This window comes from Chryseobacterium sp. BGARF1 (assembly GCF_001677955.1).
Classification (GTDB): Bacteria; Bacteroidota; Bacteroidia; order Flavobacteriales; family Weeksellaceae; genus Chryseobacterium.
Genome location: NZ_LELA01000062.1, coordinates 1 through 57,671 on the forward strand (window position 1 = coordinate 1; position 57,671 = coordinate 57,671).

Annotated in this window: 43 protein-coding genes and 1 pseudogene (1 of these 44 running past the window's edge); 29 read left to right on the forward strand and 15 right to left on the reverse strand. The window is 33.6% G+C overall.

What is annotated here, in order from left to right; all coding sequences use genetic code 11:
- The first annotated feature begins 203 nt into the window (after positions 1-203).
- Positions 204-995: a patatin-like phospholipase family protein gene (locus AB671_RS12315; RefSeq protein WP_066679773.1), complete on the forward strand. Its 792-nt coding sequence runs from the start codon at positions 204-206 to the stop codon at positions 993-995.
- A 116-nt stretch (positions 996-1,111) separates the two neighbouring features.
- Here AB671_RS12315 and ade read toward each other — a convergent pair whose 3' ends face one another.
- From ade to AB671_RS12355, 8 genes are all read right to left on the reverse strand, one after another.
- Positions 1,112-2,737 carry an adenine deaminase gene (gene ade / locus AB671_RS12320; protein WP_066679772.1) on the reverse strand — a complete coding sequence of 542 codons (1,626 nt, stop codon included), beginning with the start codon at positions 2,735-2,737 and terminating at the stop codon, positions 1,112-1,114.
- Between the two features lie 65 nt (positions 2,738-2,802).
- Positions 2,803-3,237, reverse strand: coding sequence for a hypothetical protein (locus AB671_RS12325; protein ID WP_066679771.1), 435 nt, complete (start codon positions 3,235-3,237; stop codon positions 2,803-2,805).
- 61 nt (positions 3,238-3,298) lie between these two features.
- A complete protein-coding gene (locus AB671_RS12330) occupies positions 3,299-3,820 on the reverse strand; it encodes a hypothetical protein (protein WP_066679770.1) in 522 nt (173 codons plus the stop codon).
- 9 nt (positions 3,821-3,829) lie between these two features.
- Entirely contained in the window at positions 3,830-4,564 is a 735-nt protein-coding gene (locus tag AB671_RS12335; protein ID WP_066679769.1) for an ABC transporter ATP-binding protein, read from the reverse strand.
- Positions 4,565-4,648: 84 nt separating this feature from the next.
- Positions 4,649-5,233: a hypothetical protein gene (locus AB671_RS12340; protein WP_066679768.1), complete on the reverse strand. Its 585-nt coding sequence runs from the start codon at positions 5,231-5,233 to the stop codon at positions 4,649-4,651.
- Positions 5,234-5,940: 707 nt separating this feature from the next.
- Positions 5,941-7,119, reverse strand: a complete 1,179-nt coding sequence (locus tag AB671_RS12345) for a sensor histidine kinase (RefSeq protein WP_228391040.1) — start codon at positions 7,117-7,119, stop codon at positions 5,941-5,943.
- 288 nt (positions 7,120-7,407) lie between these two features.
- Positions 7,408-8,751, reverse strand: coding sequence for a sigma-54-dependent transcriptional regulator (locus AB671_RS12350; protein WP_066678536.1), 1,344 nt, complete (start codon positions 8,749-8,751; stop codon positions 7,408-7,410).
- Positions 8,752-8,790: 39 nt separating this feature from the next.
- Positions 8,791-9,819, reverse strand: coding sequence for a YhcG family protein (locus AB671_RS12355; RefSeq protein WP_082987300.1), 1,029 nt, complete (start codon positions 9,817-9,819; stop codon positions 8,791-8,793).
- A gap of 227 nt (positions 9,820-10,046) precedes the next feature.
- Between AB671_RS12355 and AB671_RS12360 the strand changes: the two genes are divergently transcribed.
- The 6 genes from AB671_RS12360 (at position 10,047) to AB671_RS12385 (ending at position 18,252) form a co-directional block, all read left to right on the forward strand.
- Complete coding sequence (locus tag AB671_RS12360; RefSeq protein ID WP_066678535.1) at positions 10,047-11,288, forward strand: efflux RND transporter periplasmic adaptor subunit; 1,242 nt, start codon at positions 10,047-10,049, stop codon at positions 11,286-11,288.
- A gap of 7 nt (positions 11,289-11,295) precedes the next feature.
- Positions 11,296-12,711 carry a DUF4932 domain-containing protein gene (locus tag AB671_RS12365; protein ID WP_066678532.1) on the forward strand — a complete coding sequence of 472 codons (1,416 nt, stop codon included), beginning with the start codon at positions 11,296-11,298 and terminating at the stop codon, positions 12,709-12,711.
- A gap of 148 nt (positions 12,712-12,859) precedes the next feature.
- Positions 12,860-13,642, forward strand: a complete 783-nt coding sequence (locus tag AB671_RS12370; RefSeq protein ID WP_157444205.1) for a hypothetical protein — start codon at positions 12,860-12,862, stop codon at positions 13,640-13,642.
- Positions 13,639-14,361, forward strand: coding sequence for an ABC transporter ATP-binding protein (locus AB671_RS12375; protein WP_066678528.1), 723 nt, complete (start codon positions 13,639-13,641; stop codon positions 14,359-14,361). Before AB671_RS12370 ends, AB671_RS12375 begins: the two co-directional genes overlap by 4 nt.
- 92 nt (positions 14,362-14,453) lie before the next feature.
- Complete coding sequence (locus tag AB671_RS12380; RefSeq protein ID WP_066678537.1) at positions 14,454-16,868, forward strand: ABC transporter permease; 2,415 nt, start codon at positions 14,454-14,456, stop codon at positions 16,866-16,868.
- A gap of 85 nt (positions 16,869-16,953) precedes the next feature.
- Positions 16,954-18,252: a TolC family protein gene (locus tag AB671_RS12385; RefSeq protein WP_066678527.1), complete on the forward strand. Its 1,299-nt coding sequence runs from the start codon at positions 16,954-16,956 to the stop codon at positions 18,250-18,252.
- Between the two features lie 4 nt (positions 18,253-18,256).
- On the opposite strand, the gene AB671_RS12390 is transcribed toward AB671_RS12385, so the two are convergent.
- Positions 18,257-19,738 (reverse strand): PLP-dependent aminotransferase family protein, encoded by a 1,482-nt coding sequence (locus tag AB671_RS12390; RefSeq protein WP_066678526.1) that lies wholly within the window; start codon positions 19,736-19,738, stop codon positions 18,257-18,259.
- Positions 19,739-19,803: 65 nt separating this feature from the next.
- On the opposite strand from AB671_RS12390, the gene AB671_RS12395 reads away from it, so the two are divergent.
- From AB671_RS12395 to AB671_RS12465, 16 genes are all read left to right on the forward strand, one after another.
- Positions 19,804-20,427 (forward strand): hypothetical protein, encoded by a 624-nt coding sequence (locus AB671_RS12395; protein WP_066678525.1) that lies wholly within the window; start codon positions 19,804-19,806, stop codon positions 20,425-20,427.
- Positions 20,420-21,529 carry an aminotransferase class I/II-fold pyridoxal phosphate-dependent enzyme gene (locus AB671_RS12400; protein ID WP_066678524.1) on the forward strand — a complete coding sequence of 370 codons (1,110 nt, stop codon included), beginning with the start codon at positions 20,420-20,422 and terminating at the stop codon, positions 21,527-21,529. The genes AB671_RS12395 and AB671_RS12400 overlap by 8 nt, the downstream gene beginning before the upstream one ends.
- A 104-nt stretch (positions 21,530-21,633) precedes the next feature.
- Complete coding sequence (gene bioD / locus AB671_RS12405; protein ID WP_066678522.1) at positions 21,634-22,287, forward strand: dethiobiotin synthase; 654 nt, start codon at positions 21,634-21,636, stop codon at positions 22,285-22,287.
- The gene (gene bioB / locus AB671_RS12410; RefSeq protein WP_066678520.1) at positions 22,284-23,300 is read left to right on the forward strand and encodes a biotin synthase BioB; all 1,017 of its coding nucleotides are present in this window, start codon (positions 22,284-22,286) and stop codon (positions 23,298-23,300) included. The genes bioD and bioB overlap by 4 nt, the downstream gene beginning before the upstream one ends.
- A gap of 26 nt (positions 23,301-23,326) precedes the next feature.
- The gene (bioA, locus tag AB671_RS12415) at positions 23,327-24,592 is read left to right on the forward strand and encodes an adenosylmethionine--8-amino-7-oxononanoate transaminase (protein ID WP_066678519.1); all 1,266 of its coding nucleotides are present in this window, start codon (positions 23,327-23,329) and stop codon (positions 24,590-24,592) included.
- A gap of 637 nt (positions 24,593-25,229) precedes the next feature.
- Positions 25,230-25,388 (forward strand): hypothetical protein, encoded by a 159-nt coding sequence (locus tag AB671_RS22285; protein WP_157444206.1) that lies wholly within the window; start codon positions 25,230-25,232, stop codon positions 25,386-25,388.
- A gap of 410 nt (positions 25,389-25,798) precedes the next feature.
- Entirely contained in the window at positions 25,799-26,407 is a 609-nt protein-coding gene (locus AB671_RS12420; protein ID WP_157447965.1) for a hypothetical protein, read from the forward strand.
- A 117-nt stretch (positions 26,408-26,524) separates the two neighbouring features.
- Positions 26,525-27,202, forward strand: a complete 678-nt coding sequence (locus AB671_RS12425) for a hypothetical protein (RefSeq protein WP_066682023.1) — start codon at positions 26,525-26,527, stop codon at positions 27,200-27,202.
- A 6-nt stretch (positions 27,203-27,208) separates the two neighbouring features.
- Positions 27,209-29,212, forward strand: coding sequence for a hypothetical protein (locus tag AB671_RS12430; RefSeq protein ID WP_157444208.1), 2,004 nt, complete (start codon positions 27,209-27,211; stop codon positions 29,210-29,212).
- Positions 29,213-29,253: 41 nt separating this feature from the next.
- Positions 29,254-29,844 (forward strand): hypothetical protein, encoded by a 591-nt coding sequence (locus AB671_RS12435; protein WP_066682006.1) that lies wholly within the window; start codon positions 29,254-29,256, stop codon positions 29,842-29,844.
- Positions 29,845-30,326: 482 nt separating this feature from the next.
- Positions 30,327-31,652 carry a metal-dependent hydrolase family protein gene (locus tag AB671_RS12440; RefSeq protein WP_066682002.1) on the forward strand — a complete coding sequence of 442 codons (1,326 nt, stop codon included), beginning with the start codon at positions 30,327-30,329 and terminating at the stop codon, positions 31,650-31,652.
- Positions 31,653-31,724: 72 nt separating this feature from the next.
- Positions 31,725-32,135, forward strand: a complete 411-nt coding sequence (locus AB671_RS12445) for a 5-fold beta-flower protein (RefSeq protein ID WP_066682000.1) — start codon at positions 31,725-31,727, stop codon at positions 32,133-32,135.
- Between the two features lie 351 nt (positions 32,136-32,486).
- The gene (locus AB671_RS12450; RefSeq protein WP_185114156.1) at positions 32,487-32,849 is read left to right on the forward strand and encodes a hypothetical protein; all 363 of its coding nucleotides are present in this window, start codon (positions 32,487-32,489) and stop codon (positions 32,847-32,849) included.
- Positions 32,850-32,906: 57 nt separating this feature from the next.
- A complete protein-coding gene (locus AB671_RS12455) occupies positions 32,907-33,995 on the forward strand; it encodes an efflux RND transporter periplasmic adaptor subunit (RefSeq protein WP_066681989.1) in 1,089 nt (362 codons plus the stop codon).
- A gap of 17 nt (positions 33,996-34,012) precedes the next feature.
- Positions 34,013-37,129 carry an efflux RND transporter permease subunit gene (locus AB671_RS12460; protein WP_066681986.1) on the forward strand — a complete coding sequence of 1,039 codons (3,117 nt, stop codon included), beginning with the start codon at positions 34,013-34,015 and terminating at the stop codon, positions 37,127-37,129.
- The gene (locus AB671_RS12465) at positions 37,116-38,564 is read left to right on the forward strand and encodes a TolC family protein (protein ID WP_066682030.1); all 1,449 of its coding nucleotides are present in this window, start codon (positions 37,116-37,118) and stop codon (positions 38,562-38,564) included. The genes AB671_RS12460 and AB671_RS12465 overlap by 14 nt, the downstream gene beginning before the upstream one ends.
- 138 nt (positions 38,565-38,702) lie before the next feature.
- On the opposite strand, the gene AB671_RS12470 is transcribed toward AB671_RS12465, so the two are convergent.
- The 3 genes and pseudogenes from AB671_RS12470 to AB671_RS12480 all read right to left on the reverse strand — a co-directional run bounded on the left by AB671_RS12470 (position 38,703) and on the right by AB671_RS12480 (position 44,650).
- A complete protein-coding gene (locus AB671_RS12470) occupies positions 38,703-39,854 on the reverse strand; it encodes an efflux RND transporter periplasmic adaptor subunit (protein WP_066681984.1) in 1,152 nt (383 codons plus the stop codon).
- Positions 39,855-39,861: 7 nt separating this feature from the next.
- Positions 39,862-44,235 (reverse strand): annotated as a pseudogene (locus AB671_RS12475) (CusA/CzcA family heavy metal efflux RND transporter).
- Between the two features lie 82 nt (positions 44,236-44,317).
- Positions 44,318-44,650, reverse strand: a complete 333-nt coding sequence (locus tag AB671_RS12480) for a hypothetical protein (RefSeq protein ID WP_157444209.1) — start codon at positions 44,648-44,650, stop codon at positions 44,318-44,320.
- Positions 44,651-45,148: 498 nt separating this feature from the next.
- Here AB671_RS12480 and AB671_RS12485 point away from each other — a divergent pair, with 498 nt between their 5' ends.
- The 6 genes from AB671_RS12485 to AB671_RS12510 all read left to right on the forward strand — a co-directional run bounded on the left by AB671_RS12485 (position 45,149) and on the right by AB671_RS12510 (position 53,412).
- Entirely contained in the window at positions 45,149-45,823 is a 675-nt protein-coding gene (locus tag AB671_RS12485; protein WP_066681979.1) for a response regulator transcription factor, read from the forward strand.
- 3 nt (positions 45,824-45,826) lie between these two features.
- The gene (locus AB671_RS12490; RefSeq protein ID WP_066681975.1) at positions 45,827-47,110 is read left to right on the forward strand and encodes a sensor histidine kinase; all 1,284 of its coding nucleotides are present in this window, start codon (positions 45,827-45,829) and stop codon (positions 47,108-47,110) included.
- A 263-nt stretch (positions 47,111-47,373) separates the two neighbouring features.
- Positions 47,374-49,347, forward strand: a complete 1,974-nt coding sequence (locus tag AB671_RS12495; protein WP_066681972.1) for an LTA synthase family protein — start codon at positions 47,374-47,376, stop codon at positions 49,345-49,347.
- A gap of 238 nt (positions 49,348-49,585) precedes the next feature.
- Positions 49,586-52,009 (forward strand): TonB-dependent receptor domain-containing protein, encoded by a 2,424-nt coding sequence (locus tag AB671_RS12500; protein WP_082987301.1) that lies wholly within the window; start codon positions 49,586-49,588, stop codon positions 52,007-52,009.
- A gap of 10 nt (positions 52,010-52,019) precedes the next feature.
- The gene (locus tag AB671_RS12505) at positions 52,020-52,610 is read left to right on the forward strand and encodes an HD domain-containing protein (protein WP_066681969.1); all 591 of its coding nucleotides are present in this window, start codon (positions 52,020-52,022) and stop codon (positions 52,608-52,610) included.
- A gap of 13 nt (positions 52,611-52,623) precedes the next feature.
- Positions 52,624-53,412: a phosphatase PAP2 family protein gene (locus AB671_RS12510; protein WP_066681967.1), complete on the forward strand. Its 789-nt coding sequence runs from the start codon at positions 52,624-52,626 to the stop codon at positions 53,410-53,412.
- Between the two features lie 300 nt (positions 53,413-53,712).
- Here the strand turns inward: AB671_RS12510 and AB671_RS12515 are convergent, their stop codons facing one another.
- The 3 genes from AB671_RS12515 to AB671_RS12525 form a co-directional block, all read right to left on the reverse strand.
- Entirely contained in the window at positions 53,713-55,008 is a 1,296-nt protein-coding gene (locus tag AB671_RS12515) for an HlyD family secretion protein (protein ID WP_066681964.1), read from the reverse strand.
- A 45-nt stretch (positions 55,009-55,053) separates the two neighbouring features.
- Positions 55,054-55,407, reverse strand: a complete 354-nt coding sequence (locus tag AB671_RS12520) for a four helix bundle protein (RefSeq protein WP_066681961.1) — start codon at positions 55,405-55,407, stop codon at positions 55,054-55,056.
- 76 nt (positions 55,408-55,483) lie between these two features.
- Positions 55,484-57,671, reverse strand: the 3' portion of a protein-coding gene (locus AB671_RS12525) for a peptidase domain-containing ABC transporter (protein WP_066681958.1). It continues 8 nt past the right edge of the window; 2,188 of the gene's 2,196 nt are visible here — the last part of the coding sequence; its start codon lies off the right edge, out of view — the gene reads right to left on this strand; it ends in the stop codon at positions 55,484-55,486.

Sequence of the window (57,671 nt, forward strand, 5' to 3'; positions counted from 1 at the left end):
CTGAACTTCTGAAAATTTACTGTTTTTCATAGTCTTCCAAATTTAAAAACTATATTTTTAAATGTTCCTGTTTTTGGGGAAGATTACACTACTTATAAAATTAAACCACAGATCTTGTCTGTGGTTTTTTGTTTTAAATAATTAACAAAATATTTAGATTCCTTAAATGTAATGTTTAAAGATGTTTTTCTTACATTTATTTAATGAATTTTGAAAAAACAGGATTGGTTTTATCAGGCGGTGGTACCAAAGGAATCGCTCATGCAGGAGTATTAAAGTTCTTGAACGAACAGAATATTGATGTAGATATTCTGGCTTGTTGCAGCGCTGGTTCTATAGTGGGATGCCTTTATGCAATCGGGAAAAAGCCTGAGGAAATTTTAGATTTCTTTCAATCAATATATTTTTTTAATTGGAAACATTTTACATTTAATCAGCCTGGCTTGGTTTCTTCGGTGATCTTTAATACTTATCTGAAGCCGATTTTCAATGATATGAAGATTGGTGACCTTGACAAAGAAGTAAAAATCGTTGCCACTGAATTGGTTGGCGGAACTGAGAAAATTTTTGATAATGATTTTTTAATAACTGATGCTATTATTGCCTCATGCTCAATTCCGGGCATTACAACACCTTATATTTTAGGCGAAGAAATGTTCTGTGACGGAGGTGTTTTGAATAATTTTCCAGCAGATATTATCCGCGCTGACTGTGATAAACTGATTGGCGTATTTGTTTCGCCGCCTCACGATATTAAAATAGATGATTTAAAGACGATAAAGTCGATTGTCTCGCGGTCGTATGATTTGCTTTCATACCGCATCGAAAAGGTGAAATTTGAGCATTGCGACTGGTTGATCTCGTCTCAGGATCTATCAAGCTACGGAACTTTTGAACGGAGAAAAGATCGTCTAGAGCAAATATTCAATATTGGTTATCGGGCAGCCAAAGAAAGCTTTTCGGAAAGCAATTATTTTCCAAAAATTAAAAATTAAATTCTATATAAGTTTTAAAAATAATTCATTACCTACTAAAACATTTAATTTTACACTATCAACTATCAACTATCAACTATCAACTATCAACTATCAACTATCAACTATCAACTATTTTAAATAAAAACATCTGTAAATTCAAAACTTTTACCATTAAATAATCCTTTGTCACTGAGTTTTAATTCTGGGATTACTAAAAGAGCCATGAAAGACAAGCTCATGTAGGGAGCCCTCAGTTTGCTTCCTAATTCTTTCGCACGTCTGTCTAATTTAATATAAGATTCTGCGACCTGTTCAGCAGGAAGATTGGTCATAATTCCAGCAATGGGCAATTCCAAAACCATTTCTTCAGTTTTTGTTGCCAAAGAAATTCCTCCTTTAGCTTTAATTATAGCATTTACAGCTTTACAAATATCAGTATCATTGGTTCCTACGACCACAATATTATGACAATCGTGAGCAACACATGATGCGATAGCACCGTCTTTTAACCTGAAATTTTTAATAAATGCAACGGCAACCGGAGCATCATTATAACGGTTAACTACAGCAATTTTCAGGATATCTTCATCCGTATTTGATTCAGCATATCCATTGATATTTAATGTGTTTGAATGGATTTCATGAGTGATGAGTTGTCCGTCTAAGGTTTCTATGATGCGAATTTTTTCACCCTCACTTTTGATCTTAAAATCAGAAGGTTGTTTTAAATTACAATGGAAATTATTAATAATATCCGATTTAACGGGTTGGATAAAAGAAGTACCATTTTCGTAAACCAAATCTCCATCGATATATGTCTTCAAAATATTAAAATCTTCGATATTATTAATTTCAATAAAATCTGCGTTATCCCCAATTTGCAATAAACCAATCGGTAGATTGTAATGCTTAATCACATTGTAAGAAGCTGCACGAAGAACGTTGTATAGATCATGACCTTCTTTTAATGCACGTTTTACATGGTCGTTGATATGAGATTCAATCAAGTTATCAGGATGTTTGTCATCACAACAAAACATGATTTGCTCTGGAAAGTCTTTTAACAAGGGAATCAACGTATCAAAATTTTTCGCGGCACTTCCTTCTCTTATCATGATTTTCACCCCATGTTTTAGTTTTTCAAGCGCTTCATCATAACCAAAACACTCATGATCTGTAGATATTCCGGCGTTGAAATAATTTTTCATGGTTTCGCCCATCAATCCTGGAGCGTGTCCATCGATAGGTTTGTTGTGTTTTTTGGCGAATTCTATTTTCTTTAAAACTTCTTCATCTTTGTAAATGACGCCCGGAAAATTCATCATTTCAGCCAAATAAACAATTTCCTTTCTGCTCAATAATTCGTTAATATCATTAGAGTCTATTACCGCTCCCGCCGTTTCAAAATTTGTAGCAGGAACACACGAAGGAGCGCCAAAATAAAAATGAAAAGGAACTTGTCGAGCATTGTCGATCATATAATTTACACCAGCGATTCCCAAAACATTGGCAATCTCATGCGGATCCGAAATTGTTCCTACAGTACCATGTTTTACGGCAATTCGTGCAAATTCTGACGGTATGAGCATACTGCTTTCAATATGTACATGAGCATCGATAAATCCGGGTAAAATATAGGTGCTCAAAGATTCGTTGATTCTTTTTATCGAAGCTATTTTATTGTGTGAAATAATAACTTCTGCCGAATAAATATCTTTAGCGACTATATCGATTAAATTTGCTTTTAAAGTAAATTCCATGTGTTGATTTAAATAAACAATTCCTAATTGTGAAATTAGGAATTATTTTTAGATTGTATTTAAAATTAATTTTTAACTATTTGCGCATCCTGCCTTACCAAAGTTTCGCCGTTTCCATCGATGACAACTAATGTATAAGGAGCTTTTTTGGCTGAAGCGGTAAGGTAGTTTCTCCAAACCTGATACAGTGTTCCGTTATTGTTAAATTCAAAATAATAATTTCCACCCGATCCATCAGGAATTAATTCGCCATTACTGATGATCATACTCGGTTTTGCCGTAATTTTTGTGTTGGCGCCCCAAGATTGATACAGGTAATTGCCATTCGGCTGTTTATCAATTCTTACTTTGAACTTTTTGGTCTTAATAATAATCGTTTTCGGAACATTTTGAAAATAAGCGGTTCCATTATCTTTTTTGGGAGTGGGATTTAAATCATGTGCAGAAATCAGAGAAAACTGAGCAATACATAAAGTTCCTAATAATAATTTCTTAATCATTTTTATTTGTTTTAAATTATGAAATGGGAATCAAATTTAAAGCCAACTGAAATATTAAAAACTATTTCTTTTGATTTGCAATGATAATATTTTCTATTTCTTTTTTCTCTATACTATTTTCAAGTAAAAATCTGCCATCATTTATAATTTCCTTTTCATACACCCATTTTTCCCAATTATAGATATAAAATTTAGTATGAGAGATTAAAACTTCTTTTCTTTCTGTAGAATCGCTATAATTTAAAGTAGCTTTTTTCTCTTTAATAATATAAATGGGAATAGAATTTTTTAGATAGATTGTTGTTTTAGCGAAGTTATTATCATATAAATACCAATAATGTTTTAAAACGATCGGTATTGGTTTTTCTTTATCATTTTGAATTTCATCAGTTAAAATTACTTGTTCCTCATCAGGAGAATGACCTTGTTGAAATGTATGAAAATATTCCTCATCAGCAGAAGTCTTACTATTAATAAAATCGACTTCTTCAATTATTTCTTGCTTAGTTATTTGAGCATTAAAAATATTTTTTGAAGAAAAAAAATATAATAAAATTAAAAAAAAATAAGATTTTAGATCCATTTTATTATTTTAAAAAAAATAATCCTCAGTCTCAATTTCAACCTTAAGACCCTGCGTATAACTCGCAAAAGCTTCTTCCAAACTATTAAATTTCCCTTTAAACTCTTCAATATTACAATCCTGAAGAATGTTTCCTTTGTGAATAAGGATCACGCGTGTGCAAAGCGCTTCAACTTCCTGCATAATATGTGTAGAAAGTAAAACAGTTTTTTCTTTACCGATTTCTTTGATTACATTTCTGATTTCAAGAATCTGATTCGGATCTAAACCGTTCGTTGGCTCATCTAATATCAATAAATCTGGTTGATGAATAATTGCCTGCGCCAAACCAACTCTCTGCTTATATCCTTTAGAAAGCTGACTGATTTTTTTGGACTTTTCAGGGGTAATTCCGACTAATTCTATCACCTCATCAACCCTTGCTTCAGAAATCTTATGAATGTTCGCAACAAATTGCAAATATTCTTTCACATACATTTCCAAGTAAAGCGGATTGTTTTCGGGAAGAAATCCGATGTTTTTTTTGCTTTCAATCTCAAAATCTGAAATATTTATTCCGTTAAAGATAATCTCGCCCTCATCAATTTTCAATGCACCGACAATAGATTTCATTAACGTAGATTTTCCAGCTCCGTTAGGACCCAAAAGGCCAATGATTTCATTTTTATCAATGGTGATGTTGATGTTGTTTAGAGCAGTCTGCTCGCCAAATTTCTTTGTTAGATTAATTACCTGAAGCGACATAGTACAATGAGATATTTTCACAAAAATAGAAATAAAAAACTCATTCGGGAAGAATGAGTTGATATATATTGTGAAAAATGAAATTTATTTTCTTTTTTTCGTAGGTTTTACCGGCGTTTTTGTTGCGGGTGCAGTGTAATTTTGTGTGCTATTAACTGAGTTTTGTACGGTATTATTTACAGGATTTACCGGAGTCTGTTTTACAACTGTTTTATAAAGTGCTGCTTTTGGGGTTCCTATACCAAAAATCTTATCAATCTGTTTTTTGTTTAAAAATTGAGATTTTCCTACATATTTTTTATTCTTATTGATGTATTGAATAATCTGAACAGTAGGTTGCCCGTAGTTTTTCTCATACTGCAGCTCAATAATATCGTTGGGAAGTTCTAAAGAAATGTTCCCAGTTGGCTGATCGATAAAACCATCAGTAATCATTTTATAAAGCTCTTGTACATCACCATTCATATCATGAAATGAAAACGATCTGAAAGTGTTAAGATTACTGGTGTTAATATCCTGATAATTAAAAGTGAATTTATTATCCTTTTTATATAAACCAACAGAATTATCTTTTCCGATTTCTATTAGTGTTTCATTTTTAAGAACCTTTATTTGTGAAAATGCGGATATTCCAGAGAACAGGGTAAGGAGTAAAATTATTTTTTTCATGTTATTGTAAGTTTAATATTTTGGTTGGTAACGCTACTTTACAGATAGAATTATTAAACACTATTTCTTTTATAAGGCAAAAATAATGTTTTTTTTTAATTTGCTTTTAACGAATTATTATGCAAATCGTAATATATCACAAAAGAAAATGATTTTGAAATTTAGTTTTGTTTTTTGGCTATTATAATCTTTTTCATCTTCATTTAGATAATGTATTGTAACTTATAAATTAGTTTTTTTTAGTTTATGATGTAGGTGTTTTATTTTAGCTTTTTATATATTGATTATTTTTAATTTTAGTATTATGAATATATAAACCCTATCATTAAATAGAATTTGTTTATAATTTTAGTTGTAATTTATTTATTTAAAGCGTTTTATGGCTTTTGTTTTAGCTCTTGTATTTTGTTTGAAATTTAATTTTAAATAAAAAATAAACTGACTATTCATAAATATTTAAAAATAATTTCATCATAATTCAAAAAGATATTTTAATTGAAATTAAAAATTGAACAAATAGCAAGAGAATGAATACGTGTTATTAACGTGTTTTTTTTAATCCATTTTACTCTTAGAAATTTCTTGCAGATTATTACAATAAATAAAGAAAAGCAAATAAAATACCAATTTTTATAAATTTTCAATAAAATTAAAATCTGATTTATTCATAAAAATAATCACATTTTTTAACCGATTTAATAAGGCTCTTAGCTTACAAACCAAATTTCAAAACGGCTTCCTTGTTCTAATGATTTATAATTAAGATAACCTTTATGCGCCTCGATAATACTTTTGCTGAGTGTCAATCCAATTCCTGAACCTTCGTTTCTTGTTGTAAAAAACGGAAGAAAAATCTTATCCTGAATTTCCTTCTGAATTCCGATTCCGCTGTCTTCTACGCTCAGAATAATACGTTTGTTAAGGATTTTAATTTCTGTTTTGATGATTCTTTCTTGAGTATTAGAAACCGCAAAAATTGCATTCAGGTAGAGATTAATCAGACACCGTTCAATCATTTTTTGATCTGCAAAAACCATCTGATTCTCTAATGAATTGATGATGGTAATATTGTTTTTTTCAAATTCCGGTTTCAGAAAATTAAGCGCAGATTCTACAATATGAGTCAACGAAATCGTTTTGCAAATTGGTTTCGGAAGCTCTGCAACCTGTCTGTAATCATCCACAAAATTCAGTAATTGTTTAGATTTGTTGTTGATAATCATCAGGCTTTCCTTCATGTCTTGCTGGTCTTCTTTTTCGATAAATTCTTGATTGGCAATGTATTCAAGGTTTTGAATCAAACTGTTAACCGGCGTTAAAGTATTGAGTAATTCATGAGAAATGACTTTCATCAGATTATTCCACGCCAGTTTTTCTTTTTGCTCAATAATTTTCTGAACAGATTCTAAGCTGATGATACAGAAACGGTTTTTTACATTTTGCACTTTCTTGGTTCTGAGAGAAAACGACTGTTTCGTATTTTCATTAATTGAAATATCGAAAAATTCCTGAGAGTTTTCATAGTTTGATTGTTCAATAATTTTATAAAAATTGGGTGTTTTATTTTCATAAAGATTCCAGTGATTGTATTTTGGGATTTCCAGAATTTCCAGAAAAACAGGGTTCACATAAAAAACTTCCCATTCATTATTTTCTTCGGAAAGAATCATCAATCCAATTTCCAGCTGATTCAAAATTTCTTCATACAAAAGTTTGTAAGAAGAATGCGAAAGATGCTCTTCTTTGCTTTGATAATAGAGCTTTACAGCATTTTCTAACAAAGTGTTTTCATCGGTTTCAGGAAACAAAGAGAAATCTTTTTTCTGAATTGCCAAAAGCAACTTTTCTGTTTTTTGGATGTAAGATAAAGCCGAATTTTGAGCCAAAATTATACAACAAATGCCAATTAAAGAAAAAAGGATACAATTAATCCACCTGTTTTGAGAATAAAAATCGAACGCAAAAATTCCGCTGACAATCGCAAGCAGAATAAATAGTAACCAAAAAAACTGTTGTTTTTTCATTATTTTTTCAATGTTCATTGATAGGATTTTATCCTATCCTTTATTAAATCGTTCCTTCGGAACTCTCAGAATAACATTTAGAGTTGTCACACTAAGTGGAGTCGAAGTGTTTAAAATCTATCAACCAATTACTATCAGCTAAGAACCAAATCATAATTCAAATTTCTCCATTCGTCTATACAACGCAGCTCTCGATAATCCCAAATCTTCCGCTGCTGAAGAAATATTTCCACGGTGTTTTTTTAATGCTTTTTTGATGAGAATCTCTTCCATTTCTTCGATGTTCAGATTGATGATTGTATTTTCAGATTCTTCATCTTGAGGCATTAATAATTTGAGATTTTTTTCGTTGGAAAGAATTACACTTCTTTCGATACAATGGTCGAGTTCGCGTATGTTTCCAGGCCAAGAATAATGGGTTAATTCTAAAATTAAAGCATCATTCAAAATCAAATATGGTTTATGATATTTTTGCTTATATTTTTCCAGAAAGTAGTTGGCTAAATGAGGAATATCTTCCAAACGCTCTCTCAGACTTGGAATATTTAATTCAACCGTATTGATTCTGTAATACAAATCTTTCCTAAATCGATTTTCAGAAACTGCTTTTTTAAGATTTTCATTGGTGGCAAAAATAAACCTTACATCTAATAATCTCTCCTTACTTTCCCCAATTCTTGACAATTTTCTGTTTTGAATCAAGCTTAATAATTTGGTTTGAAGATGAAGCGGAAGATTCCCAATCTCGTCAAGAAAAACCGTTCCGTTTTGAGCATTTTCAATCTTTCCGGAATAATCCTGATTAGCATCTGTAAAAGCTCCTTTTTTATAACCAAATAATTCGGCTTCAAATAGATTTTCGGAAAGGCTTCCCAAATCGATATGTACAAAAGGTTGATTTTTTCTTTCAGATAGTTCGTGAATGTGTTCCGCTAAAACATATTTTCCGGTTCCGTTTTCTCCCAAAAGTAAAACATTAGCATCGGTTGCAGAAACTTTTTCAATCTGATTCATCACTTCTTTCATCGGCTGAGAATGAGTTTCCAGTTGATATTGATTGGTCTTGATGCTCACATTTTCCCATTGATTGAGTTTTTTATTTTTTCGGGAAATGTCAACAGCCAAATTTACAGAAGCGTACAGCTTTTCGTTATTCCAAGGTTTCAGAATAAAATCAGAGGCACCGTTTTTTAAGGCTTCAACAGCTAATTCTACTTCGCCATAAGCAGTCATGAGAATGATTGGAAGTTGCGGTTCTAAAGTTTTAATTTCCTGCATCCAATACAAACCGTCTTTTCCGCTTTCAAAACCTTTCCTGAAATTCATATCGAGAAGAACAGCATCCACCTGTTGCTCGGTTAAAAATTTCAAAATACTTTTCGGCTGACTGAGACAGCTCACTTCCGTGAAAAATTTCTTAAGCCAGACCCTTGCCGAAAATAAAATATCTTCGTCGTCATCTACAATTAAAATATGAGCTTCTTTTTTTCGCATTTTTTGAATTTAATAATAAATAAGAATTACAGCAATTTTTTACGTTCGAAACGTTCTTTTGCTTCGATTAAGGCTAAATGTAATTTTCTTTCCAGTTCTTTTTTTTGATGGTAATTCGGTCCAATATTCAGCAACCATAATTCCATCTTTGTGCATTTCCAATAATTCTACCTGTTCCTTACTGCTTTCTGCACAAAGTATTAATCCAATTGGAGTTTCTTCGCCTTCTTGACGCTCATTTTTGTTGAGCCATTTCAAATATAATTCCATTTGGCCTTTATATTTGGCTTGAAATTTTCCTAATTTTAATTCGATTGCCCCCAATCTTTTGAGTGAACGATGATAAAATAAAAGGTCAAGATAAAAATCTTCTCCGTCGATAATCATTCTTTTTTGGCGTTCTACAAAAGCAAATCCTTTCCCTAATTCTAAAATGAATTTTTCCAGCTCGTGAAGAATGGCTGTCTCGATGTCTTTTTCTAAATAATCATTTTGCAAGCCAAGGAAATCTAATAAATAGGGATCTTTGAATGTATTTATTGGAAAGTTTTCGTTCTGTGATGATTGTAGATTGGCAATTTCTGTTCTTTCAAAAGCTTTGCTGGCAATTTGTTTGCGAAGTTCTCTCACGCCAAGTGTATCATTGATTGCTAATTGCGCGTAAAATTGTTTGGCTTCGACTGATTTTAAAGGAATTAAAATCAAAAAATGAGACCACGTCAATTGTCGTGACAGTGTAACGACAATTGGAAAATCGGAAAAATGTTCTGCAAATTGCATCATTCTTCGTACATTTTTTTCAGCAAAATTCCGACCATATAAAGTTTCCAATTGCGCCGACACTGTTGACACAATTTGCTTTCCGTATTCTGCACGTTGATTTTGGAGGATGTCATCATTGATACGTTTTCCAACCTGCCAAAACAAAATGGTCAGCGTACTGTTGGCTTGCATCGCCACTTGATGGCGACTTTGTTCAATTAATTGGGATAAATCAACAAATAGTTTTTCGTTTGAAAATGCTATTTGATTATCGGGAGATTCTGTATTTTTTATTTTTTTAGCCATATTTTATATCCATCATTTGTAAATTTTGTCGAATGAAACTATCATTTATCATTAATAATTCATCATTAATAATTATCGTGTCCGTTTTCGCACAAAAAGTGTTCGATAATGAACAGTCTTAAAATTAATTAAAATATATTTAATCACATTTTCAAGGAGTTATAAAATTATAAATCTCTGGCATTTGAATTGACTAATTATCTGTAAGTAAAATAGTTATCTCAAATATGGATACGAAAATAGTAAAAAAGAATTCTAAACTAAAATTAATATTAATCATCATGGTTTCTGCTTTAGCGGTTTTGGTTTTTGGATGGTATTTTCTCAATCAGAAAAAAACATTTAATGTAAAGTTAGAAGATGTCACGACGGATGAGGTGACGAAAGGAAAATTCGAAGATATGTTGATGGTAACGGCACAAACGCAATCTCTTAATTCTTCTTTGGTGAATGTTTTGGAAGGTGGCGCTGTGAAAGAAATTTTTGCAGAAGATGGACAAATGTTAACAAAAGGACAATCTATTGCGAGAGTTTATAATCCGAATACAGAATTTAATTACTTGAATCAGGAAACCGGAATTATGCAGCAAATCAGCCAAATGAGAAGCTCGCTTTTAGAATTGAAAAACCAGGAATTCAATCAGGATAAAGAACTGTTGCAGTCTCAGAATGATTACAATACGGCTTTGCAGGCTTATAATCTTCAGAAAAGATTGTACGATGCAGAAATCGGAAAGAAAACCGATTATGATATGGCTTCACAAAATCTTAATTATCAAAAACAAAGAAAGCAAATCGTAGAAAAAGGAAGTGCCAATGAAAAAATATCCAGAAACTCTCAGTTTGGAGCCATTAACAATTCCATCAATCAAATGGAAAAAAGTTTGGATATTTTGCGTTCTAATAAAAATAATTTTTTAATTATGGCGCCGGTTTCTGGAAGATTGTCTTCATTTAATATTTCGCTTGGACAGAATTTGACAACGGGTGAAAGCATCGGAAAAATAGATTTGATGGGCGGTTATAAATTGATTGCAAAAGTGGATGAATACTATATCAACAAACTTCAAGTCGGAATTAAAGGAAGTCTGGAAAGCAATGCTAAACAGTATGAAGTAATTATCTCAAAAATTCTTCCAGAAGTAAAAGACGGACAGTTTTCTGTGGAACTTAATTTTATCGATGTAAAAATTGAAAATTTAAAAATTGGGATGACTTTCGGAGTGAAGCTGAAATTGTCTGCTGATACACAAAGTCTGATGATTCCGAAAGGAAATTTTTATAAAGACACTAATGGAAAATGGATTTTCGTTCTGAAAAATAATAAAGCAGAAAAACGAGATATCAGTTTGGGCAGAGAAAACCCAATGTATTACGAAGTTGTTTCAGGATTGAAAGTTGGGGAAACCGTTATTACTTCAGATTATTCTGAATTGAAGAAATACGAAATATTAGATATAAAAAAATAAAATAAGCATGATTTTGATTAAAAAACTTTGGATGGTAAGTATTCCTTTGGTTTCAATTTTAAACTTTTCGCAGGAAAAATTAACTCCTAAAGTAGATGAAAGAGTGGAAATTGTAAGTACTGTTTTTCGATTGGCAGGAGCGAAAGAATATAGCAGTGATTACAATAAAAAATATGCAGCAGATATCAATACTTATTTTAATGCCTATAAAAACTCAGGAATTATTGAATTTATTAAGGAAAATAGAAATAAAAACGGTTTGGTAAATGATGCTGTGATGTCGATGGCGCTTCATTTATCTTTTAAGAATGGAAAATTTAGCCAGATAAAAGAAAAAGTAAATTCTTTGGATAAAAGATGGGAAAAAGTAGATAAAAAACAATTTATTTCTTTGTTGAATCAGTTTTACAAAAACACAAATTTTCAGGACTTTTTTAACAATCATATTGGAGATTATAAAAAAGCAGAAGACGAATATCAGACAACTATTCTGTCTGATTTTAATCAAGATTGGTATTCTAAATTTTATGGCAAAAAAGCCAGTGAACATTACAAAATTATTTTAGGCTATGGAAATGGTGGTGGAAATTATGGAATTAAAGTTCATCCCGAAAAACAGCAAGAAATTGTAAATGCTGTTGTAGGAATGTCATCTTTTGATAAGGATGGAAACGCAGAGTTTGATAAAAACGAGTTTCAGCCTTTACTAATCCATGAGTTCAACCATTCGTTTATCAATTATATTTTGGAGATTGGCGATAACAAATCCAAATTAGAAAATTCGGCCAAGATTATTTTTGAATTAGTAAAAGAAGAAATGGAATCTCAAGCATACACCAATTGGGAAATCATGATTAATGAAAGTTTGGTAAGAGCTTGCGTTGTTCGTTATATGATGGATAATAAATATTCGCAAAAAGAGATTGATGAAGAAATTTCCATCCAGGAAAAAAACAAATTTTTATGGATAAAAGATTTAGTGGAATTGTTGGGGAGATATGAAAGTAACAGAAAAAAATATCCGACGTTAGAGAGTTTTTATCCGGAAATTATTTCTTGTTATAATCAATTAACTCCAAAATTGATAACCTTTATCAGCGATTATGAGAAGAATCAGCCTAAAGTCGTATCTATTTCTCCTGATATCTGGAATAAAAATGATGTAAATCCTTCGATTAAGGAAATTACAGTCAATTTTGACAAAGAAATGGCAGAAGGATCTTCTATCAAATTGGGAAGCTCAGGAAAAGAGCATTTTCCGTTGGTAAAAAATGAAGGTTTTGTAAATGATCATAAAGGAATAAAGCTCTTGACTGATATGAAACCAAATACAGAATATGAGTTTGTATTGACTGATAATAAATTTAAGTCTAAAGAAGGGTATCCTTTAAAGCAAACCGTAATAAAATTTAAGACAAAATAATTGTCAAATACTGTTTAATAAATATCTAAAAAGAATGTTGAAATTTCTATTACTCATATTCATCTTTATTCTCAGTTTTTTTACATTCACTGTTTTTAAAGGGCAAAGCATTGATTTTAAATGGGAAAAAGACTCAATCAATGGAAAAATGGTTGAAAAAATCGCGATGAGCGTACCTTTTACTATTGAGAACAAAACGTATCGGTTTCAATTTGATCTTGGAGCAAATATGACTTTAATCTATGATAAATGCTTTGAAAATACTGAATTGATCAAGAATAAGAAAACAGACCATCCAATGGAAGCTGCTGGTCATCAAGTTTTCACCATTGACAACCAGAATTTTAGTGTTGGAAAACTAAAAGTAGAAAATTATAAACTTCACGGACTTTTGAACTTCAATCAGGAAGAAGCTTGTGGCGTTGTAGGAGCTGATCTATTTCAAAATAAATATTTAATTATTGACTTTCCTAATAAAAAAGCAACGGTAAGTGAGAAGCTGAAATCCTCTAGAAGGATAGACTTTGTTTACATTAAAATCATTAATAATAAACCAATTATTCCTTTGAAGATTGATGGTAAAGTTTATCATTTTCAATATGATAATGGGGCAAGCATTTTTCCGATTGTTTCTTACAAAAAGAATTTCCAAAATTTAATTGATTCATCTAAGATTATCGAAAACTTTAATATCAGAAATTTTAATAATCCATTAATTGTTAAAGCTATAGAAGCCAATAAAGAAATTATCATAGGAAAATCATCATTCAATACCAAAGAATTCTGGTTTACAGACGAAGATTATTTCTCCTTCGAACAACATGGAATTGACGGAATTATTGGAAATGTCTTCTTTTTAGATAAAACGATTGTGATTGACTTTAAAAATAAAAAATTCGGAATAATTAAAAATAAAACTAATTTAAAATGATAAATATTCAAAACCTTTCTAAAACATATAAAACAGAAGATGTACAAACCAATGCGCTTAATAATGTAAGTTTAAACATTAAAGAAGGAGAATTTGTAGCGATAATGGGGCCTTCAGGTTGTGGAAAATCAACCTTTCTCAATATTCTTGGCCTTTTAGACAGCGCTTCTGCCGGTTCTTATCAGTTTGAATCGACTGAAACAATCGGAACCTCTGAAAAGAAAAAATCAGAGATCAGAAAGAAAAATATTGGTTTTATCTTCCAAAATTTTAATCTGATCGATGAATTAACGGTTTATGAAAATATCGAATTGCCTTTAATTTACAATGGTGTTTCTTCCTCAGAAAGAAAAAAAAGAGTGGAAGAAATAATGGAGAAAATCAATATTGCGCACAGAGCAAAACATTATCCACAGCAACTTTCCGGAGGTCAGCAACAAAGAGCAGCCGTTGCGAGAGCCTTAGTTACAAAACCAAAACTGATTCTTGCCGATGAGCCAACAGGAAATCTCGACAGTTCCAACGGAAATGAAGTGATGAATCTTTTAGCAGAACTTCACAGAGAAGGCTCTACAATTGCGATGGTAACACACTCTTCTTACGACGCTGGTTATGCATCAAGAATCGTGAATATGAAAGACGGTGAGATTTTTTCTGAAGAACATTCTTCTCAACGAAAAGATGTTTTCGAAAAAGCAGATGCTAAAAACTTTGAGTAAAAATCTAATTGATGGTTGTCGGTTGTTAGTTGATGGGAATTCTCAAAACTAACAACAATCAACTAACAACAATCAACCCAAAATCAACAATTATGCTACAAAACTGGCTCAAAATTGCCTTCATCAATTATAAAAAAAATTGGCTTTCCACAATTATCAATTTGTTTGGATTGACGATTGGGCTTACAGGATTTATGCTCATCCTCATGCATTGGAATGATGAAGAATCTTTCGAAAAATGGAATCCTAAGAAGGATGATATTTATTATTTTCAGACGTATTACAAAAAAGATAATATTTATGGGGCTGCTATTTCTATTCCCTTAGCTGAAAATGCTTTGAAGCAAATCTCTGAAGTTCAGGATTATGTTTTAATGAGTGGTTCTGATATCGCTTATAAGATGACCACAAAAAATAAGACAGCTTATCAGGAAGGTGGGCTTGCTGCGTCGGAGAATTTTTTCAACCTGTTTCCATTCAAATTAGTGGCTGGAAGCTATAATGATGTTTTTAAAAATGATAATAATATTGCTATTTCTAATGTGGTGGCAAAAAATCTTTTCGGAAAAACTGAAGTTGCCGGCGAAACGATTAAAATTAATACTACAGATTACATCGTTACGGCAGTTTACGAGTTGCCAAAGGAAAACAGCCAAATGAAACCGGATTTTATTTTCAAACCTGCAGAACAGTTGAAAAACGATAAAGAATCTTGGGGTAATTTCAATTATGGTTGCTTTTTTATGTTGAAAAAAGGAGCAGACCCGAGGAGTTTTGAGAAGAAATTTCTGGATATCATTATGTTGCGTGCCAAAATAAACTCTAAAGGTGCAGGAGTAACACCTCAGCAATTCATTGATACATATGGACCCACTGATTCGTTGCTTACGCCACTTGATAAAATAAAACTGCATTCAGAATCTACTTGGTTCGGGAAACCCGATTTCAAATCACTAATGATTTTGTTTACACTGTCAGTTTTAATTGTGATTTTATCAGCCATCAATTTTATCAATCTAAAAACAGCACAAGCTTCTCAAAGAGCAAAAGAAATCGGAGTAAGAAAAGCGATTGGAAGTACAAAATCTAGTCTTGTGCTTCAATTTTTAATGGAAACTTTTTTAATCTGTTTTGCTTCATATCTTTTGTCTTTGGCTTTAACGGAACTTCTTTTGCCAAGCCTCAATAAGTTTTATAACAAAGAAATTGTGATGAACGATTGGCGCGTTTACTTCTATTCATTCTTGATGGTAGCTTTGGTTACTGTGGTTTCCGGGCTTATTCCGGCTTTATATTTATCGAATTTCAAAGCGATAGAAACCTTAAAAGGAAACTTTGCAAGAAGTAAAAACGGCGTTTGGTTAAGAAACGGAATTTTGACTTTACAATTGATTATTTCATCCTTTTTCATTATCGGCGGATTGATTGTCAATCAGCAGGTAAAACATATGATGAACAAAGATTTAGGTTTCAATGGAAAGCAGATTTTTCAAATCAATTTTAATGAAGATAACAACGGAAAGCCGTGGCTGAAATATGAAAGACTGAGAACGGAAATGGCAAAAATTCCTGGTGTAGAAAGTATTTCTTTTGCAGAAGCGCCTCCCGGAACCAATAGTCAGAGTAGTTCTAATATGGATTATCTGAATACAAGTATTCAGGCTCGTCACGGTTCTATGGATTATAATTATCCTCAGTTTATGGGGGTTAAATTGCTTAAAGGACGTTGGCTTGATCCAAAATTGTCCTCAGATACTATTAATAATGCCTTGGTAAATGAAGCTTTTTTAAGAAAGTTCGGCTGGACAGATGAGCAGGCAATGAAAAGAGAAGTCAGACCGGGATTTGATAATAAACCTTATCATATTGTAGGAATTACAAAAGATTTCAACATTAGAAGCTTGAAGAGCGAAGTAGAGCCTATGATATTTTTCCATTACCGAGAAACTACTTGGAAACGATATAATGTAGGTAATATTCAATTAAAATTAAAAGCAGACGATATCGATGGAACTGTAAACAGATTGAAAACTTATTGGCAAAATAATATAGAACAGGGTTACCCATTCAACTCTTATTTTATTGATAAGCAATTTGCAAAAACCTTTGAAACGTATCAGAAACAGCAAACCCTTTTCACGATTCTTAATGCAATGGTTTTGATGGTAGCATTATTAGGATTATTCGCCTTGTCTTCATTAATGATCGAGCAAAAATTAAAAGATGTAGCGATCAAAAAAACGTTAGGTGCATCAGATGGAACTTTGATCGTAGGGTTAACGAAACAATTTCTCTGGATTACTTTTATAGCGGTTCTTGTAAGCATTCCGATCAGTTATTATCTGATGAATGAGTGGCTGAAAGATTTCGCGTACCGAATTGATATGCCGGTTTTACCATTCATTCTGAGTATGATTTTATTATTGATTTTAACTTTCGCAGTGGTGAGTATTAAGGCGTATCAAGCCACAAAAGTGAATCTTGTAAAATATCTGAAATACGAATAAAATTGGTTGATAGTTGTTGGTTATTAGTTGATAGAAATTTTATCAATAAGACCATCACCTATCAACTAATAACTAAGAACCAATTATGAAAAAACTATTCTTCATATTCATCATCAATCTTTTCCCGGCCCAACAGGGTTGGACGCTTAAAGAATGTCTAGATTACGCTTCGATAAATCATCCGCTGGTAAAACAGGCAACCGTCAATATTCAGAAAAATGACCGACAAATTGCTGCTTCAAAAGGGATGTTGCTTCCATCTGTGAATGCGGGTGTAAATCACAGCTATAGTTTGGGCTCGTCAATCAATCAGTCGAGTAATCAGCGGGAAACGCTTAATACACAATACGATCAGGTGATTGCTCAAGCAAATATTGAATTGTTTAACTGGAGGAATTATTTGAACATTTCATTATCGAAACTCAATAAAAATACAAGCACATATAGGTTTAAACAAGCTCAGAATGAAGTGAAGTTTAATGTAATTCAGAATTTTTTCACCTATCAAAACAGTAAAAGCTGGTTGGAGGTTTTAGAAACGCAGATCGCAGGAATTGAAGAACAGATCAAGCGTACCGAAAAAGAAGTGGAAATAGGAAGCCGTTCAAAAAGTGATGTTTATGATATCAAAGCCAACTTGGGAACTTTGCAGGAACAATGGGTTTCGGCAAAAAATCAGCGTGATCTGGCAAAAATAAATCTTCTGAATGCACTGAATATAACACAAGATTCTATAGATTTTGTGATGGATGACAATGGATCTTTAGTTCAGGAAGATTTTAATACCGCTGATTTTACCAATAAATTAATAGAAAATAATCCTGCTTATAAAACTGTGATTGCAGAAATCAGCGCACAGGAAAAAAATATAGATATTGAAAAATCTGCCTATTTGCCAACACTTAATGGAAACTACAGTTGGTCTACTTTTTACAATAAATCTTTAGGCAGCAATGCTCTTTCCAACACCAGTTTTTCTGATCAGTTTAGCCAGAATAAAAATCAGTCGATTTCTTTTGGACTGAATATTCCAATTTTTAATAAATTTCAGATTAAAAATAACGTAGAAATAGCAAAACTAAATGTTATTAATTCCAATTACAGCAAAGATTTAATCATTAATGATTTAACCAAATCTATCAATTCCATAAAAGCTCAGTTTCTGAATGCACAGGAAAAATACAGCCTTTTGGAACTGAATTTTGAAAACCAAAAATTGTCTTTTCAAAAATCTGAAGAAAAATATAAAGAAGGTTTAATGGATGCTTATACGTTTTTTGTGGTAAGAAATAACTGGCTTCAGGCGAATTATAATTTAATAAGCAGCAAAAATGATGTCAATCAACAAGTAGAATTATTGAAAATTCTGAAGTCTGAATTTTAAAAAATCAGGACAATAATTTGATGTTTTCAGATAAAATTTCAATGCTTTTATCCATTTCATTCAGATTCAAATTTCCAAAACCCAACCGCATTGCTGTAAGATTCTTATTCTGGTAAAGCAGGGTTTTGGGAATGAAAAGATTGTTTTGGGCACAGTTTCTACTGAGCTGCATTAGATTTACGGGGATTTTCCACTTCATCCACACCGCCAAACCTCCTGAAGGTTTTTGAAAATCGATGTATTTTCCTAAGTTTTGTTCTAAAAGAGAAACGAAATAATCTCTTCTTTCCTGATAAATTTTTAATGATTTTTTTAAATAACGGTTGATTTCTCCTTCAGCGATCATTTCTCCCAAAACGTGCTCCATCAGAACGTCGCCTTGCCGGTCTATAATCCCTAAATATTTTCGCATTTCAATCATCAGATTTTCCGGTGCAACAATGAATCCTGTTCGGAAACCGGGAACCAAAGATTTCCCAAAAGATCCGATATAAATAACCATTCCGTTGGTGTCTGCGCTTGCCAAAGGAAGAATAGGACTTTTATCATAATGAAAATCATAATCGTAATCATCCTCAAGAATGATAAAACCATATTCATTCGCAAGATTGAGTAACTCTAACCTTCTTTTTGCGCTCAAAGTGACGGTAGTAGGATAGTGGTGATGCGGCGTAAGGTAAAGCATTCTTATTTTCTGTTTTTTACATGCTTCTCTCACTTCTTCCACATTAATTCCTTCCTCATCAATCGAAATAGGTTGAATTTTTACTCCGGCTTTTTGAAAAATCATATTGACAGAGAAATAGCTTAATTCTCCGACTAAGACGATATCACCTTCAGCTAACAAAATTTCAGAGACAATATAAATACTCATTTCTGTACTGCGTGTGATCAAAAGGTTATTTTTTGAAATAGGTAAGCCTCGTGATAGATTTAAAAACTCTGATAGATTTTTTTTGAAAAATTCACTTCCATCCTGATTGTATTGTCCTATTTTATGAGCTTTTCTTTTCAAAATTGAACTGTAAATTCTGGAATGATGGTCAATTTGCGTTAAACGAATATCAGGAACGCCGTCATTGAAAATATATTCACAATTAGAATATTCAAACGGGTTGTCTAAAATATTTGAAGTTTTAAATGAAAAACCTGTTGATTTGGGATAATGTTCAAGGTTGTTCTTCTCAAAATCTTTAATTTGAAATGGTTTTTCCTGATTTTTTCCAATCACAAAAGTTCCTTTATTAGGAAGGCTTTCTACCCAGCCTTGTGCAAACAATTCGTCATAAGCAGCAACAATTGTATTTCTATGAACATTCAAAATAATGCTTAAAGCTCTCGTGCCAGGAAGTTTTATGCCAAAAGGAAGAACACCTCTTTGTATCGCATTGATTAATTGATTAGAGATTTGCATATAAATAGAAATTTCTGATTTTCTATTAATTAAAATAAAACTCTCATAAGGAAACTCAACCGGACTATTCATGATGTTTAAACTGGCACTATCTAACCATCCGGCAATATACTACTTTTGGCACAAAATAAATAGTAATGGAATTTTATAATCTTATTGATAAAATCGTTAGAGATAATAATTCTCATGCAAAATGGCTCAATACGCTGTCTTTTATGGAAAATGCGGGAGCAAGAAAAATTTCTGCTTGCGAACATCCCACAAAAGTAAGTTTAATACAGTTGAAACATGCTTGTGAAGAGCATCGACACGCGTATTACCTCAAAAAACAGATTGGAAAAATCAATGCAGAATGGTGTAAAACTTATGAAGGTAACGAGCTTTTAGCACCAATCGCAACGCGACAATATCTTCACGCTTTGGATGTGAAAGCTTGCAAATATCTTCATACTCATTTCGATTTGACAAAAGAAGAACTAAAATATGCGGCTTATCTTTTCGTGACGTATGCAATTGAAGTTCGCGCCGATGAACTATATCCTGTATATCAGGAAGTTCTTACCAAAACTAATTCAAAAGTAATGGTGAAATCTATTATATTGGAAGAAGAAGGGCATTTGGAGGAAATGGTCCATCAATTGGATGAGTTTTCTGAGAACTGGAAACCACACGCAGAGAAAATTATAGAAATTGAAAAAGATTTGCATATCGATTGGGTTAATGCGATAACTAAGGAAGTGGTGAAACCGGATTATGCTTAATCATCTTCATTATTTTCAGGAGGCTCTGGATAAAAGAAAAGCAGATCAAACTTTAAGAATATTAAAACCTCAATCTGAAGGTGTGGATTTTTACTCTAACGATTATTTGGGATTGGCAAGAAATAAAGAGTTACAGAATTTATTATTAAAACAAATTAATGATAATTCTCATTTGCTTTCAGGAAGTACCGGTTCGAGATTGATTAGTGGAAACAGTACAGAGGTTGTCGAAACAGAAAGCTTTATTTCTAAAGAACATCAAAACGAATCTGCGCTGCTTTTTTCTTCTGGATACAATGCTAATTTAGCTCTGTTTTCTACGCTTCCGAATCGTCATGATACGATTATTGTTGATGAAAAAATCCACCGTTCCGTACATGATGCCTGTAAAATGTCGCATGCCAGAAAATTAAAATTTAAGCATAATGATGTTGGTGATTTAGAAAGAATTTTAAAAAGACAAAACGGGAATTGTTACGTTGCGATAGAAAGTCTCTACTCGATGGACGGAGATTTTGCCCCGATTGAGGAGATTGCAGAAATTGTTAAAAAATACAATGCTTTTTTGATTATAGATGAGGCTCATTCTTTTGGGGTTTTCGGATATGGTTTGGTTGAAAAATACCAATTGCAAACGAAGGTTTTGGCAACTGTTATTACTTACGGGAAAGCGCTCGGTTCACATGGCGCAGCAATTTTATGTGATGAGGTTATCAAATCTTATCTTGTGAATTTTGCATCACCATTTATTTACACAACTGCAGCTCAGGATGTTCAGTGGAGAAGTATAAGAACAGGATATGAATTTTTAAAAACAAATGAAAATGAATCTTCCAGTTTACAGCAAAACATCAAAGTTTTTCATCAACAAAATATAAAAACACCGTCTTCGGAAAATAGTCCGATTCAGGCAGTTTTAGTTTCGGATAATCATCGGTTAAAAGATTTGCAGGAAACTTTATCACAGGAAGGATTTTTAACCTATGCTGTTTTTAGTCCGACTGTAAAACAAGGAACAGAAAGACTGAGAATCTGCCTTCACAGCTTCAATACAGAAGAAGAAATTATGGGTTTGACTACAATTATTAAGGGGTTTATTTAATGTGAAAAACAACATCACTTTTGTCATTCTGAAGGAATCTAAGCGAAGAATTTATTTCTAATAATTGAGATTCTTACAGAATGACAAACTAGGTGGATAAAAATATGGATACAAAAAAAGAAAAATTAGAAATACAAAATTTAGAACAAAAAAAACTTTTCGTAACAGGTATCGGAACCGAAATAGGAAAAACTGTTTGTTCATCAATTCTCACAAAATATTTTAATGCTGATTACTGGAAACCTATTCAGTCTGGAGATTTACATTTTTCAGACAGTATGAAAATTAAAGAATGGGTCGGTGAAAATGTAATCATTCATCCTGAAAAATATCGATTGCAACTTGCGGCGTCACCTCATCAGTCGGCTTTGGAAGAAGGAGTTTTAATTAACAGTAATGATTTTAAACTTCCTGAAACTCAAAAGAATTTAATTGTAGAAGGAGCGGGAGGATTGATGGTTCCAATTTCTGATGAAGAATTCATTATTGATCTAATTGAAAAACTAAACCTTCCCGTTGCTTTGGTTGTGAGAAATTATTTAGGATGCATCAATCATACTTTATTGTCTTTGATGGTTTTAGAACAAAAAAATATCAAGTTGGAATATCTGATTTTAAATGGAAATTTCCCAGAAGATACAGAAAGAATAATCTGTAAAAATATTCAGGAGGAAACCAAAATTATAAGAATTCCTGACATCGAAAAAATAACAAAAGAAAATATAGAACGTATTACAAAACAATTAGAAAAAATATGATAGATAAAACAAAATTGAGAAATAATTGGACGAAAGAAGAAATCGAAGAAATCTACAATCTTCCACTCCTTGAATTGATTTATAAAGCAGCAACGGTTCACAGAGAATGGCACAATCCGGAAGAGGTACAAATGTCAACTCTATTATCTATAAAAACAGGCGGTTGCGTAGAAGATTGTTCGTATTGCGGACAGGCTGCACGTTATCATACCAATATTAAAGTTCAGGCTTTATTGCCAACTGAAAAAGTGATCGAGCATGCTCAAAAAGCAAAAGATAATGGCTCTTCCCGTTTTTGTATGGCTGCAGCATGGAGAGAGGTACGAAATAACCGTGATTTTGACCGTGTAATTGATATGGTGAAAGGTGTAAATGAACTCGGATTGGAAGTTTGCTGTACTTTAGGAATGTTGACAGAAGAACAGGCTGTTCGTCTTGAGCAAGCTGGTTTGTATGCTTATAATCACAATTTGGACACTTCAGAACAGTATTATGAAGAAATTATTTCTACAAGAACTTTTGATAATAGAATTAATACCATCAACAACGTCAGAAAAGCAGGAATTACAGTTTGTTCGGGCGGAATTATCGGCTTAGGCGAAACGCATGCAGATAGAATTTCAATGTTGTTGACATTATCAACGATGCCAAAACATCCGGAATCAGTTCCGATCAATGCATTGGCAAGAGTTGCAGGAACTCCTCTTGAAAATAATGAAAAAACTGACACTTGGGAAATGGTAAGAATGATTGCTACCGCAAGAATTGTAATGCCTTCATCGATGGTTCGTTTGAGCGCGGGAAGAATTGAAATGACAGAGTTTGAACAAGGATGGTGTTTTATGGCAGGAGCAAACTCGATTTTTACAGGGGAAAGAGAAACTTTATTGGTAACACCAAATCCGGGAGTTTCGGAAGATATGCAAATGCTCCAAACTTTAGGATTAAAACCGATGAAAAGACAAGCTGAAAAAGTGATGAACCAATTTGAAACCTGGAAAGCTAACTTCTAGTTTCTAATCTCTAACTTCTATAATTTATGAATTTACAAGAGCGAGACAGAGCCGTCAATTGGCATCCTTACACGCAAATGAAAACAGCGGATGATGCAATTCCTATCGTTAAAGGAAAAGGAGTTTACCTTTTTGATGATAAAGGAAATAAATATATCGATGCGGTTTCTTCATGGTGGGTTACGCTTCACGGTCACGCGCATCCTTACATCGCACAACGAGTTTCTGAACAGCTAAATACTTTAGAGCAGGTTATTTTTGCGGGTTTTACCCATGAACCGGCGATACAGCTTTCTGAAAATTTACTAAAACTTCTTCCTCAAAATCAGCAGAAAGTTTTCTATTCAGATAATGGCTCGACAGCGGTAGAAGTTGCTTTGAAAATGTGTATTCAGCATGCTTACAATCAGGGAAAAGAAAAAACAAAAATTTTAGCATTTAAAAATGCATATCATGGCGATACTTTCGGAGCAATGTCTGTGAGCGGAAGAAGTGTTTGGACGAAACCTTTCGGAGAAATGCTGTTTGAAGTTATTTTTATTGATACTCCTAATTCTGAAAATATTGAAGATTTGAAAGCTCAAATTTCAACGTATCAGGATGAAGTTGTTTGTTTTATTTACGAACCGCTCATTCAGGGAGCAGCAGGAATGCTGATGTACAATGCTGAAGATTTGGATAACTTAATGAAATTCTGCAGAGCAAATGATATTTTGATGATCCAGGATGAGGTTTTCACAGGTTTCGGAAGAACAGGAAAATTGTTTGCAGCTAATTATCTTTCAGAAAAGCCAGATATTATGTGTTTTTCTAAAGGTTTGACAGGTGGAACGATGCCAATGGGAATTACAACATCTACTAATGAAATTTTCGAAGCATTTTTGTCTGATGATAAATATAAAACGTTGTTTCATGGGCATTCTTTTACAGCAAATCCGTTAGCTTGTACTGCTGCTTTGGCAAGTATGGAGCTTTTGTTGAATGATGAAACTCAACAAAATATCAAGCGAATTTCGGCGCAGCATTTTCGTTTTTCAAATGTTTTAAAAGAGCATTCGAAAGTTGAAAATGTACGACAAACCGGAACTATTTTGGCTTGGGAAATTAAAAATGACCATAAAACTTCTTATTTTAACGAAATAGGAAAAAGGCTTTATGATGAATTTTTATCTCGAGGAATTGTTATGCGTCCGCTAGGAAATGTGATGTATCTGGTTCCGCCTTACTGTATCAGTGCAGAAGAATTAAATTTCATTTATGAAAATATTTTAGAAGTACTAAGCAGTTTTTAAAATATATTTTGGTCACTAGTGTTTATTAAATTAGAAACCGACATCTTACTGAAAGATTTTCAGATGTCGGTTTTTTTTTAGATTATGAAAGAATGTGTTTTTTATCAAAAAATGCATATTGATTTTTAGTATCAATTTTGTGTAACTCATGAAAGTTATCAGATATAAAATGAAGTGGGGTTTTAGTGTCAGTTTTAAACAAAGGTCTAAAGTGTAACTTGGAATATAACTGAAAAATCAAGTGTTAAAATAAGGTTAATCGTTTAAATTAGCTTTAGACAGGGGTGTTGATAGATTGGGTGTAAATGCATATTGTGAACCTTATTATTTCGATTATTAAAAATGTTTCTAAATTAAATAAACAATATTATTAAATTCGTATCATTGATAATTGTTATTTGTAATCAGTATAAATAAAGAATCTTATACACCATTAGGTGAAAATACTGAGTGAGCTTCTAATTTAATTTGATACTTTTGGAGCACCAAACTAAATAACTGTGTATAACTATAAAAAAAACTGCAAACTTTTAAAGTTGCCGGATAAAAATTACGGTACATTATCCTTTCACTTTTCAATGATATAAAAGGTTTCTTACGGATTAAGAAAACAGCTTAGTAATAACTATTTTGGGAAATGAATATCAACAAAAAAATTCTCAATATCGACGATTACTATTACGGTATATTCATGACGATTTCAGAATCTCTCACCAGATTTTCTACGAACGAATTGCAATCTGCCGGTTTAGCTGAGATTTATTACAAACATATCCTTGGTAAGAAAATTAAATAATGAAGAGGCTGATTGATTACAATACTTTGAAGCCTCATCATGAAATAACTGAATTTGAAATCTGAGTTTCAGAAATTTTATTGCACAGTGTGTGGGTAAGATAAATAAACAAAAAATTTCAAAAGTAGATTTGAGAAAATACTGCATATGTTTAAAGCCTAATTCATAAGCATTCTCAAAAGCAATAAAATAATATTTTATCACTGTAGATTGAATGTGTTTTTTCTCAAAGAAGGCTATCTCTAATTATATTTTATAAAAAACGCCAAATTGTTAATATATAATATGTTAAAAAATTTTACAAAGTAATTAGTTGAGTTTTTTAATCATTTATTTGTAATATATTAATGTTTTTTTCTAAACTTTTGTATTCCTTACAAACGTCGCTTGAGCTTAATCTTAATAAGATTTTGAAGAGAAAGAGACCCTTATTTTTATTTGATAAACCTATGTTTTTTTATACAAATAAGAATATGTTTTTTCTTCTGTTGTTTTTAAGTTCATGGGCGTTTCCTGCTCCTATTCATAAGGGTGGAATAGTTGTACAAGGTGATTCGATAATACATGAAGAACTCGCTGAGAAGACAGAGAATAGACCTTTAATTTATGTGTCAAAAGGAGCTGTATTAGTTGATAATAATGGCGTTTTGCATGCCACAATTATTAATGAAAGGGAGTTAGCTAAAGTAAAAAAAACTAAAACAACTATTGTCAGTCAGAAAAATACTAAGTCGTATAAAAAATTAAATTATGTAAAGAAAATCAATGTAGACTTTTTTTATAAAAATTCTAATGAATCTTTTCATATTGGGAAAATTGAAGAAAATGATGTTTTTACGTTAGTAAATTATAGTTTTTCTGGAAAGGCTCTCGTTTTATTCATGTTTCTATTGGGGCTTAGTACCTTATTTTGCACTTTTATTTTAAATCAATATAATTATAATGCTCGTTTTTGCGATTATTTATTTAAATCTTTTCGAATAAGGCCTCCACCACAAGTATGGGCTAAATATTCTTAAACAATGATTCTAATTTGATAAGATAAAAAAGTACAGAAATATTACATAATATATTTCTGTGTTCTACTTAATTATGATTTATAATCGAGATTAAAAAGTATAAATAAAATTTAAAAAATGATCAAACAAATTTCATCTTTAGCTTTTTGCAAATCAATGATACTGACGCTCTTTTTGAGTGTAAGTTCAGTATTTGCTCAGCATAATGAAAATACAAATAATAAAAGAGAAGAAAGTGTTACTCTAAGTTACGGTTTACCATTTTCTTATTCATTAGATACCTATACAGGTTGGGATATAAAAAATGATGCTGGGGATGTTTTGAGCTCCGGTTCGGGGAATATTAATGAAGTATTTAGCAAGCCTGGAAACTATAGTGTATCTATTCACGAAAAGCATAATCACGATTCTAAATCATCTTGTGATCATGATCAATATCCTTCAAAAATTTCGGTTAAAGTAAGCCCGTTAAAGATGGTATTCGATTTTTCTTCCATTCAATTCTCAAAAAAAATTGAAGGAGGGCAGCCAGCGGAAGGTATTATGGTAACGGTAAATGCAGTTTACAGCTCTTACAACAATACATCAGCAGATTATCATCATGGTTTTACAACTGCAGGGGTTGGCACGTCGCTATCAGGAAGACTTAATAAAGATATAGTTTCTCTTAAAAATGGGGTAAATAAATTAGAATTTTCGCTTGAAGGGTCTACAACAAAGGGAAATAATATTATGATAGAATTCAAAGATATTAACGACCAAGTACAACCTTATACTTTAACCGAGAAAAACTAAATAATAATGAATAGTTATATAAAATTTTTTTTTACGCTTATACTCTTATTTACTCTATCATCTACAGCGTATAAAGCTCAGGGGTATTGTGTGTCGGGGTGTAATGAAAATGCATTTATTGACAGTGCAGATCCTAATACTATTGAGTATGATAATTTGATTTCTGCTTTCCATGCGACTATTGTAAAAGAAAAAGGTGGGAATTTCAAAATTTGGGGACAAAATACTGCGAGTAAAGAGGATGTAGACTATGGAAATAGAGATTTATTAATCCCAACGATAATAGGCTCTGGTTCTAGTTTGGCTCATGCTAATTTTAATTATGTGGGAACACCATTAAGAGCTGCTGCAGGAAGTGTTAATACTTCTCATCAATTTGCTTTGTTAACTACTGACGGCCTTTATGCTTGGGGGGTTAATAACGTTTTGATTAGTAATGCAATAACGAACGGTAATTTAGATTTTTCTAAAATTTCTATCAATGGAAAAACAGACGGTTTGCCGGCAGGTGTTGCCCCTGCAGATGTAAAGATGATGTTTGGCTCTTACCGTACATTGGCAATTGTTACTTGCAGTGGTGAAGCATGGGTCTTATCTTTCAATGGTGAAAAAAATGGCGATGGTACACTACAAAGCAGTGTCAATAATGTAATTTGGCACCGTGTTAAAACTGATGTTGCAGGTAATCCCTACCTTGAGAATGTAGTGGCAATGAGAGGAACACCCAATGCCCTATTTGCTTTAACATCTACCGGGAAGCTTTATACCTGGGGTACAAATACTTATAATAATAATGGTGCCGCAACGACCCGTGTGTATGCGACTGAAGTTTCTGTACCAGCAGGAGCAGTTCCTAAAATGATAGGAATGACTCAAAATCAAACAAAGCAGAGCTATTATTTATTGGCTGCCAATGGTAAATTATACAGTATGGGAGATAATAGCAATAAGCAATTGGGAGATGGAACAGGGTTAGAAAAAACAGTATGGGTACAGCCTAGAAATATGGAGGTTCAAGGGAGTGAAGCTGTAGGGGTTTTAGAAAATGTCGTTTGGATTTCTCCTAATGAACATTCAGATCAAGTAAACACTGCTACTATTAATATTATCACCAGCAATAATAAACAATGGGGTTGGGGAAGTAATAAAGGACAGACGCTGGGTGAAAAAAACCTTAATTCTTACTATGATCCAATTTATATGCCTGGTCGATATGATCCGAATGACCTTACTATACCTGATGTACTTTCTGATTTGGAGATAACAGATCAAGTGATTGCAGTAGAAACAGGAGGGCATTCAACAATGAATATCAAAAAATGCTCTCAAAGTTTTGGTTATGTAGGGCATATAAGTAATGGCAGTATGGGAAATGGTGATTCTATTGAAGACAGCCATGAGAGATATACTTATTTGACAGATGGTCTTAACGTATGTGGAACAGATTTGGGACCTAAAATTCAAAATTTAAAAATTTGTACCTATCAACAAGGTGATTTGAATAGCTCTATTCAGGAAGCACTTCCTAGTGAGGTAGAATGGCACGCTACGAACGACCCAAACAGCCCTGTTTTAACCGATATTTCGACAGTCGCACCGGGTATATATTACGCTTTCTTCTCTGTCGCTTCTGGAAAATGTAGAGAGGCAGGGTCTATTGTAACGGTATCTTATTATGTACCTGGCAGTCAGGCGGTAGATCCTTGTATTTGTTTCAATGATGCGGTAACAGGAGGAGCAAATAATGATACGAAATTAGGAATTACCCTTCTTAAACGAGCAGGAAAGACAGATTCTAACTGGCCAATGGCTAGAAAATCAGGCCATATTGCTTTAGAGTCTAACACAAAAGGATTTGTAGTGACCAGATTGACGACCGCCCAATTAGATGCTATTAAAAATGCAGGAAATGCAGTTGAAGGAATGATGTCCTATGATACAACCGTAAACTGTATGAAGATTTACTCCGATGGTGATTGGAAGTGTTTCAATACACCAAGTTGTCCTTAAATTTTTTATCGCTACTCATTATTCAAGATTAAAACAAAAAAATGAAAACAATTATAACCAGTATATTTCTGAGCCTATCTATTTTGGGATACTCACAAATTATTGTAGGTGGGATAAATGGAACTGCGCCCGCCAATAATAAAACTGCTGTTTTATTAGAATTTGAAGCTGGGCAAAACAAAGGAATTATTTTGCCGTATGTAAGAACAATGCCTGCCCCGGCACAGGTAACACCGGGAACAATGCTAGTGGATGCAAGCGCTAATAATGCCACGCAATCTAAAGTAAAATACTATGCTCCAGGTAATATCAATGCAGATGCAAGTGGATGGGTAGATTTGAGTAGTGGTAATAGGGCTGATATCAGTAGCCTAATGACCGCCCAGCCTCAGTCAACTGGTCCTGAGGCCGTGGTTGAAGAAGTAGGAGCAAAAACAATCATAGGAGCTAGTAGCTCAAGTGCAGACGGAGTTTTAGTCTTAGAATCAACAACTAAGGTGATGGTACTTCCACAGGTTGAAAGTACAAATGATGTTAAAGACCCAGCTCCGGGAATGATGGTCTATTTAAATGGGATCAATAAAAGATTGGCAGTCTATAATGGTTCTAAATGGACCTATTGGGTACCATAAAAATAAATCATGAACAGGATCAAATGCGCATGTAAAAGTTGATATTTGAGTCAGTTCATATTTTTAATATTTTTAAGTAAATCCGTCTCTGAAAACTTTCATGAGACGGATTTTTATTTTTTGAACCTTTTAAATCAATATTCAGAAGATAAGTACGTTAAAACAATTAACAATGTGTTTTGGGCAGCTATTTCGCCCTCCGTTCCCAATCTTTTTTGCCCTCATTTTTCCAGCAACAAAAAAGGATTTCCACTCAGGTCGGGCTGCGATTATATCACGTTACAAAATGTATGGTTTAATCATTATTAGTACTTAGAAGGGACGAAAATTAGTATAAAGAGAAATTTCGATTCTTATTTATTTTATAAAATTGTAGTTTTAAAGCAAAGTTAGATGTTAAATTAAACTTATCCCATTTGTAGGAATTGATTCTGTTTTATAGTATATTAGCAATGGTATAATAATCATATAATTAATTGTTTATGAAATTTAAATCATTAATAGCTGTTTTTTTTATTACAACATCAATGGCTACAGCACAGACTCAAAATATTCTTATAGAAAATGTCAGAATATTAGACCATAAAACCTCTAATCTTACTACTTCAATGAATGTCTTGATTTCCGGAAATAAAATTCAGAAAATCAGTTCTGATGTTATTTCTATTAAAGGAAATGAAGTAATAAAAATTAATGGTAATGGAAAAACATTAATGCCAGGGTTAATTGATGTGCATGTACATATGGTTTTTGGAGCTTTAACAATGGCAGAAATGGCTTCTCCGGATATGTCTCAAGAACTAATGATGAAAAATGTGGCTCTTTCTTCCCAAAAAATGCTAATGCGTGGGTTTACAAGCGTGCGCGATGCAGGTGGCCCAATCTTTCCTTTAAAGGCAGCGATTGACAAAGGTCAAATTGAGGGACCTCGTATTTGGCCTTCAGGTGCAACAATAAGTCAAACGGCAGGTCATGGAGATTTCAGAACTCCGGATGAACGTTCTCGTCGTTTTTTTGGAAAACCCTCCCGTGCAGAATTATTGGGAGCTACTTTTATTGCTGATGGGCGTGATGATGTATTAACAGCAACAAGAGAAAATCTGCGTTTTGGGGCGAGTCAGATTAAATTAATGGCAGGTGGCGGAACTTCCTCTGCTTATGACCCAATCGATGTAACCCAATATACTTTTGACGAGATGAAAGCTGCTGTTGAGGCAGCAGAAGACTGGGGAACTTACGTTATGGTTCATGCTTATACGCCAAGAGCCGTACAAAGAGCCGTTGAAGCAGGAGTGAAATCTATAGAACACGGGCAGATGCTTGATGAAGAAACCTTGAAACTGCTTGCAAAGAAAAAAGTATGGCTAAGCCTTCAAAATTTAATGGATAATAATGATAATATGGATGAGCAGCGGAAAGAAAAACGCAAGCCTGTATTAGATGGACAAGAAAAAGTATGGCCGCTAGCCAAAAAATTGGGCGTAAAGCTGGCATGGGGAACAGATTTCCTTTTCGAGCCTGAACTTAATAAAGACCAAAACAAGTATATCTTACGCCTGCAAAAATGGTTTTCGAATGCCGAGATTTTAAAAATGATTACACAGGATAACGGAGAACTTTTGCAGCTTTCGGGCTTACGCAGTCCTTATCCTGGGAAATTAGGAGTTGTTGAAGAGCAGGCTTTTGCCGATTTATTATTGGTTGATGGCGATCCGCTAAAGGATTTATCATTAATTGCCAATCCTGAAAAGAATTTTTTGTTGATTATAAAAAATGGGCAGATTTATAAAAATGCAATTAAAAAATAACTTTCTAAAATATATTTCTATGCTATCTAACGTATTTCAGGCATTAAACAATTGTATTAAAATTTAAAAACCATGAAAACAACACTATTTATTTGTTCTTTTTTATTTAATCTCTCCATAGTAAATGCACAAACAATTGAATCGGGAAGTCGCAGTACCATAGGTTATATCAAAAGTGATGGTACTATAGAGAATAGCAGTCGTTCCACCGTAGGTTATATTAAAAACGACGGTACAATCGAAAACAAACACCGCAGCACGATTGGGTATATTAAAAGTGATGGAACAATAGAAAACAAAAACCGTTCTACTGTGGGTTATGTAAAAAACAATGGTACTGTAGAAAATAGCAGTCGCTCCACCATTGGTTATATCAAAGACGATGGAACGGTAGAAAACAGCAGTCATAGCACAATTGGTTATGCTAAAGACATCAAAAAAGAATGGGCAGCTGTAGTGTATTTCTTTTTTAAATTAGATTAATAATCCATTTTATGGAGAAGGAATTGCCTGATTGAAGGTATAAGTTTAAAAATATAGGCTTGGATTTTATAATCTGAGCTTTTATTATTTTTAGATAAATATCAATTGCTTCAATTAAAGTATTGTTAGCTTAAAAAGAATTCTATAGATAATATTTTAAGGAATTGAATAATTCTTAATAGAAATTACCATAAAGTGCCAAATTTAAAACTTTAAAAGCATTACAAGCAAACAAAAATAGACCTGTATTAATATTAATGAGAATAGGTAATTAGAGCATAATTTAATGATTTTTAACATTCTGATAGATAAAATTTTTATCTAAAGGGCTTATATTTGCAAAATTCTCATTTGTCAATATTCCAATGTTCTAAAGACATGTTAGCTCTAAGGTCATTCATCCTTTTATATTTTGCTATTTTATTTACCCATTTCAATTCGCAATGGGCAGATAATTCTCTGCACAATATTCCGTTGGTGACTTGTCCGGGAGACCAGGGAATTAATTTTATAAGTGAATCTTTTCTTAATGTAAAAGCGGTTGCAGTAGGCGTTAAAAGTATTGGTAAATACGTTGCTGAAGTTTCATGTAATTCTTATTTTAAAAAGAATGAAATTTTGGTATCAGAAATTACCAAAGTTAATACTCAGGTTGTTGCCACAGCCATTTTCTGTGCTGTAAAATCTTACCTCCATCTTCTCCAGTTATTCTAAATCAGACGATTATCCCAGTATTTTTTTTCGTCAAATTTTAGTAATAAAAATTCTACAATGAATATAAAAAGTATCATAGTATGCAACTTTGCATTATTATGCGCAATCTCTTGCGGTAAAAACGCTCAAAATAAAAATAAAGAAAACAAAGAAGTTCCGGTGTTTGTAGTTAAGCAAAAAGACACTTTGGTCAGCAATCAGTTTGTAACAGATATTCAGGCAAAAAGAAATGTCGAAATACGCTCTAGAATTGATGGACTTCTAGATCATATTTATGTAAATGAAGGTCAGTTTGTGAAAAAAGGTCAGCCATTATTCAAAATTAATGATGCTGAATTAAAAATGGAACTTCTTAAAGCCAATGCGAGCATTAAACAAGCTCTAGCTGATGTACGCATTGCAGAAGTTGAATTAAAACAGATTGAAAGTCTTCACGCTAAAAAATTCGTTGCCAATAATGAATTGGAATTGGTGAAAGCCAAATTATCTTCTGCCAAAGCAAAGTATGCCTTCGCTGATGCCGAGAAAAAAACGGTATTGCAAAAAATAAGTTTTACGACTGTTTCTGCGCCTTTTGATGGCGTAATCGACGTTATTCCTCACAAAGGTGGAAGTTTAATCACCAACGGGACTTTTTTAACTACTTTGTCTCAGCTTGATGAGGTGTATGCCTATTTTTCACTTCCTGAAAATGTTTATTTTGAGCTTCTTTCAAATGATAAATTAGGGAAACATCAGAAAATAGAATTAACACTGCCGAACGGAATGGCATATCAATTTAATGGTGCTTTAAAGTCTGCTGAAAGTGAAATCGACAGAGCGACAGGTTCAATCCGTTATAAAGCATTATTTCCAAACCCTAATCGCCTGATCAAACACGGAACATCCGGAAAACTGACTATTTCTGAAGTTCAGAATGATGCGTTGATGATCCCTCAGAAGGCTACATTTTCTATTCAGGATAAAACCTACATTTTCTTAGTTGACAAGAATAATAAAGTAAAAATGACCAATATTGAGGTCGGGACTGCTCTTAAAGATTCTTATCTCGTAGAAAGAGGCCTTAAAAAAGGAGATTTGATCATTTATGAAGGCACTCAGTCGTTGAAAGACGGAGATCAGATTAAGATCAAAAATAGACTTTAATTCTTAGGTAATCAATTATGGTAGAGATGTTTATAAAACGAAAGGTTCTTTCGTTGGTGATTTCCATTGTCTTTGTGTTAGTAGGAATTATGGCGTTGATGAAAATGCCGATCACCCAATTTCCCGATATTGTTCCGCCTTCAGTGACGGTTACTGCAAAATATACGGGGGCAAATGCCGAAGTTTCAGCAGATGCGGTCGCCTTACCTTTGGAGCGTGCAATCAATGGTGTTCCGGGGATGACCTACATGTCAACGGTAACTTCGAATGATGGTTTAACTTTGATCCAGGTGTTTTTTGAAGTAGGGACAGATCCCGATTTAGCAGCTGTAAATGTTCAGAATAGAGTGACAACGATCTTGGATGAATTGCCCGAAGAGGTGATCAGAGCCGGAGTTACCACAGAAAAAGAAGTAAACAGTATGCTGATGTATCTCAACATCACCAGTACAGATCCAAGCCAGGATGAGCAGTTTATTTACAACTTTACAGACATCAATGTTCTTCAGGAGCTGAAACGTTTGGATGGAGTAGGCCGTGCCGAAATTATGGGGCAAAAAGAATATTCGATGCGTATCTGGCTAGATCCTCAGAAGATGGCAGTGTATAATATTTCAGCGGATGAGGTCGTTACATCACTTCAAAAACAGAATGTTTCTGCCGCCCCTGGAAAAGTGGGAGAATCTTCCGGTAAAAAAGCAGGGGAGCTGCAGTATGTAGTAAAGTATAAAGGTAAATTTTTTGAACCTAAACAATATGAAGAAATCCCAATCCGTGCTGATGAGGAAGGAACTATTTTAAAGCTGAAAGATATTGCCAAAGTAGAATTTGGTGCAATGACGTACGGGATGGTTTCTAAAACCGACGGCAGGCCTTCAGCATCGATAATGATGAAGCAAAGACCAGGGTCAAATGCTTCTGAGGTTATCCAAAATGTTAAAGATAAAATGGCTGAACTGAAAGTCAATTCTTTTCCTCCGGGGATGGAATATAATATGGCGTATGATGTATCAAGATTTTTGGATGCATCTATTAGTGCGGTTTTAATAACTTTAGTGGAAGCATTTATCTTGGTGGCGATCGTCGTTTTCCTCTTCCTGCAAGATTGGCGTTCTACATTGATTCCTGTTTTAGCAGTTCCAGTTGCCTTAATCGGAACTTTTGCGTTTATGGATATGCTTGATTTCTCTGTGAATTTGCTGACGCTTTTTGCATTGGTTCTTGCCATCGGTATTGTCGTCGATAACGCGATTGTCGTCGTAGAGGCTGTTCACGTAAAAATGGAAGAAGGGTATGCACCTTATGAAGCCACTGTTATTGCCACTAAAGAAATTGCAGGAGCAGTTATTGCGATTACCTTGGTAATGTCTGCTGTGTTTCTTCCTGTAGCATTTTTGGATGGTCCGGTCGGTGTTTTTTACCGACAGTTTTCATTAACTTTAGCAATAAGCATCGTGATTTCGGGAATTAATGCATTAACGCTGACCCCAGCTTTATGTGCTTTAATTTTAAAACCGCACAATCACGATAAAAAGAAAGGAGTTATTGACCGTTTCTTTAACAAATTCAATATTTTTCTTGAAAAAGTAACCAATGGTTATGTCAATATTTTATCAAAATTTGCAACCCGAACTGTTGTAACGTTTGGATTATTGACTTTATTTATTGTACTCACCTGGGGAACTTCAAAATTTCTCGCATCAGGATTTATTCCTGTGGAAGATCAGGGAATGGCTTATGTGAGTGTAACTACACCTCAAGGAGCAACCGTTGAGCGAACTGAAAAAGTTTTAGATGAAATTACAACGATCGCTAAAAAGATCGATGGAGTAGAAAACGTAACCACATTGGCAGGTTACAGTGTGGTGACAGAAATCGCCGGATCCACTTACGGAATGGCAATGATCAACCTAAAAGATTGGAGCGAGAGAGATAAATCCATAGACGACTTCATTAAAGAATTAACCGAAAAAACAAAAGGTATTTCTGATGCACAGATTGAAGTTTTTGCACCACCTACGGTTCCAGGATTTGGTAATACCAGTGGTTTCGAACTTCGTTTGCTCGACAGAACCGGTGGAAGTATCGAAAACATGGATGAAGTGACCAAAGGTTTTGTTAAAAAACTGAATGAAACACCCGAATTGAAAAACAGTTTTACCAGTTTTGATGCTACTTTCCCGCAATATATCATTCATATGGATTATGATATGGCTGCAAAAAAAGGAGTTTCTGTGGATAATGCAATGTCTACTTTGCAGACGATGTTGGGGTCTTACTATGCAACCAATTTCATTAGATTCAGACAAATGTATAAAGTGATGGTTCAGGCAAGCCCTGAATATCGTGAAACACCTGAAAGTATTTTAAATCTATATTTAAAAAATGACAAGGGAGAAATGGTTCCTTTCTCTACATTCATTACTATTGAAAGAGTTTACGGACCGGAAGTTTTAACCCGTTACAATATGTATATGTCGGCAATGATTAACGGGGAACCTTCTGAAGGTTACAGTTCCGGAGATGCCATCGCAGCGGTTGAAAAAATTGCGAAAGAAAGTCTCCCAAAAGGCTTTGAAATCGAATGGTCGGGAATGACAAGAGAAGAAATTCTTTCTGGAAATCAGACGGTTTATATTTTCATTGTATGTTTGGTTTTTGTGTATCTTTTATTAGCTGCTCAATATGAGAGTTTCCTTTTACCAATGCCGGTTTTACTGAGTTTACCAACCGGGATCTTCGGGTCGTACATCGCTTTGCTGGTTTGTGGATTAGATAATAATATTTACGCACAGGTTGCCTTGGTCATGTTGATTGGATTATTGGCTAAAAATGCCATTCTTATCGTAGAATTTGCCGTCGCAAGCCATAAAGAAGGAAACGATATTATTCTGGCAGCGATCGAAGGCGCAAAACAACGTCTCCGACCGATTTTGATGACCTCATTTGCATTTATTGCCGGATTGATCCCGCTGTGTATTGCTTCTGGAGCAGGTGCTATCGGAAACCGTTCTATTGGAACAGCAGCAGCAGGAGGAATGTTAATTGGAACCGTTTTCGGACTGATCATTATTCCTGGATTATACATTTTTTTCGCAACCCTTGAAAACAGAAAGAAAAATGAAACGAAATAAATTCAAAGTTATCATTTGGAGCGCAGCGGCATTATCATTAGTGTCGTGCGCAATTCCTAATGTAACCGATATAAAACAATTAAAAGAAACCCCTGAACTTAAAACTCCTGAACTCAAAAAAGATTCGACTGATTTTACAGGAATTGATTTAAAAAACTATTTTACAGATGAAAATCTACTGAAGCTATTTGATCAGGTAAAAGAAGCAAATCCTGATTTTAAAATTGCCCAGCAGAGAATTGAAATGGCCAACAGTTTTTTGAAACGTTCAAAATCTGAAATGCTTCCTTCATTAGAAGTAGGTGCCATCGTTTCAGGTGACCGTTACGGAAAATACACGATGGACGGTGTAGGAAATTACGACACTAATTTTTCAAGTAACATCAACGAACAGCAGAAGATCAATACGACGTTTACGCCAAATTATTGGATGGGCGCAAGAAGCAGTTGGGAAATTGATGCCTGGGGAAAACTGAAAAATAAAAAGCTTTCTGCCCAAAACAAATTTTTAGCATCCGAAGAAGGTTTAAAGCTTTTACAGACAGACCTATTTACTGATATTGCCAATTTGTATTATGATCTAATAGCTTTGGATAAGCGGTTGAAAATCTATCAGGACAATTACAATTTGCAGAAAAGAGCTTTTGAAATTATAAAAGCACAACGTGAAGTAGGGAAGGTGACCGAACTTGCCGTGCAGCAGTTCAAAGCTCAGAACAACAATTGGCTAGCTGAGATCGAGCACATCAAAGTTGAAATTGTTACTGTAAAACAGGCTATTTCTACATTGACAGGTGTTTATGGGGGTGAAATTGAAAGAAGCCCAACGCTTTTGCAGACAAATTTTGAGATGCTCAACAAGAATATTGATGTTGATGCTGTCATTCATTCCCGACCGGATGTGGTTTCAAATTATTATTCGCTACAAGCTTCGCACGCAGATGCCAAAGCGGCAAGAGCAGCATTTTATCCTAAAATTGATTTAGGAGCTACATTCGGGTTAAATTCTTTTTCTGCTGAAACATTGTTTAAACCTGCTTCGTTAGCCGGACAGCTTTTGGGTGGCTTGATGGTGCCAGTTTTCAATAAAGGTCAGTTGAAATATGAGTTTAATATTGCTAATGGAGAACAGGAGATCGCTTTTTTAAACTATCAGAAAAGTGTAACAGGAGCTTTCAATGAGCTACAGTCAGTTTTAAAACAGACCAAAATATTTCATCGTGTTTTAGATTTAAAAGAAGAAGAGGTGAGCTTTTTAGATAAAGGAATTGAAGTGTCCAATGATCTGTACATCACGGGATACGCCAATTATTTTGAATTAATTAATGCTCAGAAAAGTAAGCTTGAGGCCGAGTTGGATCTACTTAAATTTCAGCATGAAAATACTAAGAATAATGTGTTGTTATTTAAAGCGTTAGGTGGTAAATTGAACTAATGAAGTCTTAAATAAGTATTTTTACATCAACAGAAGAACGAGATAATTGGCGATAAGTTTACAAGTAAATGGCAATTTAGTTCTTCAAAAAGAAGAGTCCGTTTCACTAATCGTGAAGCGGACTCTTACTTTTTATATTTATTCCACTTTATTTTTAAGCAACATCAGAAGACTATACGCGCCTTTCTGAACAATTTTTTTATCCCTCAAATTTTCTACTTTTAAAATTTCTGTGAATTGGTCGTCAGAAATTCCGGTATTAACGGGAATCATCTTGAATTTTTTATTTCCCAGTTCTTCAAAAATATAGTTTTTATTTTCAAAAGAAACCACTGACTCGTTTGGCAAGCCCATCGTATAACGGCTGTTCACCGTAACTTCAGCATTGATGTACATTCCTTTTATAAAATCCTGATTCGGGCTTGAAAGCTTCGCAACAGCAATCAACGAACCACCATTTTCAATATTCGGAACAATACTTACGATTTTGGCTGTCGATTTTTTCTCGGGACTTTGATTGTTGTACACCAAAATCTCCTGCCCGATTTTCACATCATTTACATCATTTTCAAATACCTTTAATTCAAGCAATAAACCTGTCGGATTAATCAGTTCAAATAAGGTGTCTGAAGGATTGATATACTGCCCGTTATTCACCAATATTTTGCTTACAAAACCATTGAAAGGCGCATAAACATTTATTCGACTTCTGATATTTGATGAACTCAATCCTTTTGCGTTGATCCCGATTATTCTCAATTTTTCTTCTAAACCTTTTAAAGTAGCATTCAATGTAGAATGATCTGCCTGCGCAGTTTGCAAAGTTTTATCACTGCTTGCTTTGCTGGTATTCAAATCTTTTTGACGAATTAAATTTAGTCTTGCAGATTCCAGTTGCGCTTTTGTCACCAGATAATCCTGTTGCAACTGAATAAACTGAGGGTCTTCTACTATAGCCAAGACCTGTCCTTTGCTAAAATGACTTCCGTTGATCACATTGATCGATTTGATATGTCCACCCATAATACTGGAAATGGAACTGATATGAGACGGCGAAATTTCTACCTTACCGTTCAGACGAACCAATTTTTGCATTGTTTTTTCCTGAACCGTTGTCATGGTTAACCCAACCGCTTGCATTTGCTGTGCTGATAATTGAACCGTATTTTGGTCTTTTTCTTTAAATTTTGTGTTTTCATACACTGTTTTTTCCTCTTCTTTTTTTCCTGAACAAGAAGATAAAATGAGTGCTAAACTTAAACTGAATATTGATATATTTTTAAGAGACATTTTGCTGTTATTTTGAAAGTAAAAAATTAAGTTCTAATCCGATTTGGTTGAGTCTTTCCAGATTTTCAATGTACTCCACTTTTATTTTTATCGCCTGATTGGTAAGAATTACCCAATCTAAATAATCGATTTCCCCCACTTCCATTTGCTTTTGAATGGTTTTTAAAATGGTTTCAGATTTTGGTAATTGCTTTTGCTCGTAGCTTTCAACAACTTTCAGTTGATTGGTGTAATTATTTACTTGCTGAACAAATCTGTTTTTCAGTTCAATTTCTTTTCGCTGATATTCGTTTTCAGAAATGGCCACTTTTGCTTTTGTCGCTTTTGCCAATGCTCGCTGACCTTTCGTAAACAAAGGAATTCCAACGCCGACCTGAACTGCATTAAAACGATTGTTATTCAGATTTTTCATGCTTTGATTCATGTATCCAACCATCAATTCGGGTAAAAGCTTAGATTTTTCAAGCTGAGCTTCAGCTTCATTCACTTTTATTTGCTGGTTTAAATACTGCAATTCAGGATGTTGTTTTATCATTTCTTCGGAAACCTGAAGATTAACATTCATCGTTGGTTGATCTGAAACCGGTTGATAAGATTCATCCGACTGAAGCAATAACTGAAGCTGAAGTTTAGTAATATTTAGATCATTTTCAAGCATATTCAACTGTGTTTTTGCCTGTTCATTCTGAATTTCTGCAGTCGATTCCTCCAAAATATTAGCTTCTCCTTTTTTCAGCCTTAAACTCGCTTTATCTGCGAAACTGCTGTACAATTTACTGATGTATTCAATCACTTTTTTCTTTTCCTGAAGCGTGAGAATTCTGTAAAAAACATCAGAAATTTCTTTTGTTAACTGTGCTTTTGTCAGGTTTTGGTTCACTACACTTGCGCTCCATTCTGCATCCAGCATTTTCTTTCTTTTAGTATACACCGTAGGAAAACTGAATCTCTGAGAGATGGAAAAAGTATTATCTGTTTCTACACCTTGAAGCTGTCCGATTTGCGCACCAATCTCAGTTTGCGGAATATCGAGATAAGTTGCTTTTAGTTTTTCCTGATATTCAGAAATTAATCTTGAATTTTTTAAAGTTCCGTTTTGTTGAAAAGCTTTTTCTAAAGCCTGTTCGTAAGTAATATTTTCCTGTGCATTGGCGACTCCGAAGGATATCAGAAATAATAATGCGGTGAGTTTTTTATGATTGTTTGAAAATTTCATTTTGATTAAATTAAAATAGAATTATTGATGCTTTTGGTGCTTTTTCTTTTTATTTGCTCTTTCAAATAAGACATAAAGAATGGGCAAAACGAATAGAGTTAAAAGGGTTGCAAGCATCAAACCTCCGATAACAACAGTTGCTAAAGGCCGTTGAACTTCTGCTCCGGCACCGTTGCTGATTGCCATAGGTAAAAATCCTAGTGAGGCCACAAAAGCGGTCATCAAAACTGGACGAAGACGAATCCTGGTTCCCATTAAAACGATTCTGCTTAAATTATTGACGCCATCTTTTTTAAGTCTGTTAAATTCTGAGATCAGTACAATTCCGTTCAAAACTGCAACTCCGAAAAGGGCTATAAAGCCTACTCCCGCGCTGATGCTGAAAGGCATTCCTCTCAAAGCTAAAAAGTAGATCCCCCCAATTGCTGATAAAGGAATTGCGGTGTAGATCAATAAACTATGTTTTACAGAACCAAATGCGAAGAATAATAATAGGAAAATCATGACCAAAGAAATAGGAACGGCAATTCCCAATCTTGATTTGGCTTCATTTAAATTTTCAAAAGCGCCACCGTAAGAAATGGTGTATCCCGGAGATAATTTCAAATCTTTATTGACCTTTTGCTGAAGCTCTTCTACAATAGTCTGAACATCTCTTCCACGAACGTTGAAGCCAACCACAATTCTACGTTTTGTATCTTCTCGCTGAATCTGATTCGGGCTTTCTTTTAATTCTACTTTTGCCAATTGAGACAACGGAATCTGTTCACCACTTGGAGTAGGAACTAATAGATTTTGAATGCTCGTGATATCTTTTTTATGCTCTTGGTCCATTCGCACAACCACATCAAATTTTCTTTCCCCTTCATATAAAGAGCCTGCAGTTTGACCAGCAAACGCCATATTGATAACTCTGTTGATCTCGGCAACCGAAATTTTATAGCGCGACAATTCAGCTCGATCATAATCGATTACTACTTGCGGAGCACCGACAACAGGTTCTAAATATAAATCCTGAGCACCGCTTACAGTCGTGATAATTCCACCTAACTTTTCGGCGTAAGTAGCCAAACTGTCCAGATCTTCACCATAAATTTTGCAGACCACATCCTGTCTTGCACCCGTCATCAATTCATTAAAACGCATCTGTACAGGAAACTGAAAACCAGTGGTTAAACCAGGAATTACTTTCAGTGCCTCGCTCATTTTCTCAGAAAGTTCTGGAAATGAATGTGCGGAGGTCCATTCTTTTTTAGGTTTTAAAACTATAATCATATCTCCTGCATCCATCGGCATTGGCTCAGTCGGAATTTCGGCGCTTCCTATTTTGGTAACAACCTTTTGCACTTCCGGAAATTGTTTTAGTAAAATCTTAGCAGCCTGTGTGGTGGCTTTTTTAGTTTCTTCAATATTACTTCCCTGAAGAATACGCATCTCAACCGCAAAATCGCCTTCTTCTAAAGATGGAATAAATTCACCGCCCATTCTTGAAAGCACAAAAACAGCTCCTGCAAAGAGAATTACTACGGTAAGTATGATCGTTTTTCTAAATTTTAAAGCTTTTATCAATAATTTCTGATGACCTATTTCGATTTTCGTCATTACTTTATCAGAAATATTGTCTTTTGTTTTTTTCTTTCGGCTTAAAACCAAAGAACTCATCATCGGAATATAAGTTAAGGACAGTATAAATGCTCCGATCAATGCAAAAGCGACGGTTTGCGCCATTGGTTTAAACATTTTTCCTTCAATTCCCTGAAGCGTAAAGATGGGTAAGTAAACGATTAAGATAATGACCTGTCCGAAAACGGCACTGTTCACCATTTTCGTGGCTGAACTGGAAACCTGACCATCCATTTCCGCTTTCGAAAGCATATTGTCTTTTCCAAAATGCTTTTTGTGGGCTAATTGATGCAGAACAGCTTCTACAATAATGACGGCGCCATCGACAATCAATCCAAAATCTAAAGCTCCAAGGCTCATTAAGTTTCCTCCGACTCCGAAAATATTCATCATAATAATGGCAAAAAGCATTGCCAAAGGAATTACTGATGCAACCAATAATCCTGCTCTGAAATTTCCAAGAAATAAAACCAAAATGAAAACAACAATTAGTGCACCTTCCATCAAATTGGTTTTCACAGTACCAATGGTATTATCTACCATTTTAGCTCGGTCAAGAAAAGGTTCTACCACTACACCTTCGGGCAAGGATTCCTGAATTTTATCTAATCTTTGCTTGATGTTTCCAATAACTTCATTGGCGTTTTCACCTTTCAGCATCAAAACAATGGCTCCGGAAACTTCGCCTGTATCGTTGAAGGTCATCGCTCCGTAACGCGTTGCAAAACCAATTTTTACTTTCGCAACATCTTTGATGTGAACAGGAATTCCTTCTTTTGTATTGGAAACCTGAATATTTCCAATATCTTCAGAACTTCCTAAAAGCCCTTCACTTCTGATGAAGAGAACAGTTTCCTTTTTTTCGATATAGGCTCCTCCTGTGTTTTGATTGTTCTTTTCAAGCGCATCAAAAACATCATTGATATTGATATTAAAAGCCTGAAGCTGATTAGGATTAATGGCAATTTCATATTGTTTTAATTTTCCTCCAAAGCTGCTGACATCGGCAACGCCTTTTGTGCCTAGTAATTGTCTTCGGATGACCCAATCCTGAATCGTTCTCAGTTCGGTTTCGTCATAAACGTGTTCGTATCCTTTTTTTGCCCTTACCACGTACTGAAAAATTTCACCTAAACCTGATGAAATAGGACCTAGTTCTGGTTTCCCGATACCTTCAGGAATGTTTTGTTGAACCAATTGCAATCGTTCCTGAACCTGTTGACGAGCCCAGTAAACATCAGTCTCATCATCAAAAACTACTGTGACTAAAGACAATCCGAAACGAGAAAAACTACGGATCTCGGTAATTCCACTAATATTGCTTGTTGCCTGCTCTATAGGGAAAGTCACGAGCCGTTCAATATCTGCTGCACCGTAAGAAGAGGCGACAGTGATTATCTGAACCTGATTATTGGTAATATCCGGTTGTGCATCGATGGGAAGTTTTGTGGTTTCATAGACCCCAAAAAGTACGAGCCCAATGGTAAAAAGAGCGATAATGAGTTTATTCTTTACAGAAAACTCAATAATTTTATTTAACATGAAAAAATTATTAATTGAATTAACAAGAAATCAACAGCTTTAAGAACAATCTTAAAGCATTGATATTTAAATTAAAGATCAATTAACAAAAGCGTGGTGGCTGGAAAATACGGGAAAGATAACTGCTGGAAAAATCCTTTTCCTTATAAACAGTGGGTTTTTGAGAGATGATGATCTCTTTGAATTTTTCTATGTGAAAAGCGGTGTCAGGAAGTTTAGCGTAAACCGTCAAAACAACAGGCGGATTAAAGAAGGGAAGTTCTTGGTCGGTCTCCCAGTCTGCATCCGGTTGATGATTATCATAATGCTCCACCAAAAACTCAGTAACACTTCCTGGGTATTCCATCAAATGTTCTATAAATAAAGGCACTTTCAACACTTCCGCTACATTGGTCGTTGCAAGTACATAGATCATCGAAAACATTATGGATAACCATTTCAACATGGGTGCAAAGATAAATGTTTTTAATTTTAATCAAATGATTCTATTATTAAATTGATTTTAATTTTAATACCTAAATTTCCGAAGGGAATCAACTTATTTTGTTTTAAATGAAAGACACCACTCAATTTTTAACTTAAAAGTTGTTTAAATTTTTTATTTAACCACAAAAAAGGCAAAAGATTTAAATACTTCTATTTAAAGTTAATGAGTACAAAGAGAAAGCACACAAAAATCTTTAAAAATCTTTTATTTTTTATTCTTTTGAGAACTTTTATTATCTAATAATAGCTTTATAATTGTCTTTTGTCCCTTTTGTGGTTAAATTTCAAATTATTTTAAACATCCTTTTATTTAAAATAGTATCTTTAATTTCCTTACTGCATTTTTAATTGATCATCTGTTTGTTAAATTTATTTTTAATAATTTTTATTCTAAATTTCTTCCAAATTCAATATTTAAATTAGCAAAATGAAAATACTGATCATCGAAGACGAAAAAGAGCTCGCTCAAAGTATCGCAGAATATTTATCTGAGGAGAATTATTTGTGCTCTTTTGCAACTAATTTTCGTGAGGCCATTGATAAAATCAAAAATCATGAATATGACTGTATTATTTTAGACATCATGCTTCCTGATGGAAATGGACTTGAGATATTGAAGGAACTGAAGAAGCAAAATAAACAGGATGGAGTCATTATTGTGTCTGCAAAAAATGCAGTAGATGATAGGGTAAATGGTTTGCAGCTGGGTGCCGACGATTATTTAACTAAGCCTTTTCATCTTTCTGAGCTCATGGCGCGAGTATTTTCCATAATCCGAAGAAAGCAGTTTGAAAATTCTAATATCATCCAGCAGAACGAATTGCAAATCGATCTTTTATCAAAGACAATAACAGTCAATCGGGAAGTTGTTGTTTTAACTAAAAAGGAGTTTGACCTATTAATTTATTTTGTCGGAAACAAAAATAAGGTGATCTCTAAAAGTACTTTGGCAGAGCATTTATCGGGAGATTTTGCAGATATGCTTGATAATCATGATTTTGTTTACGCTCATGTGAAAAATTTAAAGAAAAAACTTTATGATGCAGGTTGTGACCACTACTTGAAAACGGTTTACGGTACAGGATATAAATGGATAAATTAAGCGATGAAGCCACTATTAAGTAAAACCACAAAGCCGTTTATTATCTATGTATTGATTGTACTTACGATAAGCATTCCTGTTTATTATTTTGTGGTTGATTTTATTTGGCAGGAAGAATTAGACGAGCACAATACCATTGTTGCTGAGAAAACTTCTTATGAATTTAATAGGTCAGACATTGGTCAAGAAGAAATTCAGCAAAATATTACTTTATGGAACAAAATTCAGCCGGGGACCAATATTGAAAGAATAAATTCAAACCAGATCAAGCCGGATACGATTTTCACGGAAGAAAAATTTAAACCTTTTTCTGCGGATAAAAAAATAGAGCGATACAGATGCCTGAAAAAGGTAATTTATATCAAAAACGTACCCTATCTATTTACGATAGAGACCAATATTGAAGAAACCGAAGATACCGTAATGATCATTGGTCTTGTCACTGGTTTTTTCTTTATTATGATCGTTGTTGGTCTTTTTATTTTAAACAGAAGATTATCTAAGACCATTTGGGAGCCTTTCCGGGATACTTTGGGAAAATTAAAAAAATTCAATCTGAATACCAATAATCAAATCAACTTTAATAATACAGATACTATTGAATTTGAAGAACTTAACGAATCATTGCGTAAATTGATAGACCACAGTGTTTCTGTTTTTAAAGGACAAAAAGAATTTACAGAAAATGCTTCTCATGAGCTGCAGACTCCACTTGCTATTATAAAAAATAAATTAGATATTTTGCTGCAAAGTAAAGATTTAACGCATGAGCATTATGCAATCATTGAAGAAATTAATATTGCGTTAAGCAGAAGTTCAAGAATTAATAAAAATCTACTTTTACTGGCTAAAATTGAAAACAGTCAATTTGATATTGTCGAAATGGATATTTATAAACTCATCGATCATTCTCTCGGAAATCTGGAAGAGCATATTGATCAAAAAAATATTGTTTTTTCTTCTGATATTGATAAAGATGTAAGATCTAAAGGAAATATGTCTCTTACGGAAATATTAATTAATAATCTTTTGATCAATGCAATAAGACATACAGATCAAGGCGGGAATATGAATGTTGAATTAGCAACGGGATGTTTTACAGTGTCTAATTCAGGAACTGAAGGTCTCGTTCCGGAATTAATATTCACAAGATTTAAAAGGTTTTCAAATGATAATAACGGAAGCGGTCTTGGGCTTGCCATTATAAAAGAAATTTGCCGGTTTCAGAATTGGGAAATCAGCTACGATTTTAAAAATAATTTACATTGTTTTTCTGTGAAATTTTAAATTTTTATTTTTTTCTACTTCTAAAATTTCTTTATAAACACAATGTTTTTTGAAGGGATTTAAATTACCAAATATTAAATATTCTTACGAAAAGGATATAGGAATTATTGTGGATTGATCGGAGATTTTTCTTCGGTATTCAACTAAATTTTTAGATTAAAATAAATTCCTATATTTAAAAAAAACGATTCAGCAGGAAAAATTCAAAATTTCTTCAAAATTGAATACTATTATTGTGGATCGTATTTTAATTTAAAATAACTATGAAAATATCGAATTCACTAAAGAAACCTTTTCTAGGGAGGTTTTCAGCGCTTTTCAGTACCTTGGGTTTATATCTTTTACTCTCATTTCTGATAAGAGTAGCCCTTCTAATTTGGTCTTCAAAAGATGTAGATCTTAACCTGTTTTATATCATTAGAGCATTTTTTACGGGATTTTTGTACGATCTGGCGGTAGGTTCTCTATTTCTTTTTTTATATGGAATTTATCTTTTGTTCTTTCCAAAAAGATGGATTGATTCTGTGTTCGACCGATGTTTTACTTACTTTTATTTGACCCTTATTTTCATTATTATTTACTTCAGTTTATTGGCAGAAATTCCTTTTTGGGATGAGTTTGGAGTAAGATTCAATTTCATTGCGGTAGATTATTTAATTTACACGTATGAGGTTGTTGAGAATATCAATCAGTCTTATCCTTTGCCTGTTATTGCTTTGGTTTTAGTTGGATTGATTGTGTCAACTATTTTCATTTTTAAGAAGCAAAATATTTTCAAAAATACTTTTTCAGATAAATGTCCGATCTCAAATCGTATTCAATATATACTTCCTTTTGTGATCATCGCTGTTGCTTTAGGATTGACAATGAAAAATAAACAAGCCGATTTTAGTAATAATCTGGTAGTGAACGAACTGGGGAAAAACGGTGCATTTTCATTTGTATCTGCATTTAAATCTAATGAATTAGATTATCTCACGTTTTACCCGAAACTTTCAGATAAGGAAGCTTATTCTGTGGTGAAGAAAAGTCTTTTGCAGGAAAATCAAAACTATGTTTCTACTCAATTTGATGATATTTCCAGAGCAACAAAAGGAAATCAGGAACAGAATCCGAATATTATTTTGATTGCTATCGAAAGTTTCAGTGCCGACTTTTTAAGCACATTCGGAAATAAAGACAATCTGACTCCGAATTATGAAAAACTAGCCAACGAAAGTATGTTCTTTACCAATTTGTATGCAACGGGAACCAGAACCGTTCGTGGTATGGAAGCGTTAACTTTATCGGTTCCTCCAACTCCTGGAAACAGTATTGTGAGAAGACCTAATAATGATAATTTATTCTCCGTTTCCTCCATTGTACAATCTAAAAATTATCAACCCTATTTTATTTACGGTGGAGATGGTTATTTTGATAATATGAATAATTTCTTTGGCGGACAAGGATTCGATATTGTCGACAGAGACCGAGGAAACCCTTTATCTGACAACATTAAAACTCAAAGATTCAAGATAGAAGATAAAGAAGTGAGTTTTGAAAATGCTTGGGGAATCTGTGATGAAGATTTGTATAAACAATCAATAAAATATGCCGATAAAAGCGCCAAAGTAAACAAGCCTTTTTTTCAGTTTGTAATGACGACCTCCAATCACAAGCCTTACACTTTCCCTGCAGGTAAAATAGACCTTCCGCAAGGTGAAAGAAATGGTGCAGTGAAATATACCGATTATGCTTTAGGAAAATTTATCAACGATGCCAAATCAAAACCTTGGTTTAAAAATACGGTGTTTGTGATTGTAGCAGACCATTGTGCAAGCAGTGCCGGAAAATGGGAAATTAATATCGCGAAACACCACATTCCGGCAATTATTTACAATCTTAATCAAAAATCTGAAAAAATTGAACGCTTGACTTCTCAGATTGATGTGATGCCGACCCTATTCGGGTATTTGGGATGGAACTATAACACCAGCTTGTATGGAAAAGACATTAACCAAACAAAAATTGGTGACGAGCGTGCATTTATAGGAAATTACAGAACATTGGGAATGCTGAAAGGAAATATCTTCACCCAAATTGATGATAGAAAAAGAGTAAAACAATTTGTAGTTTCTGGAGCTGATAAATCTTTATCAGAAGTGAAAACAAAAAATAATGACCAAGTTGCCGAAACGATTTCTTATTATCAAACCGCAAGTGAAAGATTCAAAAATGGAAAAATGAAAATGAAATAAGTTTTTTTATTTAAAAAAATAATTAAAATCCTCCCGCAGGTTTTGCAGATACAGCAGGCTTAAAATTAAAAATAAGTCAGCATTATCAGCAAGATTTGCGGGAGGGTCATTTTTGATAAGCATCATTAAATTATTCTTTATTAAAGCATAAAATTTAAACTTCAAAAACCTCTAAATTCTAAATTTCTTCTAATTCAGATTGCAAATTTGTATCAAAATTATTTAAATGATATTAAAAATGCTAAAGAAGATCGTTTTCCTTTTACTGATCCTTATCTCGGTTAGTTTTATTAAAGCCCAGGTCTCAAATGTTACGGTCTCTGGAATTGTAAAAGATAAACAGGATAAGAATGATCTGGCCTATACCAATATTATCTTGAAAAAAGCAAGTGACGAAACATTTGTTGCCGGAACAATTACCAATGAAGAAGGACGATTTTCACTTGAAGGAATAAAGCCGGATAATTATCATTTAGAAATATCAATTTCGGGATACAATTCTCAAAACCAAGATCTTTTTATAGGAAGTCTTTCAGGGTTTATTGAAGTTCCGATCATCGAGCTGGAAAGTTCTTCTTCAACAAAAGAAACTAAAATTGAGGAAGTTGTTTTAACCTCATCGAAGAAAAATGAGATCATCGATAAGATGGATAAAAAGACCTATTCAGTTGCGGATAATATAAGCCAAAGTGGTGGTTCTATTTTGCAAAGTATGCAAAATTTACCCGGCGTAACGGTTCAGGATGGAAAGGTTCAACTTCGTGGGAACGATAAAGTAACCGTTTTGATCGATGGAAAACAAACGGCGCTTACAGGTTTTGGAAGCCAAAGCGGATTGGATAATATTCCTGCTTCTGCGATTGATAAAATTGAGATCATCAACAATCCTTCTTCAAAATACGATGCCAACGGAAACGCTGGGATCATCAATATTATTATGAAGAAAAATACAAAAAATGGATGGAACGGAAAAGTGGGTTTCACTTATGGCACAGGTTCGCTGTGGGTAAGAAAAGAAAACCTTCCTACAATACGGCCACAATATACTTTTACACCGAAAATAAATCCGTCGGTTTCTCTTAATTATAGAAAAGATAAAGTCAATATTTTCCTTCAGGCAGATAATTTATATTCAGAAACGTTGAATAAAAATGAATTTGTAACCCGAACTTATGACGACGGAACGGTTATTAATTCTCAACTAAAAAGAAACAGAAATACCAATTACCTCACCACAAAAGCCGGAATCGACTGGAATATTGATGCTCAAAATACGTTGACCATTTCGGGATCATATGGAAGTGAGAAAATTATTGACCGTGGTGACCAACCGTTTTTCAATAAAGATCTTTCGCAACGTCTTCGCTTGTGGCAGTTTTTGGAAGATGAGCTCAAAACCACAATCATGGGAAGTGCTTCTTACCAGCATAAATTCAAAGATGCAGGGCATTTGCTGAATGTAGGATTCAATTATACATTCCACAGAGAAGATGAGAAATATTTTTACGACAATTACTTGCCAACTTCCACAGGAACAGATGCTTTTAAATTATTGTCTGATGAACAGGTTTATGATTTCAATATCGATTATGTACAACCTTTAAAATACGGAAGAATTGAAACCGGAATTAAGCTGAGAAACAGAAGTATCCCGACCAATATGAATTTTATTCCGGGTATAAACTCTGTTTTATACGTTAATGCAGGAGGTTGGGCAACTTACAAAGAACTAATTCCTGCTGTGTATGGAAACTATATTTTTGAAAATGAAAAATGGGAAGCCGAATTGGGAATAAGGCTTGAGTATGTGAAAGTTCAGTATGATGTGAATCCTTTTCATCCAACTTATAAAAGTGACAGTTACAATTACACACAGCCTTTTCCAAATTTAAGATTGGCTTATAAACTAAACGATCACAATAAGTTATCTGTATTTTACAATAGGAGAGTAGACCGTCCGAATGAAGTGGATATCAGAATTTTCCCGAAATATGATGATGCAGAAATAATAAAGGTCGGAAACCCACAATTAAGACCTCAGTTTACCAATTCAATCGAGTTGGGACACAAATATAACTGGGATAGTGGCTATCTGTATTCTGCTCTTTATCATCGTTTTGCGAATGGAACTATTACCAGGATTTCGAGCATTGTTCCTAAAAGTACGTTAATTTATGCTGTGTTTCAGAATGCGGGGAAAAGTTATAATTCAGGACTGGAAATGATCTGGAATCAAAAGGTTTCAAAGACATATTCATTTAATATCAATGGAAATATTTACAGAAACCAGATCAATGCGTTTTCTGTGGAAAACCTTTATCCGCAACCAAATATTTTCTCTGCCAATCAGGAAACTGCTATTTCCGGAAATGTAAAACTGAACAATATTTTTAAAATTTCTAAAGGATTTGATGCACAGTTTACAGCTGTTTATCTGGCGCCGGATATTATTCCGCAAGGAAAAATAGGTTCAAGGTTTTCGATGGATTTAGGAATTAAAAAATCGATTCAAAACGGAAAGGGAGAACTGTTTTTAAATGCCACCGACCTGCTGAATACAATGGTTATCAAAAAGAAAATTCAGGGAAATGGATTTGCTTATATCAGCGATGATTATTACGAGACGCAGGTTGTAAGATTGGGTTACAGCTATAAGTTTTAAATAATTAATGATGAATAATGTATTACAGGCTGTAAGAGATTATGCCATATTATTCCTTACAGAAAATCTTTCCGATGCGCTCACATTTCACAATATTGAGCATACTTATGAGGTCTTGGCGGCAGTGCAGGAGATAAGTAAGGAAAATGTATTGAACGAAGAAGATCTTTTTGCATTACAGATTGCTGCATGGTTTCACGATTGCGGATATGTCTATTGCTACAAAGGTCATGAAGAAGAAAGTATAAGAATTGCCAAAAACTTTTTAGAAAACTTCGGTTGCGAAAAAGCCTTTATAACAAAGGTCCTGCAATGTATAGAATCAACAAAATATCCTCAAAATCCAACTTCAGAAATTGAAAAAATACTCTGTGATGCAGATTTGTTTCATTTAACAAAAACCAATTATTCCAAATATGAAAAAGCTCTAAGACTGGAGTTCGAAAATTATCTCGGACTTATTTTTACCGATGAAGAATGGCAGATGAAGAACAATGATTTTTTTAATGATCATCAATATTTTACAGAATATGGGCAAAAAATCCTCACGAAATTTAAAGAGGTAAATATTCAGCTCATGAATTATCCTACTAAATTTTAATACCCAAAAAGAAATGTCAAATTATCGTCAGAAAACTGTAGTTGGTCTTTGCATTTTAACATCAGTCTTTGGAAAAGCTCAAAATAATGATAGTATTCAGGTTCAGGAAGCCCCAAAAGACAGCACAACTGCTATAAATACAGAAAAGAATATGCTGAACTATAAAAACTTCATCATTCCTACGGCATTTGTAGGATACGGAGTGGCAAGTTTAAGTGTAAGCGGTTTTAAACAGTTAAATTTTTCTACCAGAGATGAAATTAATGAGCACAAGCCAGATCACATCAGGCTAGACAATTATGCCCAATTTGCACCCGCAGCGTTGGTTTACGGACTTAATGCTTTCGGAGTGGAAGGAAAACATAATTTTAGAGACCGAACAATTATTTACGGAACATCAATGCTGATCGCATCTGCCATTGTAGTTCCTTTGAAACATGTGGTAAAAGAGGAGAGACCAGACCGATCCAATAATCTTTCTTTTCCATCGGGACATACAGCGATTGCGTTTGCTTCTGCACAATTTATGTTCAGAGAATACAAGGATACCAATTTTCTATTGGGAATTTCGGGATATTCTTTGGCGGTTTTTACAGGAGTGTACAGAATGCTGAATGATAAACATTGGGTAGGAGATGTGGCTGCAGGAGCCGGTTTTGGTATTCTTTCCACAGAATTGGCGTATTGGCTGTATCCAAAAATCAATAATTTACTGGGTGGTAAAAATAAAAATGCAGCGACCATGGTGATGCCTTTTTATCAGGATAAAAGCGTGGGAATAGGATTTGTTAAGAGTTTTTAAGTGAAGTTTTTTAGTACATGGTAAAAACTTAAAATATCTTTTTATCCTTAGAGCAAAAATAATTCGTCTCATTGGTGAGGCGAATTATTTTTGTGACCAAGACAGGCTATATTCAAATATTTGATAGAAAATCTATAAAGAATTTTTCTAATTTAAAATAGATCATCTGTCTTGTGAACTGCCACACCAGTGTTCAAAACATTTAGTAGTAGATATTGATTACTTTAAAAGCTGTTTGTATAACTAAATTTTTATATAGCTCAGTTGTCTAAAAGCACCTTACCACAGAATGACATTATTTTAGGATTGATAGCCCAATAATTTTCTAATCTGATAGAAAAACCTTTCAATCAACCTTAAATCCTGAGTAACGATTTCGGCATTTCCTCTCAACTCTTTATCGAATTTTAAAGTTTTATTGTAAGATGTTTTTAAACCTTTAGGCAATACAACATCTACATAATAATTGCCTTTATCATCGGGAATTAATGAAATATTCTGAACTTTTCCTTCAATAATTCCGTATTCCTGAAAACGGTAATTATCTAATTTTATCAATACTTTTTCGCCAGGAATAATTTTCCCAGAATTGGCTGTAGGAACCGACATTCTTCCAACTATTTGCTCTGTATGATCCGGTAAGATAGATAATATAGGATCACCTGCTTTTACAAACTGATTTTCACCATAAAACTGTTGAAAACTAGCCATTCCATCCGTAGAAGAAATAATAAGATAGCTCTGTTCCCACTGCTTTAAAGATTTACGTAACTGCTCAAATAACTGAAGCGTTTGCGACGAATAAGTAATTTTATCTTTTTCGATGTTGATTGCAGTTCCGCTTTTGGTTTTATTGAAATTAGAAATACTTTCCTGCAATTGAGAAAGAGAAATATTTAAATTTTCTAAGCTTTGCTGAGCCTGAAGGTATTTTATTTTTTCGCTTTCAAGTTCTACTGCAGCAATCACCCCTTGATTAAATAATTCTTGGGATCGTTGATAGCTTTTACGGGAAAGTTCAGTTTTTGCCACTTCAAGATTCTTTTGTTGCTTTAAATTAGCAATCCTACTTCTTGATTCTGAAATACTGAGATTGGTAGCAATATTTTCCGGAGCATAAGGTTGTAATCGGATAAATAAATTTTCATCCTGAAAAGCTTTCGCAAAACTATTGTAATCGCCCTGAAGTTCACCCAATTTGAAGTGAGAAGCTTCTTTAACAGGGAAAGAAAGCAACTGATCTGAAGCGATAGAATCTACGAGTTTTTTTAGTTTTAAAACATCTTGATAATTTGCTGTAGACTGCAAAACCATCATTACATCACCTTTTTTTACTTTTTGATGATTTTTAATAAATATTTTTTCGATTTTTGAACTGCTTCTTGCCTCAATTTTTTCTGGCGGATTTTGTGATGTCACGACGATAGGCGCCGGAACAAATTCCGGGTATTTGATAATGTAACTCATCGCAAGAATAAGCAATAAGATGAGTAATATAATTGTATTTCCCCATCGAAACATCCAATGTGGTGGATTCGTAAGAATATCCTGAACGCTTTCTGAGCGAAGTTCTATATTATCTAAAATGTCTTTCATTTTAATTAGAAATTAGTATTTAGGAATTAGTATTAAAAATGCCTATTATTTTAGTTTTAGAGTTTTTGTAATAGATATTAAAAGTTTTAAAATTTCTGTAGCATCTTTTGAAATGGATGAAAATTCTTCTTCTGAAAGAAAATGAGTTTCGTATAAGAGATCAAGCCAATATAAAGTCTCATTAGCTTCTTTTAATGCAATATATAGTTTGTTTAAAAAATCCTTATCACTTTGTGCAAATTCACTTTCTGCAATTAATGCTCCAATAGCAGTACCACTTCTTAAAAGTTGTTTTGATAGAATAAACTCTTTTTTGTTATCAGCTAAAAACTTATAGCAATGAATAATTCGTATCGCAAATTTTTTAGACTTAATATGAAGGATATTATCTTCTTTCATTTTAATTAGAAATTAGTAGTTAAAAATTAAGACAGAAATAAAATTACTAATTTCTAAATACTAATTTCTAATTTAATTAATTCCCTAATTCCAGTTGATTTTTAACAAGTCTGTAATATTCTCCTTTTAAAGTTACCAATTCCACATGATTTCCTTCTTCTACAACTTTACCTTTATCGAGAACGATAATTTTATCGGCATGCTTTACGGTTGATAATCTGTGAGCGATAACAATAGCTGTCTTTCCTTTGAAGAACTGTTCCAGGTTTTCCATAATTACCTTTTCATTATTGGCATCTAAGGCACTCGTTGCTTCATCGAAAAAGATATATTCAGGAGATTTGTAAACGGCTCTTGCGATGAAAAGCCTTTGTTTTTGTCCGCCACTTACGCCCAATCCTTCATTTCCAATCTTTGTATTATAACTCAACGGTAATCCTTCAATAAACTCTTTAATATTGGCAATCTCAACTGCTTTTCTCAATTTTGATTTATCTACATAATCTTCTCCAACTGCAATATTATTGGCAATGGTATCATTAAAAACATATCCTTCCTGCATCACAACTCCACACTGATCTCTCCAAAATCTTGGCGAGATGTTTTTCATTTGGGTATTTCCAATTTTTATTTCACCTTCATTAGGTTCATAGAATTTCATTAATAATTTCAATAATGTCGTTTTACCGCTTCCGCTGGCTCCAACAATTGCCGTAGTTTTCTGGTAAGGAATATTTAAACTTAAATTTTCAAAAACCGGAACATCAGAACCAATGTATCTGAAAGACATATTGTTGATTTCTATATCTTTTTCTGGAACTTCAGTGGCATATTGTTCATCTTTACTTTCTTCATCTTCTTTATCATGAATTTCACCTAACCTTTCCAGAGAAATTTTAGCATCCTGAGTTTGCTTGATAAAATCAATGAGTTGTAATAATGGACTGTTCAACTGTCCGATAATGTACTGAACAGAAAGCATCATCCCTAATGTAAGGTTCCCTTCCAACACCAATTTAGCAGATAGAAAACTCACCAGGATATCTTTCATTTGGTTGATAAAATTTCCACCAACCGATTGCCATTGTTCTAATGAGAGTGATTTTATTCTAAGTTTGAAAAGTTTTACTTGCAAAAATTCCCAGTCCCAACGTTTTTGCTTTTCAGCGTTGTACATTTTAATTTCCTGCATTCCATTAATCAGCTCAATCACTTTACTTTGCTCCTGTGAAACCTGAGAAAATCTTTTATAATCAAGTTCTTTCCTTTTTCCGAGAAAAAAAGTAATCCATCCGATATATAAAACTGCTCCCACCAGATAAACAACAAACAATCTGTAATCATAAAATAGCAAAACAATACTGAAAATAATTAAATTAACCAATGAAAATAGTGTATTCAGTGATGAGTTGGTCAGAAGCTGCTCGATTCTGTGATGGTCATTGATTCTCTGCATAATATCCCCAGTCATTCTTGTATCAAAGAAACTGATTGGAAGTTTCATTAATTTAATAAAGAAATCTGAGATAATCGAAATGTTGATTCTGGTTGAAAGGTGGAGTAAAATCCAGCTTCGGATCACCTCAATTCCCATTCTGCCTAGAAAAAGCATTACTTGAGCGAGAAGAACCAGATAGATAAAATTCAGATCCTGATTTTGAATTCCCACATCCACAATACTTTGTGTAAGGAAGGGCATAATGAGCGAAAGTAAACTTCCCGCTAATAATCCTACCGCCAATTGAACAATTAGCGATTTATATTTTAGTAAATATTTAGATAAAAAAGAAAAGCTGGCTTTACTTTCGTAATCATCAAATTCGGTCTGAAAAAATGCAGGTGTCGTTTCCAGAATCAAAGCAATTCCTTCTTCTGTATTTTCGTTGGCATTTTCACCAATCCATCTTTTGATAAATTCTTCTCTGGGATAGGTAATCAGTCCGTAGCTGGGATCTGAAATATATACCAAATTATTTTTATCGATTTTATAAACAACCACAAAGTGATTTTTGTTCCAGTGTACAATACACGGGAAAGGAACTTCTTCAGCCAGTGTATTAAAGTCGACCTGAACTCCCAAAGAACGGAAACCCAAATCTTCGGCAGCATCGCTTAAACCAAGCAAGCTGCTTCCTTCACGGGTTGTTTCTGAAAGGTTACGAATCTGTTGCAGGGAAATACTTTTTCCGTAATGTTTGCTGACAATTCTGAGACAAGTAGGGCCGCAATCTTTCGAATCGGGCTGTATGTAATTTGGGAATTTT

Coding starts and splice junctions, on each gene's coding strand:
- AB671_RS12315 (WP_066679773.1), top strand. CDS start 204: ATGAATTTTGAAAAAACAGGATTGGTTTTATCAGGCGGTGGTACCAAA.
- ade (WP_066679772.1), bottom strand. CDS start 2,737: ATGGAATTTACTTTAAAAGCAAATTTAATCGATATAGTCGCTAAAGAT.
- AB671_RS12325 (WP_066679771.1), bottom strand. CDS start 3,237: ATGATTAAGAAATTATTATTAGGAACTTTATGTATTGCTCAGTTTTCT.
- AB671_RS12330 (WP_066679770.1), bottom strand. CDS start 3,820: ATGGATCTAAAATCTTATTTTTTTTTAATTTTATTATATTTTTTTTCT.
- AB671_RS12335 (WP_066679769.1), bottom strand. CDS start 4,564: ATGTCGCTTCAGGTAATTAATCTAACAAAGAAATTTGGCGAGCAGACT.
- AB671_RS12340 (WP_066679768.1), bottom strand. CDS start 5,233: ATGAAAAAAATAATTTTACTCCTTACCCTGTTCTCTGGAATATCCGCA.
- AB671_RS12350 (WP_066678536.1), bottom strand. CDS start 8,751: ATGCGAAAAAAAGAAGCTCATATTTTAATTGTAGATGACGACGAAGAT.
- AB671_RS12355 (WP_082987300.1), bottom strand. CDS start 9,819: ATGGCTAAAAAAATAAAAAATACAGAATCTCCCGATAATCAAATAGCA.
- AB671_RS12360 (WP_066678535.1), top strand. CDS start 10,047: ATGGATACGAAAATAGTAAAAAAGAATTCTAAACTAAAATTAATATTA.
- AB671_RS12365 (WP_066678532.1), top strand. CDS start 11,296: ATGATTTTGATTAAAAAACTTTGGATGGTAAGTATTCCTTTGGTTTCA.
- AB671_RS12370 (WP_157444205.1), top strand. CDS start 12,860: ATGGTTGAAAAAATCGCGATGAGCGTACCTTTTACTATTGAGAACAAA.
- AB671_RS12375 (WP_066678528.1), top strand. CDS start 13,639: ATGATAAATATTCAAAACCTTTCTAAAACATATAAAACAGAAGATGTA.
- AB671_RS12380 (WP_066678537.1), top strand. CDS start 14,454: ATGCTACAAAACTGGCTCAAAATTGCCTTCATCAATTATAAAAAAAAT.
- AB671_RS12385 (WP_066678527.1), top strand. CDS start 16,954: ATGAAAAAACTATTCTTCATATTCATCATCAATCTTTTCCCGGCCCAA.
- AB671_RS12390 (WP_066678526.1), bottom strand. CDS start 19,738: ATGAATAGTCCGGTTGAGTTTCCTTATGAGAGTTTTATTTTAATTAAT.
- AB671_RS12395 (WP_066678525.1), top strand. CDS start 19,804: ATGGAATTTTATAATCTTATTGATAAAATCGTTAGAGATAATAATTCT.
- AB671_RS12400 (WP_066678524.1), top strand. CDS start 20,420: ATGCTTAATCATCTTCATTATTTTCAGGAGGCTCTGGATAAAAGAAAA.
- bioD (WP_066678522.1), top strand. CDS start 21,634: ATGGATACAAAAAAAGAAAAATTAGAAATACAAAATTTAGAACAAAAA.
- bioB (WP_066678520.1), top strand. CDS start 22,284: ATGATAGATAAAACAAAATTGAGAAATAATTGGACGAAAGAAGAAATC.
- bioA (WP_066678519.1), top strand. CDS start 23,327: ATGAATTTACAAGAGCGAGACAGAGCCGTCAATTGGCATCCTTACACG.
- AB671_RS22285 (WP_157444206.1), top strand. CDS start 25,230: ATGAATATCAACAAAAAAATTCTCAATATCGACGATTACTATTACGGT.
- AB671_RS12425 (WP_066682023.1), top strand. CDS start 26,525: ATGATCAAACAAATTTCATCTTTAGCTTTTTGCAAATCAATGATACTG.
- AB671_RS12430 (WP_157444208.1), top strand. CDS start 27,209: ATGAATAGTTATATAAAATTTTTTTTTACGCTTATACTCTTATTTACT.
- AB671_RS12435 (WP_066682006.1), top strand. CDS start 29,254: ATGAAAACAATTATAACCAGTATATTTCTGAGCCTATCTATTTTGGGA.
- AB671_RS12440 (WP_066682002.1), top strand. CDS start 30,327: ATGAAATTTAAATCATTAATAGCTGTTTTTTTTATTACAACATCAATG.
- AB671_RS12445 (WP_066682000.1), top strand. CDS start 31,725: ATGAAAACAACACTATTTATTTGTTCTTTTTTATTTAATCTCTCCATA.
- AB671_RS12455 (WP_066681989.1), top strand. CDS start 32,907: ATGAATATAAAAAGTATCATAGTATGCAACTTTGCATTATTATGCGCA.
- AB671_RS12460 (WP_066681986.1), top strand. CDS start 34,013: ATGGTAGAGATGTTTATAAAACGAAAGGTTCTTTCGTTGGTGATTTCC.
- AB671_RS12465 (WP_066682030.1), top strand. CDS start 37,116: ATGAAACGAAATAAATTCAAAGTTATCATTTGGAGCGCAGCGGCATTA.
- AB671_RS12470 (WP_066681984.1), bottom strand. CDS start 39,854: ATGTCTCTTAAAAATATATCAATATTCAGTTTAAGTTTAGCACTCATT.
- AB671_RS12480 (WP_157444209.1), bottom strand. CDS start 44,650: ATGATCTATGTACTTGCAACGACCAATGTAGCGGAAGTGTTGAAAGTG.
- AB671_RS12485 (WP_066681979.1), top strand. CDS start 45,149: ATGAAAATACTGATCATCGAAGACGAAAAAGAGCTCGCTCAAAGTATC.
- AB671_RS12490 (WP_066681975.1), top strand. CDS start 45,827: ATGAAGCCACTATTAAGTAAAACCACAAAGCCGTTTATTATCTATGTA.
- AB671_RS12495 (WP_066681972.1), top strand. CDS start 47,374: ATGAAAATATCGAATTCACTAAAGAAACCTTTTCTAGGGAGGTTTTCA.
- AB671_RS12500 (WP_082987301.1), top strand. CDS start 49,586: ATGCTAAAGAAGATCGTTTTCCTTTTACTGATCCTTATCTCGGTTAGT.
- AB671_RS12505 (WP_066681969.1), top strand. CDS start 52,020: ATGAATAATGTATTACAGGCTGTAAGAGATTATGCCATATTATTCCTT.
- AB671_RS12510 (WP_066681967.1), top strand. CDS start 52,624: ATGTCAAATTATCGTCAGAAAACTGTAGTTGGTCTTTGCATTTTAACA.
- AB671_RS12515 (WP_066681964.1), bottom strand. CDS start 55,008: ATGAAAGACATTTTAGATAATATAGAACTTCGCTCAGAAAGCGTTCAG.
- AB671_RS12520 (WP_066681961.1), bottom strand. CDS start 55,407: ATGAAAGAAGATAATATCCTTCATATTAAGTCTAAAAAATTTGCGATA.